Origin of the sequence: Halomonas sp. AOP7-B1-5 (genome assembly GCF_052353045.1) — a bacterium.
In the GTDB taxonomy this organism is placed as follows: Bacteria; Pseudomonadota; Gammaproteobacteria; order Pseudomonadales; family Halomonadaceae; genus Vreelandella; species Vreelandella colorata.
This window is the reverse complement of sequence record NZ_JBQTDC010000011.1, coordinates 57,672-100,192: the sequence shown is the minus strand read 5'-3', so window position 1 is coordinate 100,192 and position 42,521 is coordinate 57,672. Positions and strand designations below refer to the sequence as shown.

The window sequence follows — 42,521 nt, the reverse complement described above, 5'->3', positions numbered from 1 at the left end:
GTATTGAATGGCGATTTATGTAATGAACTTAAGTCGTTGATTGAAATTGATTTTAAGTAATTTTTATAGTGTTTTTTTATAATCTTATTTTGTTCATTATGAGTGCCGCGTATTAGGTCATAATCAGTTTATTAAATAGCTTTTTTATAGAAACAAATAAAGTACTTAATCTAATATAAATAGGATTTTTATAGACTATAACCGAGCATTCTCCTCCGCCTGATCCAAAAGTACCGGCCCGCTACCCAGCTCAGCCAGTTGATCATCCGGGTTATACAGCGGGCAGCTGGTCATGCTCAAACAGCCGCAGCCGATACAGCCGCTCAGGTTATTACGCAGCGTTTGCAGGTACGCAATACGACCATCCAGCATGCGCTGCCAGTTCTTGGATAGCTGCTGCCAATCTTCTACCGTGGGCGTGCGGTTATTGGGCAGTGACTCAAAAGCTTTCTTGATCTCGTCCAAGCTGACGCCAACCTTCTGCGCGGCTTTAATCACTGAAATGCGTCTTAGCACCTCCGGTTTATAGCGGCGTTGGTTGCCTGCATTGCGCGAGCTTTGAATCAGCCCTTGCTGCTCATAGAAGTGCAGGGCACTGATATTAATGCCGCAGCGCTTGGCCACCTTGCCGACACTCCAGTTCGCATCCGCCATTCTCGCTCCTATTTTTATGTTGGTTCAAAAAAATCTTTACCTCAACTTGGGTTGAGGTTTTAACCTTTTATCCGAACCCATGCAAGGAGAACAACATGTATTTGGAACACGTGAATCTGGTCGTTGCTGATATGGATGCCATGCTGAATTTTTATCGCGCCGCTTTCCCTCACTGGCATATACGCGACGAGGGGCATGGCGAGTGGTACGGCAAACCGCGCAAGTGGGTGCACTTTGGTGATGACCGGCATTACCTGGCGTTAAGCGATCATGGCGAAGGACAAAACCGGGCGCTGGAAGGCCATAGCGTGGGCCTGGCCCACTTTGCCTACGTGACCGACAACCTGGATGCCGTGGTAGCTCGATTAAATAACGTGGGCTTCGCCGTTGCCAAGCCGGGTGCCACCGAGCCGTTTCGTAAAAACGTCTACTTCGTTGACCCGGCTGGGTTTGAAGTGGAGTTTGTGGAGTATCTGAGTGATATACCGGCAGAGCGTAATTTAAATCGCGATGCGCCGTTAATCGATCACTTGTGAGCAAAGGGAAATCCATGAATATAAACGTGGCACGCTATGGGGTAATTCTTAATACCGAACACTATGTTGAGTGTGTCGCTTTCTACCGTGGGCTGTTTGGATTGCGTCAGTTGTTCGAGCGGGATGAAAACGGTTTCAAGCTTACTTGCCTGGAGTACGGGGATGGTTACTTGATGGTCGAGCAAGGCGGCAAGGCAAAGAGCAGCATCAAGACTCCCGAGGAAAGCAGCTTTAAATTACGATTCAATGTCGATGATTTGGAGGACGCGTTATCGAGCGTCAGGGCATGGGGTATTGAAGCGGCTATTACTGAAAACGCTTGGGGCAGAACGATCAATATCGCTGATCCTGATGGCAATCGGGTCGGTATCAGAGATGATGCTGGCTTTGTAAGGCAGATCGATAATTAGCAGTCACCACATAGGGGAATCCCATGCGGTAATCATTTTGCGTGAGTCAATTGTATGTGGGGTATGCGCTCTACCTAATGCTCAGCAGCAATAGCTTGATAAGCGCGCTGTTCCAGGCAGGCTATTACGAGCAACGCTTTAATTGATAAGGAAATAAAATGACAAAGGTAATACTCAAAGGCACGATTACGGTGTAGAAAGCCGAGCTTGGCGCGTTCCAGGAGACGCTTGTGTATCATAAGCAGCAAACCCTGGCGGCACCAAGCTGTATCACGTTCGATGTTCTTCAGGATCAAGCCGACCCATGCCGCTATAACGTGTCGAGGAGTTCGTTGATCGCGCTGCTTTTGACCAGCATCAGCGGCGCGTCGCGAATTCCGATTGAGGGAAACTGACCCGCAACGCCGTCCCTCATTATAAGATAATCGAGTAACCGAGAATGATTTTGCAATAGGCCAAGAGGAATACATGAGCTGGTTTATCTTGTTTGTCGCGGGCCTTTTAGAGATCGGCTGGGCCATCGGGCTGAAATATTCGGAGGGCTTTACAAAACTCTGGCCCACCGCCTGGACAATATTCTCGCTGGCGGCGAGCTTTCTATTGCTGGGCCTGGCGCTAAAAACTTTGCCCGTGGGCACTGCCTATGCGATCTGGGTAGGGATTGGCGCGGTGGGAACCGCCATTTTAGGCATCGTGCTGTTTGGCGAATCGGTGGGCGTACTCAAACTGATGAGTTTAACGTTGATCGTTGTGGGGCTTGCGGGACTTAAACTCGCCCATGCATAGCAAGGCGTTTGATCTGATGATCCGCTGAGCATTTGATGAAAATGGCTTGTCAGGTATGGCTATTCAATAGTGTTGTGCCGGTTTCAGTCTAGTGGGTTTTTCTGTAGAAGCTTTTACTTGTAACGTCGTCAGAGAGTAGCCGTTCGATATCTGACATCTATCTGTAAGAGAAAAATTCGAGTATGAAGGGATAGACAGTCTTCATCGTGGGAGCAGGCAGTGATCGATCACACCGGAATCAACGTATCCAATATTGCCCTGAGTAAACGCTTTTACGAAAACGTTCTTGAAACACTCGGGTATAGAATTTGCCTGGATTTAGGCACATCGGTCGGATTCGGGGCGCAGGCAAATAAAAGCGACGATCCTGGCGGTGATTTCTGGATTTCAGAACAGACGCCTCATACGCCGAGGAGCCATATCGCTTTTCGCGCCAACACCCGCGAAGAAGTCAGGGCATTTCATGAGATGGCAATAAGATATGGGGGTGTGTGTAATGGCACTCCTGGGTTCAGGTCTCAGTATCACTCCAGCTATTATGCTGCCTTTATTCTGGAACCCGATGGCTACAATATCGAAGCTGTTTGTCATAATTAAGCCAGCATTTAGTTAGCACTCGGCCGCGAGGGATGCATATATGGCGCAGTATTTTGCCGATACCGGGATAGGTGAGCGGTATGATCAATACCGTCCGAAAACCCACCAAGCCCTCTTCCAGATAATGAAGCGGCATCTGCCAGCCGAGCGCTTTGGCCGGGCGGTGGACGTGGCATGTGGCACCGGCGACTCTACCGTTCTACTTCAGGATATTGCCCAGGAGGTCATGGGTATTGATTCTTCAAACGAGATGCTGGCCATCGCGCAAGGGCGTGGCTTAACCGTGAGAAAAGCGGACTACACTGAGCTGCCCGAGCAAGGCAGTTTTGATCTCATCTCGACGTGTATGGCGTTTCACTGGTTCGATGCTGCGCAAGCCCTTGCTGCGTATAAAGCCGCATCCAATCCCGGCGCTATCTGGGTCATCTATAACTTCGCGTTTGCGGGGCACTCGACTTCTGACACGTTCAATGATTGGCTCAGTAATGAATACTTTGAGCGCTTCCCATCACCGCCTCGCACTCGTTATGAAGATATGAAGCTCTTCGGCGACCTTCAACTCTCCGCCCTGGCAAGCGAAAAGGGTTGGTTGCCGGTTACGTTCACATCTGAATCTCTGGTGGGATATCTTACCACTCAGTCGAATATCGAAGAGGCGGTGCGAAAGGGCAGGGCGTTGGATTTGATAGCGGCGGAGCTACGTGGAGACCTATCTCGTATCGACCTTACTGGCGCATTTAAATACGCCTACTCTTACGAAATTCTCCAGTACGCGGGTCGTTGATAAAACACATCGTACTGCCGCTGGGTATCAAGTATTTCTGAGGTGAAACGTGAGCTATCTGGAAGTAGGTGTCAGCGAAATTCCCATCGAGCTTTTGCTTGAAGCGGACCCTTCCGAGGAAACCATTGCATCCTACCTGGAGGGCGCCTGGTATTTTGCCGCGAAGCGTGATGAAAAGGTCATTGGCGCGTGCATCGCCAAGCCGATCAATACCGGTACCGCCGAGATATTCAATATTGCGATATATCCGCAATTTCAACAGCAAGGGGTTGGGTCTGGCCTACTGCGATTCGCCTTGAATGAGCTGAAGACCAAGAATATGCAGCGGGTGGAGTTAAGCACCGGCACCTTTGGGTATCAGCTTACCTATTATCAGCGCCATGGGTTTAGAGTTGACCGGGTAGTTAAAAACCATTTTCTAGATAATTATCCCGAACCCATTTTTGAGAACGGCATACAGCACCAGGATGCGTTGCGACTATACGTTGCGTTTTAATGCTAGAGCCCTTTAAAGCCTATCCAGTACACTCTTAAATCTTTATCTGACGGTTTAAATAATGAACAAAATAGCATGGCTGCTGATCTTCCTCGCGACCCCGGCGCTTGCGGATGTCGATCTGGTAAAAGTAGATAAATCAGACAACCGCATGTACCTCCTGGATGGAGACGAAGTGGTCAGAGAGTTCCATGTCGCGCTTGGCGGAAGTGCGCAGGGGCATAAGGTGCAGGAGGGCGATCAGCGAACGCCCGAAGGCCACTACGTTCTGGACTATAAGAAAGAAGACTCCTCGGCTTACCGCTCAATGCATGTGAGTTACCCTAACGAAGCCGATACGGCTCATGCAGAAAGCCTGGGAGTTTCGCCCGGCGGTTTTATTATGGTGCACGGGCAATTTAACTGGCTTGGATGGCTGGCTCCTATTACGCAACGCTTTAATTGGACCAATGGCTGTATTGCATTGACCAATGCCGAAATGGACGAGTTCATGGAGCTGGTAAAGGTGGGTACGCCCATTCATATCGAGTGGTAATACTCAGCTTATTCAGGTGGGGTGCCTTCCAATTCAATGGGCTTTATATAAAAAGGCTGCCTCAGTGGCAAAAGTAACCTTAAAAGGTTTTATAACCGTCCCCGAAAGCGACCTTGAAGCCGTGAAAGCCGGGCTTATTCATCACCGACAGCTCACCCTGAAAGAGCCAGGCTGCATAACGTTCGAGGTCACTCAGGATAAAGCCGATCCGTATCGTTTTAACGTCTATGAAGAGTTTGTCGACCGAACCGCTTTTGAACAGCACCAGCAGCGTGTGGCGAACTCCGGCTGGGGAAGGCTAACCGGTAACGTAAAGCGCCATTACGAGGTGTTTGAATAAGCTATAGCGCTCCGCTAGTCCCATCAAGCCGATAAGGCAGTGAGTGAACAAACGCACGCGCCCTGAACGCAGCAGTGATAAAATAACAAATTGGCTGCAGATCGCGCGCCTTCAAGAATTTTTTATCGCTCAATAAGCTAATAAGTCGGTTTATTTTCATTTTTTGTTTTTCAGAAATAGGGTCGTGGTTAATGATTAATACCAAGATTTACAAGGCGGTCTATGAGTTGGCTGAAAAGCTAATGCGGGCGGCTGACAAAGAAGATAGAGAGGCGTTTGATTCGTTCTATGCCGAGCTGAAAGCTATTTGCATCGAGAATGAAAATACCGATAAAGATCATCCGGAGCAGTGGGAAACGCTGGCGGATTTTACCGAGGAGTTGGATGACGCGCTGGTGGGCTATGAAAAAGCGCTGGAAAAAGCCGTTGCGATCAATTCCAAAGAGCATATGTCATCCATCGCTCTTTCCATGGCTAAATTGCAAATGGAGCTGGGCCAAACGGAGGCGGCAATTCAAAGCCTGCAAAATGCCAAGGCCAGCGCTAATAAAGTGCATGATGACGAGCTTAAAGCCGAGATTGATGAGCTTCTTGAAACGCTATCAGCAAGCTAGTCTGGCGACGTAAGATACACATTTATGCTGAACCTAAAGCACATGACATTTGGCTTTATTGGATTTCCCTAAGACTAGGAGCTGTATTTTGATCAATAATGATATTCTGCGCCGTATACGGTATGTCTTTGATTTAAAAGACAACGCCGTAATGAAAATTTTCTCTCTGGCAGAGTTTGATGTCACCCAGGAGCAGGTTTCTGCCTGGTTGAAAAAAGATGACGATGCAGATTTTGTTAAGCTGAAAAATAAAGAATTAGCCGCGTTTTTGAACGGCTTTATCAGCTTTAAGCGTGGCAAACGTGAAGGCCCGCCGCCCGCGCCAGAATCCGATTTGAACAATAATATGGTATTCCAGAAGCTGCGTATTGCGTTGAATTTAAAAGCTGAGGATATTTTAGCTATTTTTGAGCTGGCCGAGTTCCGCTTAAGTAATCATGAGTTAAGCGCGTTTTTCCGTAAACCCAGCCATAAGAATTATCGTGAGTGTAAAGATCAGGTGCTGCGCAATTTTTTAATGGGCCTTCAGCTCCAGCTGCGCCCAGAATCCAAGGGGTCAGAAGCCTGAATTTTAACGCTATTATTGATGGTGTTTCTCAGTAAGGCAGAAGCTTGTCTTTCTGCCTTACTGATCTGCCCGCCACCCACCCACCAATAGCCTGGAGAGCCCTTGGGAGACAGTAGCATCCAAGCCTTATAGTGGGTTGGCCTGGTTATAATGAATTATTGCTAAAGAAAATTCTCTTGGTTCCGATAATTAATCAAGCCCGTCAACTTTTTATCGCCACCAAGAGTTATCCATGCCAAAACCGCTGATCTGTTTCATCACTACGTTGTTACTACTGATGTCGCCCACTGCCCAGGCGAATACCGATGCGGCAGAAGCAGCAGCGCTGGCATGGCTTGAAGCAATCGACAGCGGCGAGTTTGAACTGGCCTGGGAAGTGTCATCACCGCTGCTTAAGCGCCCGCTTTCACCCAGCATGCTAGAGCGGACCATTAGCGCGGCACGGCGTGATTTCGGGTCGGTGGAGTCCCGCCGACGCACGCGCGTCATCAGTGCAACGTCTATGCCCGGTGCTCCTAAGAATGATTACAAGGAGTTCACCTATCAAACGCGATTTACCAATAAGCCCAACATTACCGAAACCATTACGCCGCATCTGGAAGAAGGCGTTTGGAAAGTAAGCGGTTATTATGTCAACTGAACTTATTAACGGTATTGAATAGACACTTTTAGCCACCGCGAAATGCTAGGCTTTTACGCAGACAAAAATAGCGTTCCCCGAGGTAGTGCTCCACGGCGTGATAGCTTCAAAGTTGTGCTCGAACACATGGACTTCAAAGTAAGGCTCAAGCAGGCTGATTAACTCGGCAAAGCTAACCGCGACCATGGGATGTTCGTCATTCCATATTTGGGTGTCGCGTGCATTGGTTTTTTTAATGCTGAGCTTGAGAGCCTGTTTTTCGCCGCTACCGCTGTAATACCACCCCGAGCGAAATGTGAATGCATCGTCGGCTTTTTTAGCGGTGTGTTTCACAAACAGATCGTTATCGATTTTATGTTTATCGACTGCGTTAAAGCAGAAAACCCCGCCATGTTTTAAGGCGCTATGCGCACTTGAAATACACGCCTTGAGCTTTTCAATCCCGTCGCTGTAGTGAATCGAGTACAGGAAGCAGGTAATCAGATCCTGCGGCTCGTTTACCTGAAAGCTACCCATATCCTGGCATGTAAACTGGGCTTCGGGGCAGCGCGTGGTGGCGATATCCAGCATGGGCTGGTTGATATCCAGGCCGCTACTCAGGTAGCCATGATCAATAAAATGACGAACATGGGGGCCGGTGCCGCAGGCAAGATCAAGATGAGCATTGCCGCCGTTACCGAAAATTTGATGAAGTCTGCGAACCGCGTCACTTTGCGCCGGGTAGTCGATGTCCTCGCACATTAAATCGTAATAGCCAGAAAGATCGGTATAGAGTGCATTAAAGGACATGGCGGCCTGGGTAGCTTGGAATTGAGGGTGGCGCATAGTAAACGAGTGGGGTGGGTTTGAGAAGTAACGCGCCCTATTGGCTAGGCGCGTTATATGTGAGCGAGGTTACTGCCCGCTTTTTATGTTTATGAAATAGATAATAAACATAATTAGTGACCCCACCACAAAGCACCAGACACCGATGGTTGCGTAGGTTGCAAAGGTGGGCAGAAACATAAAGCTGCCAAAGAAAAAGCACAGGCTGGAGAAAATGCCCAGTAGGTTAGGCAGCTGTTGACGCAGCGTCATTACCATCAGCTTATCTCCGGTGTGAACTGAAAGCTTACTGCTATGCGGTTCCAGCTGTTGATCTCCAGAATAACGCTGGTGAGTTCCATCAGGCCTTGTTCGCCAAACGCGGTGACGGCGTTTTGATAATCGTCATCGCTGACCATTGCCTGGCTGATGAGGGTAAGAGCTTCTGCCCAGGCAAGCGCAGCACGCTCTTCAGCAGAAAAGCAGGGCGCTTCTCGCCAGGCGGGCAATACATCCAGACGCGCCTGGCGCTCGCCATCATCGCGCGCCTCTTGGCTGTGCATATGCTGACAGTAACAGCAGTGATTAATTTGTGAGACGCGTAGGTGAACCAAATGAATTATCGTTTGATTAATGACAGAATCAGCCTCGACCTTGCCCAAGGCAATAAGATGCTTCGGCAGGCGAGGGCATAGACTATAGACGACTTCAGGTGATAGACGTTGCAGCATGGAAATGCTCCGGTTAATAAGTTGAAATACGAGCTTAAAACCGGAAGACTTCTACGCCTTGTAAATTTGCGACAATTTACGCTTTCGATAGGCCGCTGGGGTTTCATAGGTGAATTTATGAAAAGCATGAGAAAAATGCGCTTGGTCGAAGTAGCCGCACTGTAGGGCTATCTCCGCAAGGGGAAGGTGGCTAGTGGTTAACAGCTGGCGGGCATTATACATCCGGGCATAGCCCACTAGATGCCCGGGTGAAACGCCTACCTCCTGCTTTAATTTGCGCTCCAGCGTGCGCCGAGTAAATCCCATGTTGGCCATTAGCTGCTGCAAAGGCAGTTGCAGCCGGCTAATTTCGTAAGCCAGGTTTTGAGTGCGGCTATTGCTGGGCGATTGGCATTCCAGCCGGCTCATCAGCCAAGCCTCTAACAGGGCAAGCCCTTCTACTGTATTAACCTGGTACAGGCGTTCGACAACCGGCATCAGGCTATCCAGCCACGGCGGTTTATCATCATCAATGCCTAGTGAATGATGGATATCTGAAAACTGCTGTGGCTCCAGGCCCAATAGAGCGTAAGCGCCTGCCGCCTTGAATCGAATGCTTAAGCGAGTTTCTGATGGATTAAACGTTTCAAGCAGGGTGCTTTTATTAAAGCAAAACGTGATGGTTGGCTGGGAGCTGGCAAGTCTGATCGTAAGGCTGGAACCGGCATCAGGGTAGAGCTTTTCCGTTCTAGGTGGAACAACACTGCCTTGCCCGGCCATTGACCAAAGACATTGTACCCATGGGCGGAGGCGCGGGTCAGGCAGGCGCTGTTGTAAATTCAAACAGGCGGCGTTGCTGGGCAGTATAAATAGGGCCATGGCATCACCCCTTTGTCGTTGATGAAAAGGCTTCATCGTATGACCAGTATTAAACCGCAAACACATGGGCTCGGAAAGTGGCTATGCTTGAGCAGTGAGGCTTTCACTACGCAATCATGCGTTAACCAGGATTGAATATTACCGGAGGCATTATGGATGAGGCCGTTTATTGGTATGCGCTAGCGACGGTGCTGCTGTTTGCGAAGATGTTTGCCACGTCGTTATATCAAGGCTTTCACCGCATCACGAAAATGACCTTTAAAACGCCGGAGGATGCGGCAATGGCGGGCAAGTCGCCTGCCCAAGAGGAGTTGCCGCAGGTACAAAAGGCCAGCAAAGCCTGGTCGAATGATCTTGAGAACATTCCCATTTTTCTGGGGCTGGGCGCTGCTTACGTTCTGGTGGGCGCCTCTTCAGGGCTTGCCATGTGGCTCTTCATGCTATTTACCGCTTCGCGCTACTGCCATACGCTGTGTTATCTGAACTCGCTACAGCCTTGGCGAACGATTTCCTATGGCGTGGGGATCCTGTGCATGATCGTCATGTGCATTCAAATCCTGGTTACGCTGTTCTAGCCATTGGCGCTGCTGCTATAGGTGAATTAAATCGGTAGGGATCGCTGGGAGCGGCGCCATGCGCTTGGCGGCATACTTTCCTGGCGCGACCAGGTTCTGCGCAGCTGGCGCTCGTCACCAAACCCGGATTCAGCGGCAATACGGGCGAGTGTCCAGGTGGTTTCGGTCATTAACGCTTTGGCGCGCTGAAGTCTTAAACCCACGATGTAATCGCCTACCAGCATGCCGGTGAGATGTTTAAACCGTCGTCGAAAGTGACGTTCGCTCATGGCGGCTTGTGCGGCGAGCGTTTCCATCCGCCAGGATTGTGAGGGGGCCGCACAAAGAGAGTCTTGCACCCGGTGAATTCGTTCATCCACGTGGTTGCGCCCCTCAAGCCAGGCGCCCAGCTGGGGTTCCTGCCCGCTGCGGCGAAGGTAAAGCACCATCTCCCGGGCAACGCTCAGGGCCAACTGATGGCCGCATGTGCGGGTAAGCCAGTAGAGCATGGTATCCACGCCGGTCGAGATACCCGCACTGGTTAAATAGTGGCCGTCTTCGATAAAGATGCAGTCGCGCTGTACCTTGGCCAGAGGCGCGTTAGCGCGTAGCTGGTCAAGCAGCGTGTGGTGCGTGGTGCAGCGTCGCCCATTCAACAGGCCCGTTTCAGCAAGCAGCAGGGTGCCTGAACAAACCGTCATCAGCGTATCGGCATGCTGGGCATTCGCTTTGAGCCAGCCGACACAGGTTTGCTGTACCAATGGCTCAATGCTGTTGCGATACTGCCCTGGGATTAGCAGCAAATGCTGATGGGGTAGCTGCTCTGGCAGTGGGTCTATGCCACTAAGCGATAGCGGCCCGAGCCATTGCAAGGCGTCCTGCGGGCCGATATAGCGTACGTCAATCTCGATTGACAGGCGGCATGCGCATTGCAGTACCTGAAGCGGACCAATCAAATCGAGCGGCACTTGCCCTGGCATCATCAATACTGCAATTCGTAACGGTTCACTCACGCTGGGTTTGCCACTCATTGATTAAATCCAAGGTGCTGACGATACGCGCAAAGCGCTCTTCAAGTACCAGCTCCGTGCGTGCCTTGATATCTTCCGCCGACCAGGTGATGCCTTGGCGCGTCATGGGGAAGGTCAGCGTTGCATCGCTGACGAAATCGACGCTAAAGCCCAGGTCTGACCCAACCCGCGACGTTGTTTCACAGCACTGTTCGGTTCGAATGCCGCTAATCACGAGATGGGTAATCCCGCGTTCACGCAGCCAGCTTTCAAGTGACGTATCGCTAAAGGCGTTATGGACACGTTTGTTAAACGTGATCGCCACCGCATCGTTAAAATCTTCAAGCGGACAAACCAGGCCCTGTTCCGGGTCAAATGCGCCTTGGCTGCCGGGCGCTTCATGCAGTATTCGCACCACGGGGATCTGATGGGCCTTGGCTGCGTTTAACAGGGCGCGCTGGTTTGGCCGCCACGCTTCAGCTAGCGATTCTACCCAATAATCACGCGCGGGAAAGGAAGATTGCACGTCGATCATGAGTAGCGCGGTGTTTGAGAGTGACATGGTAGGCCTCAGTTGCATGAAAATGAGGCCATAGCTTAGAGGGTTCAGGTAGTGCTAACGATACGCTGAGCGGTCATGAAGCGGACAATATCGGACATTGATGCAAATTAGATTATTGCGCTAGACAGGGCTCATCAAACCATTACGATACGCGTACCGACATAGCTTTAGCCCAAGAGAGACTCCATGCCCCATATCGCTACTACCCCTGAGCCGCCTTACTACGCAGTGATTTTTACCTCTGTGCGTACGGATATCGAAGATGGCTACGATGACATGGCGGTACGCATGGTGGAGCTGGCCGCCCAGCAGCCAGGGTTTCTAGGTGTGGAATCGGCACGCAATGAGGTGGGAGTCACCGTTTCCTATTGGGCGGATCTGGACTCGATAAAAGCGTGGAAGGCACATGCCGAGCATAAAGAAGCGCAGCGGCTTGGCCATCAGCAGTGGTATCAGCATTTTAAAACCCGGATTGCCAAAGTGGAGCGGGATTACGGCATATAGCAATATGCCGCTTATTTAATCTCCCTATTCCCGCCTATCTACATCACCAAGCTGGCTAATGCTTGTAGGCCCAGTACAAACAACAGCACTATCACACCGCCTACCAGGCTGGTTAGTAACGCGTGGCGCTTCCAAAGCACCAGCACACTATGGCCAAAGCGATAAACCAGCCAGGCTAGCCCATAGTAACGAAGACCGCGGGCAATGAATGCGGCCAGCACGAACAGCAATATCGGATAGCCTGAAAGCCCAGCGGTGATCATGGCCACTTGAAAGGGAATCGGCACAATACCGATAACTAAAATTGCCGCAAAGCCGTACTGATTGAAAAACGTTTGGAAGGCTTGGTAGCTCTCCTGCATGCCCATGAATTCGATAAACCAGTTGCCTATTGATTGGAATAGCAACATGCCTACGCCATAACCCACCAGCGAGGCGGTCAGACAACCCGCTGTGGTAACCGTCGCCAGCAGCCAAATACGCTGCCTGTTAGCCGCCATCAGTGGGATGAGTATTAGCTCAAGGGGAATGGGCAGGATGATGGTTTCTAGAAAGGAAAGCGTGCCGAGTAGCCATAGCATATTCTTTGAGCCGTTAATGCGCTCGAACCACGCTTTAGTGCTTTTTGAGATAATAGCTATCATGGATAAGGTCTACATCGCCGGGTTGATGCGGCGATAAATAGACGCCAATACACTATAGGCGCCAAACGCGAATAGCCCTATAGCGACAAAAACCAATAACCACTGGCCATAGGCCTGGCTTCGCAGCGTACTGAATACCTCTTCTGTGCCGCCTGCTTCGCTAGGGCTTATCTGATAGGCAGCGATAAGAAAGAAGCTGCCGACAATAATAAATACCAGACCACGAATCGCTAGGCCAAAACGGCAAACCGGGTAAGCCCAGCGCTGGGTTTGATGCGGCATGTCGAAGTTTTTGTCGAATTTAGCTTTTAAGCCCTTGAGGCCATGGGCTATGCCCGCACCAATAATGACGAGCCCCACAGCACCTACCAGCCAGCGTCCAAAAGGCTGTTGCAGCAACCAACTGACGATGCCCTCAGATCCACCTGAATCACCAGAAGAGCCACCCAGGCGAAAGATCAGGCTAGCAGCGTAGAAGGCCAGCAGTGTATGAGTGACGGCACTGACCATTAAGCCTGTTCGAATGGCGAGCCCTTTTGCATTAGTGCCGTGATGATCAGCATCTTTAACCGCCTGGATGGTGCGCCACATCGCGTAGCCAATAAGGCCCAGGGCTATGATCGCCAGCATAATCTTGCCAAAAGGCGCGGTTAATACGCTTTCCAGAGCGCCCCGGCTGCCTTCGGTCTGGCCACCTTCGCCCAGTGCTGCAAGCGCGGCAAGGCCGCCGACCAGCAAATAGACAACGCCGCGAGCCGCGTAACCCATACGGGCAAACAGAGTAATAGCATCCCGATGATCACGTACAGGTGTTCGCTTGGCCATGGTGTCCTCCTGACTGAATGGCTTTATTCAATATCCGTATTAATGCGGCTGTCCATACTGGGCCGATCGCATGTTATTGTCTAGCGTGAGTAATGAGGTAGCTGATATCTAGGTGTTAACGGCCATTTTGCTATACATCATTTCACTATTGGCTTGGATATAACCTATGCCCCCACGCTCTTCTTCTTTAGCGGCCCCTGTTTTTTGGCGTCACCCTGGGATACCGCATATTGAGCTTCGCAAAATCAGCGATGCCCGTCAGGTATGTTATGCGCCGCATAGCCATACTCATTGGTCGTTTGGGGCAGTCACCGCCGGTAAAAGCACGTTTCGTTATCGCGATTCGTCTTATCAAATTAGCGCAGGCGACTTAGTGTTGATGAACCCGCATTGGGTGCATGCATGTAATCCTATTGAAAATGAGCCTTGGGCTTATCTGATGCTGTATGTGGATACACACTGGCTTACCGACTTGCGTTATCAGGCAGGGCTTCTGGCTTCATCCCACTGGAAGGATATTGAAACGGCGGTGATATCGCAGCCAAGGTTCTATCACGCTTACCGGGCGATGGCCGCTTGTCTGCTGGATAATCAGCGCAGCTTGCTTGAGAAGCAAACGGTAGTAGTCGATTATTTGCTGGAAGTATTGCAGTGGCTTTCCCGAAAGCCCCATCAGCCCCTCCAAAAAGCGCCAAATGAGCTTTTGGCAGTAGCCGCGTATCTGGATGCACATGCAACAGAAGAGTTATCTCTAATGGATCTTTGCAACTTCTCTGGGTATAGCGCTGGGCATCTTATTCGTACGTTTAAGCAACACTTTGGTTTAACGCCCCATGCGTATCTGGTTAACCGGCGAATCCAGCTAGGCCAGCGTGAGCTCAAGCTAGGCAAGCCCATCGTTGAAACCGCCTTGAAGGTAGGCTTTAACGACCAGCCCCATTTTCAAAGAACCTTTAAGCAGTTGGTTGCAGCTACTCCCAACCAGTATCGACACTCGCTAAGTGAATAATAAATATAGGCAGCTTATCGCCAATAACACTGCGAGCAGCCGATTAATGGCGACTAGTAGCCGGGGCGTTTGAATATAGCGCTTTAAAAAAGCACCCGCATAAACCCAGCTTGCAAGCGATAGCCAACAAATGGGTAGGTACAGCGCGGCGAACATAGAAATTTGTGTCAGATCATTACCGCTTGTATAAGCGCCAATACCTGAGGCGGAGGCAATCCATGCTTTAGGGTTTAGCCACTGCATAAGCGCGCCCGTCATAAATCCAGGCGGTTTGGGCGTTGCCTGCTCAGGCAGCATGCCGTCATCCATTGCTAACTTAATACTTAGATAAAGCAAAAATGCTATCCCTGCCCACCGGAGTAGCTCTTCAAGTAAAGGCACTGTGGTAAGCAAAGAGTAAAGACCAGCGCCAACGCCTATAAACAACGCTATAAAGCCCAGCGTGGCGCCGGTCACAAAGATTAACCCTTTAGCGATAGGGTAGTGCGTACCGCTACTTAGGCATACCAGATTCACCGGGCCAGGAGAAATAGACGCGGCAAGGGCAAAGGCTGACATGGGTAGTAATAGTGAAGCGCTCATGATGATCCTCCAAAACAGTAAGAGGAGTGTGCGATAACGTGAGGGCGGCGTATTGTATAAAATTGATATGCGCAAGATTCGGGTCGGCAGGCGGGCATAAAGCGCTTACGCTAGAACGTACTTTTATCTAAGTATTTAGATAAAAGTACATGGGTATCAATCTGAGGAACCGGCAATGGATGATTACGCGCGTATCGAAAAGGCGATGGCCTACATGGTGGAGCGAGCCAAACTGCAGCCCAGCCTGGATGAGGTTGCCGCCCATGTCCATTTAAGCGCCTATCATTTTCAGCGTCTGTTCTGCCGCTATGCCGGTATTTCGCCCAAGCGCTTTTTGCAGGCCCTAACCTTGGAGCGAGGTAAGCAGCTATTAAAAGAACCCCGCGCGTTACTTGATGTGGCTCACGAGCTTGGCCTAAGCGGGGGTTCGCGGCTGTACGATCACTTTGTGCAGCTGGAAGCGGTGACGCCTGGGGAGCATAAACGCCAGGGGGAGGGCGTGCATATCGAGTACGGCGTGCATGCAACGCCTCTGGGTAGCGTGCTGGTAGCAGTCACCCCACGCGGCATTTGCCGCATGGGTTTTGTGGATGCCACCAGTGCCGATGAACTGCTGGCGCGGCTTGCCAAGGAGTGGCCGCGAAGCACGCTCGATCATCGTCCTGAGGCGACGGCGTATGTGGTTGAAGCATTGTTTGCAACGTCTAAAGCTAAGCCCGGTACGCTATCGCTTCACGTGACCGGCACCAATTTCCAGGTGGCCGTATGGCGAGCGTTACTTACTATTCCGGAAGGCCAGCTGGCAAGCTATACGCATATTGCTCAGGCGCTGGGCATGCCTAAATCGTCGCGAGCTGTGGGCAATGCGGTGGGGGCCAACCCGATTGCGCTGTGGATTCCCTGCCACCGGGTGATTCAACAAAGCGGGGCGTTGGGAGGCTATCGTTGGGGCATCGCTAAAAAGCAAATGGTGCAAGCCTGGGAGCTTGCACAGCTAACGGCTCAAACATCTGAAGCAGAACCTGTCGCTATCTACTAACTTTCCACCTAATCGTTAACATGGAGGTTGTAAATGAACATCACCGTTATTCAAGCTGATATCACCACGCTAGATGTTGATGCCATCGTCAACGCTGCCAATACCTCGCTTTTGGGCGGTGGTGGCGTGGATGGCGCCATTCACCGTGCCGCAGGGCCTGAACTACTGAAAGTTTGCCGAACGCTGGGTGGATGCCCAACCGGCGATGCAAAGCTGACCAAGGGCTTTAAGCTACCGGCGCGCTACGTAATTCATACTGTTGGCCCGGTATGGCATGGTGGAACGCGCGGTGAAGCTGAGCTGTTGGCATCGTGCTATCAACGCTCCTTGGCACTAGCTGAATCGGTCAGTGCGCGCTCGGTAGCATTTCCAAGTATCAGCACAGGTGTATACCGTTATCCTATTGAAGAAGCTGCACGGATTGCTGTCTCTACTGTGGGCGAGGCACTACAACAGGGTTCGACCGTTGAGGCGGTTACGTTCTGCTGCTTTTCTGCCAAAGATTTAGCCGTGTATGAAGCGTGTCTTAGCCAATTAAAACCCCAATAGGCTAGGCTCAATGGCCAAACACCGACCAGCCGGTACGCTGAACAAACATTTCAAGCGCTTTGGTACCCAGCAGGCTATTGCCGTAGTCATCCAGGCCCGGTGACCAAACGGCAATCGAGCCTTGGCCTGGGGCGATCGCCAGAATGCCGCCGCCAACGCCACTTTTACCCGGCAGCCCGACGCGGAAAGCGAATTCGCCGGATGCATCGTAATGCCCGCACATCATCATCAGCGAATTGATACGCCGTGCCCGTTGCGGAGAAACCACACGAATATTGCTGGGCTGGTTGACGCCATCGGAGGCCAGGAAAAGCCCTGCATGAGCAAGCTGTTCACAGCTCATGGCGATGGCGCATTGGTGGAAATAGGTGCCCAGGATTTTATCAACGTCATGGCGCAGGCGACCAAAGGCTTTCATGAAGTGAGCAAGAGAGGCATTGCGATCGCGATGGGCCATTTCAGAAGCGGCAACCACATGGTCAAAGCAAATGCTTTCATCGTCAGCAATATAGCGTACGAAGCTTAGCAGCTCGGCAAGCGTCTCTTTGGGCTCATGGCCCATCATAATGGCATCGACCACGGCAATGGCGCCGGCATTGATAAACGGATTGCGTGGTTTGCCGCCTTCATGCTCAAGCTGCACGATAGAGTTAAACGGATCACCAGATGGCTCACGACCTACATTGGACCAGAGCGCATCACCCATTTTCCCCAGCGCAATCGTCAGCGTAAACACCTTCGAGATACTCTGAATTGAGAAGGGGGTAGTGGCGCAACCGGCTGAGTAACGCTCGCCTTTTACGGTAGCAAGCGAAATGGCAAATTGTTTGGGGTCTACGTGAGCAAGCTCGGGAATATAGTCTGCAACCTTACCCCGTTCTGTTTCGGCAGCCATCGCCTCAGCGATCTCGTTGAGTAAATCTTGCATTTATAGCCGTTGATATCAGGTAAGAGAAGCCTGCCACCGTAACCGAAAAAGGAGGGAATGTCTGCCTGCTAAAGGGCATGAGAGCTCGGGAGTGTGATGCATGTTGCCAGGCAAGTGATGGACTTCTTTTAAATTTCATAGCTACTTTTTGGTATTACAGAATTGTTAAGAATATTTTTATTCAGATACTTGGGTAACTATATATTCATTTATTTGTGAAATAAGCCATATAAATCGTATGATACGTTGTAAGTGTAACGAAAAGTAAAGCATTATTTTGTATGTGCTAATATAAAAAATGCTCTTAAAATATTGTTATTTATAGTTATATGTCATAAATAACTAATGCCTTTGCGTTTGTAGTAAAAGGTATGTTGCTAGTGAAAAGTATTATCAATTCCAACGATAGGGTTGAACTCTAATAATTTGCTTTAAACGTTAAATTTTGTTAAATGTAAACTTAGGTTGCTGACTGTAAGAAGTTATTGTTTAATGCTCGCGCATCCTCCCCGATGTCCTAACATATTAGCGAGTGTTAATTAAAATGACTCTGAAAGACTTCTTTCGGGTACCTACTCATGGGTAACCGAAATCCTCTTGTGCTGGCCATTGGAATGGCGCTAGGAACCATTTCTTTAACAGGTTGTAGCTCCGGCGGTGGTAGTAGCGATAGTGGCGTAGACCCTACACAAGGTGTTCATAACGCAACTCCCAGCCTTGCTCCCAGCAACTTATCTTCCGGTACTATTTCCTTTAATGAGGAAAGCTCTACATCACCAGCAGAAATACGCTTGGCGGTAGTTGATAGCGCTTTTGATATCAATAGCATACCTAATAACCACCTGGTGATTGATACGCTTAATATTCATACCAATACTCGTGACGTAAGTGGTGGTAATGAATGGCATGGCAACGCGGTGGCTTCGACGATTACAAGCGGCGCGTTAGGTAGTGCTCGACTTGATCTGATTAAGATTGAGCAAGATGGTGTAAACCGTAGCAGTGCGATTAACTACGCCATTGGTGAGGCCGCTTTGCGTGGTGCCCGCGTCATTAACGCCAGTTTTTCTCAGCGCTTACAGGCCAGTGACCCGCGCCTTTCCTTTAATGGTGTCACCACTCAGCAATCTTTTGCTCAAGTCGTTAATGCCAATGAAGGCAAGGGGGCAGTCTATGTCATCAGTGCGGGTAACGAAGGCTTAGCCATTAATACGGCAGGCCGACCTCTTTACGATAGCCAGCCAGCACTTTATGACATGACGTTGATTGCCGTTGGCACCACCAAAGATGGCAATATTCATCCATCTAGCTCATTCCCCGGTGATGATCAGCGGCTGCAGGATAGAGCTATCGCCACCGATTATGAGTATCGGCAGATAGGTGCCCAGGGTACGTCGTTTTCTGCTGCGCGCATTTCTGAATATGCAGCAGGTATCTTAGCGCGCTGGCCGCACATGAATGCTCAGCAGGCTAGTCAGCGGCTACTTGAAACGGCAAGCAAGGAAAGTATGCTGTTCGGGAAAAGTGATTGTGGCAGCAACGCTACTACTAACTGTGGCACTTATTATCTTGGCCAAGGTATCGCCAATATCGATGCGGCGTTAGCGCCGGAAGGTAAGTTGGTGGTTGCCCAAAGTGAGCAGGTGGCCTCAGGCGGTGAGCTAGCTGAGCGTTCTGATATTCTCTTATCTAGCGCTTTTGGTAACTCGTTCATTGAAGCGGGTGCGTTGGATAACGTTACCGCGTTTGATAGTTTGGGCCGGGATTATCAGATTGATTTGGGCGCGCGTGCCCAGCCACGAACCCGCCGGGCAACCCAGCTTCGTGGGCAGATGGAGCAGCTCTCCACGTATTCGGCTGCGTCGCTGCAAACGGAGTCGGTGAGCATGGGGCCTTATCGCTTTACCTCCAGTGTTAATGGAGCCGGTGATTTGCTCAGCAGCCGGTTCGATGGCGCTATAGGCAACGCCTACTTAAGCGCTTTCAACTTTTCGGGTGCCCAGGCAAGCCCAATGAGTGCTTACGCCGAATCGGGAATTATGCCGATGATCTCTTTTCAAGGTGGGTCTGCATTGACTCAGTCGCTTGAAAGCGTCAATGGCGTAAAAGCCCATTACGGGTTAGGCGATAGCGTGAGCCTTATTGCCACGCACTGGACGGGCAATGAGTTGGACGCGGGGATCGATAGCGATTATCGAGCTAACCGCTCTGACGTTGGCTTTGAGTGGCAGCTATCGCCTGCGTTAAGCATGACGACTCAGGTAGGCCGCTTAGAAGAGTCCAATGGCCTGTTGGGCGCCAGTGGGTCGGGTGCATTGGGTTTGGGCGATCATAACGAAATGACCTTTGCCGGTGTAGCCGTCCAAGCGGCACTGGGTAACGGGTTTAGTACGTTTGCTGAATTTGAACAAGGTCGAGGAAATGCCCAGGGCAGCGGACTATTGACCCACATCCGCGACGTTCATACGCAAAAGGCAGCGCTAGGATTGCAATGGCAGAACGAAAACGAGCGGGCAGCGTTTTCACTGCATCAACCGCTGCGTATCGAAAGCGGTATTGCCACCCTGGATGTGCCCGTAGGACGCACGCTTGATGGCAGCGTTATTCGTGAAGACCGAGAAGCCTCACTTTCGCCATCGGGTCGTCAGGTGGACATTGAGTTTGGCTACTCGTTTTCTCCCCAGCCCAACAAACAATGGCAATTCAACTTACTCCATACCCTAGAGCCAGATCACATTGCCGGTGCTCCTTCCGATACGGCGGCCATGATTAGTTATTCTGCTTTATTGTAAAAATTAACGTTATAGATCCGATTATTAGCCGGCAGAAATGCCGGTTTTTTTAGTTCATTTCACTTTGAAAAAACACCTAAAATTTTTAATTCTTCCAACGATTTTTTTTACATAGCTCAATCTCTTAACAAATATTGGCAAGTTGTTAGTTTTTAAGAGCGAAACTTGCACTGTGTTAAGCGGCATCTAGACTTAGCTCTTAATGAAGTTGTTAAAGGGAGAGGGCTAGTGGTAAAGGAAACCGTCACTGATTCACTACCTACCGCATCATTTAGCGAGACGCTATCGTTCTTGTTTAAGGTAATGGCCCCTAATATTGCTAAGGGAGTGATCGTTCGCCGTCCAGGCGTTGTCCATTTTGCTGAACGTTGGGCGCTGGATAAACGCTCCGTAAAACAGGTGCAGGCGTTCAGCAATAAATATGGCAAAGGCCCGCTACTTTTTAAAACACCTTTCAAACCCATGGCACTGGTATTAGACCCAGACGATGCCAATCGGGTGATGGAGGAAACGCCCGAACCGTTCGCAACGGCAGAAACTGCAAAACAGAGCGCGCTTTCCCACTTTGAACCGGATATGGCGTTGATCTCGCACGGAAAGGCCCGCAAAGAGCGGCGACGTCTAAATGATGACGTATTACAAAGCGGCTGCCCGATGCACAGCTTTTCTGCGCATTTTACCCAGGTGGCTGAGGAGGAGGTGGACGCGCTCCTAAAGACCGTTTACCACCATAATCATCAGTTGGATTGGCCATTATTTTTTGATGCCTGGAATCGTATCGTACGCCGCGTGGTGCTCGGTGACGCTGTTCGAGATGATTACTCGCTCACTCAGGAACTTATTCAACTGCGTAAGGCAGCTAATTGGGGATTTATGCACCCCAAACGTAAACGTTTAAGGCAAAAATTTCATGACCGTTTAGCGCACTATGTCGAGCAAGCTGAACCCAATAGCCTGGCGGCGAAACTATCGGATTACGCGCCTCAAGGCCAGGCAAAGCCGTTAGATCAGATCCCCCAGTGGCTGTTTGCTTTTGAGCCCGCCGGTATGGCGACGTTTCGCGCGCTGGCGCTGCTTTGTGCACACCCCGCCCAGAATGAGCTTGCTCAAAAAGAGGTTGATAAAAATCCGCAGCCCCAGCCGGATAACCCTTTTTTAAAAGCCTGTGTGCTGGAAGCTTTACGGCTCTGGCCAACCACGCCGCTTATCTTGCGCGAAACAACCGAGCGGACATGCTGGTCGCAGGGCGAAATGCCAACGAACACTACGCTGCTGATTCATGCACCGTATTTTCATCGGGATGATCGCCTCCTAGACGTAGCTAACCGTTTTGCGCCCAATATATGGTTAGACCCCGAGCAGTTAAAGCATTGGCCACTGCTGCCCTTTAGCGGCGGCCCCGGTATTTGCCCTGGAAGACATATCGTGCTGTTGGTGACCAGCGCGGTACTGGCTAGCCTGATGAAAAGCCATCAGTACAGCCTGGATCCGCCTGATAGGTTGAAGGGGGATGAACCCATGCCCGCGCTATTGAGTAATTTCCATCTCTGCTTTCGCGTTAAGCACACGGATTCTCCCTCAAACCAGACAGACTCCGCATTATAAAGACGGGGGGTAACATGGACTCAGTTATAGGGGCTAATTAATAAGAACTCAGTTATAAAATTGTGGCTATCAAAGCGTTGTTACTAAAACAGTATTTTAATCGTTAATCTCGCTATAGGTAGCCGCAAGGAGGGCAGGTCGAGCAAGGTTTATGACCTGGCCCGATCTGCTTTGCCACTCATGTGCATTGCAACCTTGCATGACGCTCGCTAAAGTTCCGCCTCCTTTGAGTTTATGAATGCACGGAGCAGGGCGCATGGCCACCTTAATGATTCAGGGCACCACCTCAGATGCGGGCAAAAGCACGGTGGTCGCAGGGCTATGCCGCGCTTTAAAACGTCGTGGCATCTCCGTTGCTCCTTTCAAGCCTCAAAATATGGCGCTAAATAGTGCTGTGACCGAAGATGGCGGGGAAATCGGCCGTTCTACTGCCTTGCAGGCGCAAGCGGCGGGCGTTGTCCCGCATAGTGATATGAACCCTGTGCTGCTTAAGCCTGAAACTGACCGTGGCGCTCAGGTAATTTTGCGCGGCAAGGTTTACGGTCACATGGGGGCGCTGGATTATCACGCGTTCAAGCAGACCGCCCAAGAGAGCGTGATGGCGGCTTGGCAGGCGCTTGAAGATCGCTTTGATGTCATTATTGCCGAAGGGGCGGGCAGCCCTGCTGAAATTAATCTGCGTAAGGGTGATATCGCCAATATGGGGTTCGCTGAAGCGGCGGATTGCCCTGTAGTGCTGGTCGGCGATATTGATCGGGGCGGCGTATTTGCTCAGTTGGTGGGCACGCTTGAGTTACTCAGCCAAAGCGAGCAGGCGCGCACGCGGGGTTTTATTGTTAATCGTTTTCGTGGCGATATAGGGCTACTTAACCCAGGCCTTGAATGGTTAACCCAGCGGACCGGTAAACCTGTGTTTGGCACCCTGCCGTACCTGCAGGGATTATTGTTGGATGCCGAAGATAGCGTTGGCTTAACTCAAAAAACTGCGCAGGCAGCGCCTTTAAAAATTATCGTACCGGCCCTGCCGCGCATTAGTAACCATACAGATTTTGATCCGCTACGCCTTCATCCTCAGGTGGCGCTTGAATTTATTGCCTCGGGCCGGCCGATTCCACCTGCCGATGTGATTATTTTACCGGGCAGCAAAAGCACCGCCAGCGATTTGGCGTGGCTGAAGCGCCAAGGCTGGGAGCCGGCGATTCAGCGTCATCTGCGTTACGGCGGCAAGTTGCTGGGGATTTGCGGCGGTTTTCAAATGTTGGGCCAATGGGTCGACGATACAGCCGGTCTTGAAGGTGAGCCGGGGCGCATAACGGGTCTAGGTTTTTTGCCGCTTACCACACAGATGGTGCCAGGCAAGCAGCTGCGTAACGTAAGCGGCACCTTGCTAGCCGATGGTGCTGCCGTGACCGGTTATGAAATTCATAACGGGGTAAGCGAAGGGGCGGCGCTCGCAAATCCGCTGTTTGAGCTAAATGGTCGAATGGAAGGAGCGGTCAGTCAGGATGAGCAGATAATGGGTACGTATCTGCATGGCCTGTTTGACCATTCAGAAGCTTGCCAAGCGCTTTTAACGCGCTTAGGGCTGGTGCACGCCGAACCGGTTGATTACCTGGCTCATCGCGAACGGGAGCTGGACCGCTTGGCGGATTCGCTGGAGGCGCATTTGGATATGGGCGCCATTTTAGCGCTTATTCAATCCTGAGATGTTTAGTCACGGCTGGCACGCTTGGCCATTAGGGTAATTTCAAGACGACTACTGCCGCAGATAGAGGGCGATTCAGTGCACGTGCGGGCCGGGTAGCAATCTGGCTCGAAGAATTCAGCATAAATAGTGTTCATCGCGCTGAGGTCTTTTAAATCAGCCAAATGGATGTCAACACGCACCACATCCGCTAAGCTGCCTTCTTCTTGGTTCAGCATGCGTTCAAGCTCGCGCATCACTAGGCGCGTTTCTTCCTTGATATCGCCTTTGGCAGCGTGGCCGTTAGAAAGGTCGGCAACGGTCAGACCTGAGATAAACACGTAGTGATCGTCGATCACCATGTGGCTTCCTGGGAAGTCCGGTTTGGGTAATGTCGGGTCGTTGATAAACTGTGGCATTTATCCTCCATTGGGCAGCAAAAGTGCTCTATTGTGTGACTATTCGTATCCCGATCAGTTCACATGCATTAACGTAGTTAATACGGTTAGCAACAGCTTAAAGAGAGCGTAATGAAGGTAGTTCAGATTAAAGATGCAGGGCAGCGAGATGCCTGTTTAGCGCGGTTATGCGCTGAAGTATATGGTCAACAGGCAGGGTTAACGCCGCTGGTGATATTCACCGGTACGCGAAACGTCCTGTTTACCCAAGAGATTGCACGCTTGGTAGCGGGCGTAGATGGTGCCGGTAAGCCGCTAGCGTTAGCGTTGCTGGTGCTGGATGAGGCGGGTGAAGGCATGACGATTACTCACGCCTGTGAACTGGAGTCGGCTGGCGCCAAACAGCGCTTAATCAGCGAGCTATCACTTAAAGCTCCGCTGCGGGTCGAGGTTGAAAGCGCCGAGCAGGAAGCCCTATATCAAGCGAGCGGCATCAAGCGCTGGTTTGATGGGCAGGACAACAAGCGCATTGGCTTGAGTGGCCGCCACCCGGCTAGTGGCCCAGGTGAGCTAGCCGCCACGGTCGCGCTGGATGAGGCGTTGATTCTGCGGCGCTTCAAGCACGATGCGAAAGCGTTTGAGAGCGCCAAGCAGGACTTTCTAAACGGCTTGAACCAGTTTCCGGCAACGCTCTAATCATGTGTTTCCGGTGAGCTGGCCGAGGCTACTTTTTGGCCAGCTCACGCATTGCACTTTCTAGCCCTTCCAGCGTCATGGGATACATCCGCTCTTGGATAATTTCACGGATTAATTGCGTGGAGTACGTGTACTCCCAGGCACGGGGCGGCATAGGGTTAAGCCATGCCAAGTGGGGGAACGTCTCGCAGACGCGTTTAAGCCACAGGCCGCCGGGCTCTTCATTAAAGTGCTCAACGCTGCCGCCCCGGTGAGTGATCTCATAGGGTGACATGGCCGCATCGCCCACGATGACTACCTGATAATCTGCGCCGTAAGTATGCAGCACATCCATGGTTGGGATGCGCTCGCTGCCGCGCCTTGAATTATCCCGCCATACGCCTTCGTATAGGCAGTTGTGAAAGTAGTAGTGCTCCAGATGCTTGAATTCAGAGCGGGCCGCTGAAAAAAGCTCTTCGCAAACGCGAATATGGTCATCCATTGAGCCGCCTACATCCAGAAATAGCAGCACTTTAACGGCGTTATGGCGTTCAGGACGCATCTGGACGTTCAATAAGCCGCCATCGCGGGCCGTTTCGCGGATGGTGCTGTCGACATCGAACTCTTCTAAAGCGCCCTGGCGAGCAAACTTACGCAGCCGGCGCAAAGCCATCTTGATATTGCGCGTGCCAAGCTCCAGAGAATCGTCATAGTCGCGAAAGCGTCGCTCATCCCATACCTTGGTTGCGCGGCGATGGCGTGAGCCTTCCTGGCCAATGCGAATGCCTTCAGGATTATAGCCATAAGCGCCAAACGGGCTGGTGCCGCCGGTGCCAATCCATTTGTTACCGCCTGCGTGGCGCTCTTTCTGCTCTTCCAGGCGCTTTTTAAAGGTTTCGATTAGTTCTTCCAGGCCGCCTAGCGATTCAATCTTGGCTTTCTCTTCTTCAGAAAGCTGTTTTTCGAATTCCCGGCGCAGCCAGTCATCTGGAATCAGTGCCTCGATGGCTGCGTCCATATCTTCAAGGCCTTTAAACCAGACGGCAAAGGCACGATCAAAACGATCAAAGTGGCGTTCGTCTTTCACCATTACCGTGCGGGCAACTTGGTAGAACGCTTCCATATCAGCAAATACCACGCCACGTTCAACCACTGCGTGAAGGTCCAATAATTCACGTAGCGAAACAGGCACGCCCGCACGTTTTAAGGTTTCGAACAGACCAATAAACATGGCTTAGCGACCTGTGCCTTTCTGACGGCGTAACATAAACGCCAAGCGTTCAAGAAGCTGCGTATCCTGCTCATTTTTAACCAGCGCGCCGGCCATGGGCGGCAGAGCTTTGGCCGGATCACGGTTGTAAAGCGCTTCCTGGGCAATTTCATCGGCCATCAGCAGTTTTAGCCAATCCACCAGTTCTGAGGTCGAGGGTTTTTTCTTAAGGCCAGGGGCATCTCTAAGCTCAAAGAATACATTGAGCGCTTCACTGACCAGCCGGGGCGCGATATCAGGAAAATGTACATCCACAATCGCCTGCATGGTGTCGCGATCGGGGAACTCGATGTAGTGGAAAAAGCAGCGGCGAAGAAAAGCATCGGGCAACTCTTTTTCGTTATTGGATGTGATGATAATGATAGGGCGTTGTTCAGCACGAATCGTTTCACCGGTTTCATAAACGTGAAACTCCATGCGATCAAGTTCCTGAAGCAGGTCGTTAGGAAACTCGATATCGGCCTTATCGATCTCATCGATCAGCAGCACCACGCGCTCATTAGCGGTAAAGGCTTCCCATAGCTTGCCGGGCTTGATGTAGTTGGCAACGTTTTCAACGCCCTCAACTCCCAGTTGGGAATCGCGCAGGCGGCTAACCGCATCGTACTCATAAAGGCCTTGGGCCGCTTTGGTGCTGGATTTGATATGCCAGGTAATCAACCGAGTGCCTAGCGATTCTGCCAGCTCTTCCGCCAGTAGGGTTTTACCGGTGCCCGGCTCGCCTTTGATAAGCAGCGGACGCTCAAGAACTACCGCAGCGTTAACCGCTTGTTTAAGTGCGTCAGTGGCAATGTACGAAGAGGTGGATTCAAACGCCATGGGGGAGCCTCCGCTTGTCGAAAATCGCATTGTCAGAATTTCAAACAAGTGTACGTGAGGGTAAACGTCAAGGCTAATGGACTGTTGCTTCCGCTCTTATTTAGGTGCGCCAATTAGGTGGCACAATCCCTTGGCGTTGCATTTGTCTGTAGACCGTGGGACGCGAAATACCCAATATCCGGGCGACTGCGCTTACATTCCAGTGGTGATCACGCAGCAGCGAGACTAACTGCTGGCTGGGCTCTGAGCTTTTAGCCTCAGCATGGTGAATAGGCTGGCGGGTAATACGTTGGCTAAGACACTGCTCGGGTAAGTCCTCAACGGTGATCTCGTTATTTTCTGCTGTGGCTAGCGCAAAGGCGAGCGCGTTTTTGAGCTGCCGAATATTACCAGGCCAGGCATAAGCTAAGAGCGCACTAATAGCATCCGCCCTTAGGCGTGGCGTTTCATTTGCCGCTCGCGCGCAGACTAAATCGTTAAATACACGACGAATCACATAAAGTTTATCGGCGCGTTCGCGTAGGGTCGGTAAACTCAGCTGTGCACCATTTAAGCGATAATAAAGATCTTCTCTAAACTCACCGCGCTCAATCAGCGCTTCGATGTTGCGATGACTTGCTGTAATAACCCGCATATCCACGTGGATTGGGGTGCTGGCTCCTAGCGGCATTACTTCGCGCTCGGATAAAACACGCAGGAGTCGTGTTTGCAGAGACAGCGGCATATCGCCAATCTCATCCAGAAAAAGAGTGCCGCCGTTGGCCTGGGGTATCAGGCCACGCATACCTTTAACACGGCCGCCGGTAAAGGCGCCCGGTTCATAGCCAAACAGTTCACTCTCGATTAGCGATTCAGGAATAGCGGCGCAGTTTACTGCTATAAAAGGCCCTTCTGAGCGGTGTCCGCTATTGTGAAGTGCGCGGGCGACTATTTCTTTACCTGTACCTGTTTCTCCACTAATCAACACGTTAACACTAATTTCGTTGCGTAGCCGCTCGGCCAGTTTTTGTACTTTACGCATGGCGGGATCATCGCCGCCTAAATGAGCTAAAGGTTCAGGTAGCGAATTGGTGGGCGCTTGCAAGCGCTCTGCAGTGCGCGGACGGCGCGGTTCTAATAGGCTAATAAAGTAAATGACACTGTCGGCCCGAGCGCGAAACGCGCGCAGCTGGTCATCGACAGCGCTATTAATATTGAGCACATCGGCAATATCACATTCAAATAATTCGCTAAGATGGGTAGTGGATATAGCCGACCAGGGTGGCCAGCGTTGATGATGGTTGGCAAGTAGCTCACGGCCTACTGCATTAGCGGCAATTATCTGGCCGTTCTCCTCAATGGCGATTAAACCGCGCCCGTTAACATGCACAAATTCCCGAGAGGTATCCAAGCGCACCATGAGACAGTCGCGGTAGCGCTGTAAAAAGTAGGCGTCCTCAATCATGCGTGCGTATAGAGTTACCAATGAAAGGCTAAAGTTTTGGCTTTCATGCTGGGTAGGAGAGTGTAAGGCTGAGATATCCAGCACGGCCATCACATTGCCTTGAGGGTCAGTAATGGGAGCTGCCGTACAGGTAAGCGCAATGTGGGAGGCATCAAAATGCTCCTCTCGGTGACAAATAATCGCTTGGCGGTCGTGAAGACAGGTGCCTACTGCGCATGTCCCTGCAAAGCGCTCATCCCAGTCGGCACCTAAATAAAGCCCAGCTTTGCGTAACTGCTGGTCTTGGTCGGTATTGCCTCGAAATTCCACCGTGATACCGCGATGGTCAGTAAGCAGTAGCACGTAGCCTAACGTGGCAATTTGACTATACAGTTGGTCGACCCCGGCTCTGGCTACGTGCAAAAGCTCGTCGACCGATTCTCGGTGTTCAATAAGCGTTTGCTGCGGCACAACTCGTGCTGGGCGCGGTTGAGTAGGGTCTAGCTGGTATTCATTTAGGCAGCGCAGCCAAGAGTTGCGAATGGTCTGTTTGGCCGGTAAATGGGACTTATCCAACCCGTCGCCGAGCTGAAAAATATGTTCAATGTGTTGGCGCTGGACGGGCTGAAGCCGTGCGGGCAGTGGTGCATTCATCGGCATAGTGTTGCTCACCTGGCGCAGTTGTTCTTGTTCTTTCAGCCTAAGCATTGTGACGCCGGTGTCAACGCAGCTTTATTACTCCGTTAGTCGGGCGTTACACCTGTAATGCTGGGTTGTAAGCGGTGTTACAGAAAATACGCCTCTAAGTAACGTAAATATCTCTATTTTTTTGTTGTTTTTCAGTTTCTTATTTAATTTTTGGTTGGGTTGGCACGATGGGTGCTTAGGTATGCTGTGAAGCATTATAAAAAGCAGTTGTGAAGACTATTGTGAAACGGTTCTTAAAACGGTCTTTGAAAACAGTTCTGGCAAGACGTAAGCGTTAACACAATAACAATCGTGAATCGGAGTCCTTGTTATGACACAGCAAACCGCCACAGCTATCGCGCAAGCTTGGTTAAGTGAATTTGATAACGCCTTACAGGCTAAGGATATTCAGCGAGTGCTCGCGCTATTTGGTGATGAGTGCTACTGGCGAGACTTTGTCTCCTTCACCTGGAATTTAAAAACCTGTGAAGGCAAAGACGCTATTCAAGCCATGCTAAAGGCCACCCTGGATAACACGCGACCATCCAATTGGAAGCTAGACGGTGAAGCGGCCATGAATGGCGATATTTGCGAGGCGTGGTTTACCTTTGAAACAGCGGTGGCGACTGGTAAGGGATATTTACGCTTAAAAGAGGGTAAGTGCTGGACGCTACTAACGACAATGCAGGAGTTAAACGACTTTCCTGAACCGCGCAGACATAACCGCCCCAAAGGAGCTGAACACGGGGCCAACAAGCAGCGTGAAACTTGGCAGGAAGCTCGCGAGCGGGAAGAATTAGAGTTAGGTTATTCTCAGCAGCCCTACTGCGTGATTATCGGTGGTGGACAGGGTGGCATAGGCTTAGGCGCGCGGCTTAAGCAAATGGGGGTGCCAACAATTATCATTGAGCGAAATGAACGTGCCGGTGACTCCTGGCGTAAGCGTTATAAATCGCTCTGCCTACATGATCCAGTATGGTACGACCATCTGCCTTATATCCCTTTTCCAGAAAATTGGCCGGTATTTGCCCCGAAGGATAAAGTGGGTGACTGGCTGGAAATGTACACCAAGGTCATGGAACTCAATTACTGGAGCTCTACCGAGTGTCAGAGCGCTTATTATGACGAGGCGGCCCGAGAGTGGGTGGTTAAGGTTAGGCGAGACGGTGATGAGGTTACTCTGAAGCCTAAGCAATTGGTCATGGCCACAGGTATGTCAGGTATGCCCAACGTACCGAATTTTCCAGGCGCGCATGATTTTGAAGGTGAGCAGCAGCATTCAAGTCAACACTCTGGACCGGATGCCTACACAGGTAAAAAATGCGTTATTGTCGGTTCTAATAATTCCGCTCACGATATAGCCGCTGCTCTCTGGGAGCATGATGCTGACGTGACTATGCTACAGCGCTCATCTACTCATATTGTGAAATCAGACTCGCTCATGCAAGAGGTGCTGGGGCCACTTTACTCAGAGGAAGCCGTTGCCAGCGGTATTACTCATGACAAAGCCGACCTTCTTTTTGCCTCTATCCCTTATAAAGTACTACCGGATTTTCAGCGTCCGGCATTTAACGCGGTACGCAAGCGCGATGCCGCCTTTTATAAAAAGCTAGAAGATGCTGGCTTTATGCTTGATTTTGGCGACGACGACTCTGGTTTATTTTTAAAATATTTGCGCAGAGGTTCAGGGTATTACATTGATGTAGGAGCCTGTGACTTGATCGCCAACGGTGATATTAAGCTGCGCAGCGGCGTGGGAATTGAGCGGGTTAACAAGCGCTCCATCACGCTGAGTGATGGCAGTGAATTACCCGCCGATTTAATCGTTTACGCTACGGGCTATGGTTCTATGAATGGCTGGGCAGCGCGACTTATATCTCAGGAGGTGGCCGATAAAGTGGGCAAATGCTGGGGACTGGGTTCTGATACCACTAAAGATCCTGGCCCGTGGGAAGGGGAGCTTCGCAATATGTGGAAGCCAACCCAACAAGATTCGCTCTGGTTTCACGGCGGGAATCTGCACCAATCGCGCCATTACTCCCACTATTTGGCGCTGCAGCTAAAAGCTCGAATGGAAGGGATGGAGACGCCAGTCTTTGGTCTGCAGCCTGTTCACCATAGTGCTTAAAAGCGCGCATTAAAGTACACATGAAGAAGGTTGTACGTTTATAAGGCAACACTACTTAAAAATGGGCTGCGCTGGTGCAGCCATAGCTTATAAAGAATTTGTTAGCCATCTGTAATTGTTATAATTTTTTATATGCTAATGATTTTTATGATTTTTTGTAAAAGTGGCACACGGTTCGCTATGTATTAGGCAAGCAGCAAATGAACAGAGTAATCAGCAATAGTCGGTTGCTTTCCCTTCTTTGCAACACCGGCGCGGTGAACATGCCGCGCGGTACACAGAGTGAGCTGGCGTGCTCCACCTAGGCCTCCTTCGGGAGGTCTTTTTTTATGTCTAATGAAAATTAAACTTGTACAAAAGTATAAAAAAATTCCACACATAATTTGGAAACACTGTTCGAATAGTATATATTGTATAGGCAAGCCGGTTGTCCGGCGCTGTTCCCAGCTAAAACGCAAAGAGGATGAACCAAATGCGCAACTTAAAATTGATTTCAGCCGCTGTGATTACTGCTGGTTTTGCCCTGGCAAGCCAGGCGGCGTTGGCATATAACGCAGGCGATGCATTTGTCCGCGGTGGTTACGCTAAAACGGATACCGGTTCAGGCAACGGTAATATCCTTGGCGATGAACTGAATGTTCAAAACGAGAGCGGCTTCACCTTCGGCGCTGGTTACCTGTTTACCGATAAAGTGGGTGTTGAGCTCAATAGCTCTGAGAAATTTGAGCACCAGCTGAACACTGCTAATGCAGGCGATATCGGCAGCATCGACCGCTTGCCCGTTAACCTGCTAGTGAACTACTACCCGCTGGGTGGAATGGATTCACGCGTACAGCCTTACGTTGGTGCGGGTCTGAACTACACGCGTTTTTCTGGCGAGCCGGAAAACGTTGATGTTAAAGCAAGCTATGGCGCTATCGGCCAGGCAGGCGTTGACCTAGCGGTAACTGAAAATATTCTGTTGAACGGTTATGTAAGCTATGCCGATGTCGACACTGATGTACGCGTTGGTGGTGACACGGTAGGTAAAGTAGACATGAACCCGGTAACGATCGGCGGTGGTGTTACTTACCGCTTCTAACGTCCTCTGATTGATCGACGTTAGTCATCTCAAAACGCTCGGCAAACGCCGGGCGTTTTTGTGTATGTTCGATTTACCCGCTTTTAAGCTATCTCTAACGGTAAAGGAGTAGCCACATGACCACATTCTTCGTTGATACCCATTGCCACTTCGATTTCCCCCCCTTCGCGGATAATGAAGCGCAGAGTCTTGCGTGGGCGAGCGAGGCCGGGGTCGAAAAAATCATTGCGGTGGGCGTAACAGCCGAGCGCTTCGGCGGGGTGATGGCGCTGGCCGAGCGCTTCGACCCGGTTTACGCCGCGCTCGGCATTCATCCGATGGCAATCGGCGAGTTCGAAGAGGCGCATCTCGACCGGCTCGAGGCATGGCTTCGCCAAAGACCTAGCAAGCTAGTGGCGATCGGGGAGATCGGGCTGGATCTTTACATCGAGGACCCGCAGTTCGAAAGGCAGGAGGCGCTGCTTCAATCGCAGCTGCGTCTGGCGCGAAAGTTCGAGCTGCCTGTGATCCTTCACTCCAGGCGCGCCCACGACAAGCTCGCGATGCACCTAAGGCGAGTCGAGCTACCAAGGACCGGGGTAGTGCACGGTTATGCCGGCAGCGAGCAGCAGGCACGGGCTTTCATCGAGGCAGGGTATTATATCGGCGTGGGCGGCACGCTAACATACGAGCGGGCCACCAAGACCCGCCGAACGCTTTCGCGCCTCCCGCTTTCATCGCTTTTGCTCGAGACCGACTCGCCGGATATGCCGGTGCAAGGGTTTCAGGGCGAGCCCAATCGCCCTGAGCGTATTCGCCACATCTGGAATAGCCTTTGTGAGATTCGCGAAGAGTCGCCGGAGGAGATTGCCGAGGCCATTCGCGACAATACCCGCCGGCTTTTCAGGATCTGATTGGTTAAAATCGTCAGCGTCAGAGGGACGACCCCTTCGAGTCTGGGAGGCTCAAGGCGTCAGGTTCTCGAAGCTGGATTCGGTGACCAGCACGTTATCTTCAATACGGATCCCACCACAAGGCAGCAGTTGATCAACCAGCGTCCAGTTAATGGGCAACGCTTTATCACGCAACGGTTTCAAGAGCATGGGTATAAAATAGAGCCCCGGTTCGATAGTCACGACCATGCCAGGCTTAAGCGTGCGTGTTAAACGCAGCGCAGGATGCTCAGTGGGCGCAGGAGCAGGGGTGCCATCTGGATGTCGTAAGCCCGCAACGTCATGGACCTGGAGACCCAGCGAATGACCTAGCCCATGTGGACAGAAAGCACGCGTAACGCCTTCTTCAACGGCCTGCTGGGCGCTGCCTTTAAAAAGATCGTGAGCGACCAGGATATTTCCCAGGGAGTGGTGCATCTGTTTATGCAGCCCAACGTAATCAACGTTGGGCACGATGCTCTCAACCATCTCATCTTTCAGGCGATGCAGGGCGTTCACCAGTTCGCCAAAAACGGCGGGCGCATCGGGCCCGGCATAGGTACGCGTTATATCCGCGCAGTAACCTCGAAAGCGCCGCCCGGCATCCACCAGCAGGCTAAAACGCTGTTTGGGAGGCGTTAAGTCATAGTGTTGGTAGTGCAGGACACCGGCATGGTTATTCAAGCCAATAATATTTTGATAGGGAACGTTTGATTCGCGCTGTCGGCTAGCGGCAAGGTATGCCAGTTGAATATCAAGCTCACCCGAGGCACCAATAAATGCGGTTTGCGCCGCCTGATGGCCTGCAATGGCCAGCCGGTTGGCTTCTCGCAGGCAGGCTACTTCATAAGGCGTTTTGAACATACGCAGCTCATCAAGTGCCTGAACAAGCGCATTAGGAGCCACGTCCGCCTTCAGCGCCTGGCTGATATCGGTACTAACGCTTTCAATATCGCCAATTACGACGGCTTTGCCCGTAAGCGTCGGAGCGGTTTTAGTGCTGCATAAATGCACATCTAGGGCGGATACCCAGGGCTCTTCCGGGAGCTTTGTAGGTAGATGCCAAAAATCATCCGGCGCATAAAGATAGAGCTGAGGGCGCGTATTCGGCGCAATGACCAACCAGCTGTGCTGAATATCCGCAAGCCCCACCCAGTGCACAAAGTGGCCATAGGTCTGAAAAGAGGCGGCATGATCGTCAGCAAAATGGTAGTCAGCGTGACCGCTATAAATCGCCAAGCTGTCAAAGCCGGATTTAGTTAGCACCTGTTCATATGCGCGTTGCAAATGGGCGATATGTTCAAGCTGCAGGTTGAAAAGCGTCGTTGACATGCAAGCGTATCCTGTTAACTACGTGAAGGGGCGAGTTCGCTCCAGAATTTATCCAATTCGGCGTGGCGCTGAAGTTGATGTCGATACAAGCGCAGCTCCATGGGTACATCCCAGCGGCTATCGCCTGCTCTTACCAGGGTGCCCTGGGTAAGCTCTTTCGCGACGCTGCGCTCGGGAAGCCAGCTCATGCCGTACCCAAGCAGTACAAGTTCTTTAATACCGGCTGCGTATAGGTTTTCGCTTTGCGCATTCAGGTAGGTGCTGTGTGGCAGCCTAGCCAAGTGAGCCTTTATCGCAGAGCCGAGCAGGCCTCGCTTTGGATAGGCGAGCCAGGGCGAGGGATGAGCGCGTGTTCCCGGCAATGCCGCACTGGGCTCGCCTTGCGGACTTAGGCCGGTAACCGGTATCAGTCGTTCATGACCGATGACCTTGTAAGTGCTGGCGCTAGTATCGATTTCCAGATCGCAGCGCCCCACAGGCCAGTAACAAATGGCTAGGTCGCACTCCGCGCGTGCCAAGGCTTGAAAATAATCGTTGGCTACCCAGCCGGTGGCTCGCAAGTAGGGCTGTACCCGATCCTGCCAGCCGGTCGAGGCGAGCCATTCCGGCAGGAAATGGCCCAGCAGGCTCTGCGGGGCAGCCACCATAATGCGTCGCTGCTGGCCGGCATTAATTTCCCGCAGGCGATCACGCGTCAAGCGTACCCGTTCCGTTACCTGCTCGCAGAGCGTAAGAAACTCCTCGCCCGCGGGTGTTAACGAAAGTGGTAACGTCTGACGATTGATCAGCGTAACGCCCATTTCTTCTTCCAGCAGTTTAATGCGACGAGAGAAGGTGGGCTGGGTGACATGTTGATCGTCGGCTGCGCGCGAAAAATGCCGTGTTCTGGCCAGGGCAATAAAGTCTTCTAGCCAGCGAATTTCCATGCGATACCCCGCAGTGAGATGACTTGCTTGGCCAATGAATACCTAATCATAGGCGGCCTTCCTCAACAGCGTGACACGCAACCCGCGTACCGTCATCCTGCATTTGCAGCTGGGGAATTTCCTGGATGCAGCGCGCGTTAGCGTACGGGCAGCGGCCATGAAACACACAGCCGCTAGGTAGATTGACCGGGGTCGGCACTTCGCCCTTAAGGCGAATATGCTGTGGTCGGTCATCTTCAAGGCGTGGAATCGAAGAGAGCAGTGCCTGGGTATAGGGATGACGAGGTTTGGCAAACAGCGTTGCAGTAGTGGCTATTTCGCACACGGTACCTAGGTACATGACCGCGACGCGTGTACCAAAATGCTCAACAACGGCCAAGTCGTGGGTAATGAACAGGTAGGTTAAATTGCGCGCATGTTGGGCTTCCATAAGAAGATTCAGCACCTGCGCCTGGATTGACACATCCAGTGCTGAAATGGGCTCATCGGCGACGATAAACTCAGGATCTACCGCCAGCGCACGCGCAATAGCAATACGCTGGCGCTGGCCGCCGGAAAACTCATGACCAAACCGCTTGCCCCAGTCGGGGTCAATGCCCACCGAGCCCATAACGTCTTCAACTTTGTCGGCAATCTGTTGCCGATTCCAGTTTGGATGGTGCAGGCGCAGGGGTTCTTCCAGCGTTTGCTGAATGGTCATGCGCGGGTTAAGCGAGGCGTAGGGGTTTTGAAAAATCATCTGCATGCGCTTGCGATAGGGCAGCAGCTGACGCGAGCTTAAATGATCGATTCGCTGGCCGTCATAATGAATTTCGCCTTCTGAAGGCGAAAGCAGCCCCATCACCGTACGGGCAACGGTGGATTTACCGCAGCCGGACTCACCCACCACGCAGAGTGCTTCGCCACGGTTGATCTCGAGGTTGACCCCGTTAATGGCGTGAACGTGCTCCTGGTGACGAATAAGCTTGCCGCCTTTAAAGCGCAGCTGGTCAAGAAAATCACCTGATAGCGAAAAGCGCTTTTTAAGATCGCGAATTTGCAACAGTGGCTGGGCTGTATCGACGTTTTCAGTGGGGATGTAGTTGGCTGCCATGGCGCTTGTCTGCGTGCTCATTGGCTTTCCTCCTTTAAACGACGATCTTCCATTAGTTCAGCCACCATATGACAGGCGACCTGGCAGTTACCCGCCTGCACAAAACCAGGTACCTGTTCAATACAGGCAGGGCGGGTTTGGCCATCGGCGCGCTTGATAAAGTCGCAGCGCGGATGAAAGGCGCAGCCGCTGGGCAAATTGGAGAGCGACGGCATGCTGCCGCGAATCTGATTCAGCTTCTCGCCTGGCGTGGCCATTTGGGGTAGGGCGTTGATCAGCCCTTGGGTGTAAGGGTGCTGCGGGTCGTTAATGATCTCGCGCGTGGGGCCTTGCTCTATCACACGCCCGGCGTACATGACCAGCATGCGCTGGGTCACCTGGCTTACCACACCCAGGTCATGGGTAATCAAAATAAGCCCGACATTGTGCTGCTCGCAAAGATCCAAGAGCAGCGCCATGATTTCCGCCTGGATGGTCACATCCAGCGCAGTGGTTGGTTCATCGGCAATGATGATATCTGGGTCAAGCAGCAGGGCAATGGCGATAATAATACGCTGGCGCATCCCGCCGGAAAGCTCGTGCGGGTACTGGTCCAGGCGCTTTTCCGGTGAGGGGATTTGCACTTGGCGCAGCTTATCCAACGCGATGGTACGGGCTTCTTTTGAAGAAATGCGGCGGTGGGCTTTCAGGCACTCGACCATCTGCTCGCCAATCGACAACACCGGATTAAGGGTCATCATCGGATCTTGGAAGATCATCGAAATACGGTTGCCACGTATTTTACGCAGCCCGCGCTCCGACATGGTGTTAAGTGTTTGCCCTTCAAAGGTGATACTGCCACCCGCGATAAAACCTGGCTTGGCAATCAGGTTAAGCAGCGAAAAGGCGGCCACTGATTTACCGGCACCAGACTCGCCTACAATGCCCAAGCGTTCGCCGCGTTCAAGCGTAAAGCTTACATCGCGTATTGCCTTGACCTCGCCCTGACGCAGGGCAAAGCGTACATCTAACTGGGAAACTTCAAGTAATGCCATGATGTCCTCAGCCCTTATAGAGTCGTGGGTTCATGACATCGCGCAGCCAGTCGCCCAATAGATTGATAGACAGCACTAGCACGACCAGTACCGCACCGGGAATTAATGTGATCCACCAGGAACCCGACTGAATGTAGTCAAACCCCGCTTTGATTAACGAGCCAAGCGATGGATGAGTTTCGGGCATGCCCAGCCCCAAAAACGACAGCGCTGCTTCAGAAATAATTGCGTTGGCAATCTGTACGGTGGATATAACAAAAATCGGGGAAAGCGTGTTGGGCAACACATGGCGGAACATAATCCGCTTGCTGCGCAGCCCCATGACACGGGCGGCGTCCACATACTCTTTGTTTTTCTCTGCCAGCACTGAGGCACGTACCGTTCGAGCGTACTGTGGCCATTCGGCCAGGCCGATAATCAACACCAGCATGAGAACCGCGTACTGGCTATAAAAGGAGCTGCCCATGGTGGCTTTCACCACGGCGCCCACCACGATAGCGACCATTAGAGTGGAAAAAGACAGCTGGATATCTGCCAGGCGCATAAAGAATGCATCAACGCGACCCCCCAGATAGCCTGCCATTAGGCCAAAGGTCACGCCTAGAAGCGCTTGCAGAATAACGGCGCCAAAGCCGATTAAAAGCGACACGCGCGTACCGTATAAAACGATCGACCAAAGATCGCGTCCTTGAGCATCGGTACCCAGGATATAGCGCTCGTCGGTACCATCAATCCAGAAAGGCGGCAGCTCAGAGGCAAGAATATCGATCTGGCGCAAATCATAGGGATCGGTCGGTGCAATCAGCGGCGCGGCAAAAGCGGCCACTACCAGACAGATAAACACGGCAAGGCATAGCTGCGCGGTACGGTCGCGCTTAAAGCTGTACCACAGAAAGGAGTCGCTAAAGCGCTGGAAGCGGCTAGGTGCCTTGGTTGGCTTGGTTGTCATCGTCATGCGGGCTTACCAGTCAGTTTTACGGTGGGGTTCACGTAGCCGTAGATCAAATCCACGATGGTGTTTGTCACCACGAAAATGACGCCGACAATCATCAGATAGGACACGATGAGCGGGATATCAGCACGGTTGATCGCATCCAGGAACATAAGGCCCATGCCTGGCCACTGGAAAACGGTTTCAGTCAGGATGGTGTACGCCACCATGGTGCCAATTTGCACGCCGCCCACGGTTATGACCGGCAGCATGGTGTTTTTAAGCGCATGAACAAAATACACGCGGCGCATGGAGATACCCTTAGCGCGGGCATATTTCACGTATTCAGACTGCAGTACTTCCATCATCTCAGCGCGAATTAAGCGAATAAACAGTGGCAGCATAATGGAGGCAAGCGAAATGGCGGGAAGCACTAAATGCTGCAAACCGCTCCAGGAAGCAAGGTTCGTATCCCAATGGCCGACCACATGCACTAAGTCGTAGCCACGCCCAAACGACGGCATGTTGCCTTGGGTAGAGAGCAAACCATTAAGCCATGCGCCCCAGCCGGTACTTTCGGGGAATATCGACACGGTGATGCCGATGGCAAATATTTGAATAAGCACGATAGCGGTTAAAAATACCGGTATCGAGATACCAATGATCGACACGCCCATGAAAAATCGCGAAATAATCGAGCGTGGTTTAATTGCACTGTATACCCCGATAGGCACCGAAAAAATCACGATAATTAATGTTGCCGCAAACACCAGTTCAAGCGTTGCTGGCAAATGGCGGGCAATAACGCTGAGCGCCGGTTCGCGGTAGAAGTAGGAGTAGCCAAAGTCTCCCTGCACCGCATTCTTGGTAAAGCGCACATACTGCACCATGAACGAATCATTAAGGCCTAAGCGCTCGCGTAAGGCTTCGCGTTCACTTTCGGGGACCGACTGTCCAACCATTTGTTGTATCGGGTCACCCAGGTTGTCCTGAATGGCGAAGGCCAGCACGCTGATGACGAACATCACCAATACCGCGTGCATCAGCCGCTTGATTAAAAAGGCAATCATGGCGTACGCCACCTATGTAATAGTGTTTAACAAAGGAAGTAGAAACAAGTTTTAGTTAACGTTTTGCAACGGGTTTGACACAGCACGCGCTTCGCTCTCCAGGTAGCTGGAGAGCGAAGCATCCGTGCAGGTAACTTACAAAGCGTTAATCAAACTTAGCGATTGATGACGAGATCGCCCAGGTAGGGGAAGTCGATGGCGTTAACAACAGGCTCAACGTCTACGCCCTCAGCGGCAGCGTAAGCCAGGTTCTGCCAATGCAGCATAATGAAGCCAGCATCTTCATACAGCATGGCTTCGGCTTCACGCAGCATTTCGTTACGTTTTTCAAGATCGGTGGTGCTGTCGGCTTCGGTAACTAGTGCATCAATTTCTTCATTGCAGTAGTTGCCGTAGTTGTATTGACCCGCACCCGTTTCGTCATCGATACAGAAAGACAGATACTGGAAGAAGTTAGCCGTATCTTCGGTATCTGAGTGCCAACCCAGCATTGCGATATCCGACTGGCGGGTATCATACTCAGGCCAGTATTGGGCCAGCGGCATGGTGCGCAGATTCACCTGGATATTGATGCGCGACAGCATGTTGGCGACAGCCTGGGCAATCTGTGCGTCATTAACGTAGCGGTTGTTCGGCGCGATCATGTCAACGCTAAAGCCATCTTCGTAGCCCGCTTCCGCCATCAGCTCCTGGGCGCGCTCAAGATCGTAACGCGGTACCAGATCCGGGTTATGGCCTGAGTAGCCTTCCGGTGAGAACTGGCCGGCCGGTGTGGCAAAGCCGCGCATTAAACGGTCAGCGATGCCTTCCTGATTGATGGCAAGGTCGACGGCTTGACGAACGCGAACGTCCTGAAATGCTTCAACTTGTTCTTCGTTAAGCTGGAAACCGATAATACGTGTACCCGGTACTTCGAAAAGATTGACATCACTTGCTTCGCGCACGCGCTCCAGATCATTGGGCGGTACTGCGTCGATAAAGTCGACGCCGCCAGACAGCAGGGCGGCTACGCGTGAAGCGTTTTCAGCGATGGGGGTTAACACGATGCTGGACACATTGCCTTCACTTTCCGTGTCCCAGTAATCTTCAAAGCGCTCAAAATCAACGCGCACGCCCTGGCGGCGGTCGGTCAACACAAACGGACCGGTACCGGAGACGTTACGTGATGCAAAGGAATTGCCGGCTTTAACGATTTCCGCTTTATCACCGCCACCCTCAGCTTCACCGGTGTAGAACTGGCTATCCATCGGGAAAATATACGTTGCCAGGTTAAGCATCAGCGGATAAGGCTCGGCAGTGGTAATTTCCACCGTGTAGTCATCAATGGCTTCAGCGCTTTCGATAGGTTCAAAAATCGCCTTATAGTCTGGGCTCTCTTTTAGACGCTCAATGGTCCACACTACGTCTTTCGCAGTGAACTCATTACCTGAGTGAAAGGTAACGCCTTCACGTAGCGTCATGCGTATGTGTGTATCGTCTTTTTGCTCCCACTCGGTGGCCAGGCGTGGCTCAAAATCGAAATCTTTGGTCCAGCGCACGAGAGGGTCGAAAGCAAGGTGAGAAAAACGCAACATGCCGCCCGATAGCTGTTCGTGAATATCAAGGGTTTCGGGATCAGCCGAGTAGCCTATGCGTAAGGTTTCAGCACTGGCTGTCAGGGGTAGCATTGCACCACCTGCTACCGTGGCACCGATAATAGAAGCCAGTAACGTTTTCTTGAGCGTCATAATTGTTCCCATTTTTTGATGGTTTTATTGTTCGCTTTAACGCTTAAATGCATTACAAAAGCGAGTAAAACATACACGGTCAGCTTGTAAGCTAAGCTATTAACATAGAGAGTGACTCTTACGTCGCACAATCGAAATAATGACAGGCTCTATTCATCTACTGAATGATTACGCTTATAGCGGCGCATGACGCAACAAATGTTAGACAAAAGTCTTATCTAAAAAATAAACGAGCGTTTGGTTATTTTCCATACGTACACCAAAAAGGCGTTAAAAGGTTGTAAGAAGGTTGTGATGAAAACATGTAGCTGGAGCATATTACTGCTAGCCGGATTACTTCCGTTAACCACGCAGGCCACGAGCATTGAAGGAACGCTTGAGGGCGAGCCGCGTGAGTGGTTTATTTTAAGTGAGGGCCGGGATTCAAATGCTTCTTTTATAGAAGTAGGCGATCAACAGCAGGTGACAATTTCCGGGTTTATCGAGCCTGATAACTGGAATGCCCATGAAGCGCTCTCGATCAGTTTAAGTATCGAAGATAATCAGCTTATCGACTCCCAGGTCGTGCACTTGATCGGCAACACCGCCATGCCGCCTCTTTATACTTCAGAAGGAGGCAGTGTCACCGTCACGTTGGAGCATTTTGAACAGCAAGGCAGTCAGGTTCACGTTACCGGACATATTCAGGGCATCATGGCATTACAGAGTGATTTAGATGCAGCGCCAAGCCAGGATGAGGGGATCGACATCGATGTGCAGTTCGATGTTGAAGCCTATCGTGTCGAGTTCTAAGCCGGATCGCGTTCTAAGCGCCGAACTGTTGATGTAACCACTTATTAATATCATCCGACTCATACAGCCACTCTTCACGGCCATCTTCATGGTTAATTTTCAGGCAAGGCACCTTAGTTTTACCGCCTCCTTCAACCAGCGCCTGCTTGTGAGTCGGATCTAGCTGGGTATCCCGCAGCTCAATGGTGAGGCCCAGACGGGCTATTTCTTTGCGTACCTTGATGCAAAATGGGCAGGTGCGAAACTGATAAAGGGCTAAACGCTTGCAGGCTTGATCGACGCGTGTCTGCTCTTCGGGAGTGCGTTCAATGGCGCTCGGCGTGGTGAGTTTTTCCGAGATAATCATTATCGGTGCCAGCACCAAACGAACACCTCGAAAAAAATAACGAATTAAAACGCGCATTGTAAGCTCCCTTGCAGGCCCTAAGCATATGGCCTGCGTTTGTCGATAGGTATGGCAGTTAATCTTAGGTATGGCAGTCAATAAGAATGGGCGCATCCTGCAACAATCGAGCGCATTTGTCACTTGGCTGACCACCTTTGACCTGCGCTTAGCATGAAGACGGCCAGTTTTGGAGTTTAAA

The 42,521-nt window shown here is 51.5% G+C and carries 48 protein-coding genes; 25 read left to right on the top strand and 23 right to left on the bottom strand.

Annotated elements, in window-relative coordinates:
- Positions 1-195: 195 nt before the first annotated feature.
- Positions 196-654, bottom strand: a complete 459-nt coding sequence (soxR, locus tag ACT3XD_RS08110; protein WP_192539706.1) for a redox-sensitive transcriptional activator SoxR — start codon at positions 652-654, stop codon at positions 196-198.
- Positions 655-749: 95 nt separating this feature from the next.
- On the opposite strand from soxR, the gene ACT3XD_RS08105 reads away from it, so the two are divergent.
- The 12 genes from ACT3XD_RS08105 to ACT3XD_RS08050 all read left to right on the top strand — a co-directional run bounded on the left by ACT3XD_RS08105 (position 750) and on the right by ACT3XD_RS08050 (position 6,960).
- The gene (locus ACT3XD_RS08105; RefSeq protein WP_192539705.1) at positions 750-1,190 is read left to right on the top strand and encodes a VOC family protein; all 441 of its coding nucleotides are present in this window, start codon (positions 750-752) and stop codon (positions 1,188-1,190) included.
- A 14-nt stretch (positions 1,191-1,204) separates the two neighbouring features.
- On the top strand, positions 1,205-1,600 hold the full coding sequence (locus ACT3XD_RS08100; RefSeq protein ID WP_192539704.1) for a VOC family protein: 396 nt from the start codon (positions 1,205-1,207) through the stop codon (positions 1,598-1,600).
- Between the two features lie 230 nt (positions 1,601-1,830).
- On the top strand, positions 1,831-1,995 hold the full coding sequence (locus ACT3XD_RS08095; RefSeq protein WP_192539703.1) for a hypothetical protein: 165 nt from the start codon (positions 1,831-1,833) through the stop codon (positions 1,993-1,995).
- A gap of 73 nt (positions 1,996-2,068) precedes the next feature.
- Entirely contained in the window at positions 2,069-2,386 is a 318-nt protein-coding gene (gene sugE, locus ACT3XD_RS08090) for a quaternary ammonium compound efflux SMR transporter SugE (protein WP_192539702.1), read from the top strand.
- A 219-nt stretch (positions 2,387-2,605) separates the two neighbouring features.
- Positions 2,606-2,983 carry a VOC family protein gene (locus ACT3XD_RS08085; protein WP_192539701.1) on the top strand — a complete coding sequence of 126 codons (378 nt, stop codon included), beginning with the start codon at positions 2,606-2,608 and terminating at the stop codon, positions 2,981-2,983.
- Positions 2,984-3,023: 40 nt separating this feature from the next.
- Positions 3,024-3,767: a class I SAM-dependent DNA methyltransferase gene (locus ACT3XD_RS08080; protein WP_192539700.1), complete on the top strand. Its 744-nt coding sequence runs from the start codon at positions 3,024-3,026 to the stop codon at positions 3,765-3,767.
- Positions 3,768-3,816: 49 nt separating this feature from the next.
- Complete coding sequence (locus tag ACT3XD_RS08075; RefSeq protein ID WP_192539699.1) at positions 3,817-4,263, top strand: GNAT family N-acetyltransferase; 447 nt, start codon at positions 3,817-3,819, stop codon at positions 4,261-4,263.
- Positions 4,264-4,324: 61 nt separating this feature from the next.
- The gene (locus ACT3XD_RS08070) at positions 4,325-4,798 is read left to right on the top strand and encodes a L,D-transpeptidase family protein (protein ID WP_192539698.1); all 474 of its coding nucleotides are present in this window, start codon (positions 4,325-4,327) and stop codon (positions 4,796-4,798) included.
- Between the two features lie 64 nt (positions 4,799-4,862).
- Entirely contained in the window at positions 4,863-5,138 is a 276-nt protein-coding gene (locus tag ACT3XD_RS08065; protein WP_192539697.1) for a putative quinol monooxygenase, read from the top strand.
- Positions 5,139-5,329: 191 nt separating this feature from the next.
- Entirely contained in the window at positions 5,330-5,752 is a 423-nt protein-coding gene (locus ACT3XD_RS08060; protein ID WP_192539696.1) for a tetratricopeptide repeat protein, read from the top strand.
- Between the two features lie 88 nt (positions 5,753-5,840).
- Complete coding sequence (locus ACT3XD_RS08055) at positions 5,841-6,320, top strand: YehS family protein (protein ID WP_192539708.1); 480 nt, start codon at positions 5,841-5,843, stop codon at positions 6,318-6,320.
- A 232-nt stretch (positions 6,321-6,552) separates the two neighbouring features.
- Positions 6,553-6,960 (top strand): DUF4019 domain-containing protein, encoded by a 408-nt coding sequence (locus ACT3XD_RS08050; RefSeq protein ID WP_192539695.1) that lies wholly within the window; start codon positions 6,553-6,555, stop codon positions 6,958-6,960.
- Between the two features lie 45 nt (positions 6,961-7,005).
- Here ACT3XD_RS08050 and ACT3XD_RS08045 read toward each other — a convergent pair whose 3' ends face one another.
- From ACT3XD_RS08045 to ACT3XD_RS08030, 4 genes are all read right to left on the bottom strand, one after another.
- On the bottom strand, positions 7,006-7,749 hold the full coding sequence (locus tag ACT3XD_RS08045; protein WP_192539694.1) for a class I SAM-dependent DNA methyltransferase: 744 nt from the start codon (positions 7,747-7,749) through the stop codon (positions 7,006-7,008).
- 105 nt (positions 7,750-7,854) lie between these two features.
- Complete coding sequence (locus ACT3XD_RS08040) at positions 7,855-8,043, bottom strand: YrhK family protein (RefSeq protein WP_192539693.1); 189 nt, start codon at positions 8,041-8,043, stop codon at positions 7,855-7,857.
- Positions 8,043-8,495, bottom strand: coding sequence for a carboxymuconolactone decarboxylase family protein (locus ACT3XD_RS08035; RefSeq protein ID WP_192539692.1), 453 nt, complete (start codon positions 8,493-8,495; stop codon positions 8,043-8,045). Before ACT3XD_RS08035 ends, ACT3XD_RS08040 begins: the two co-directional genes overlap by 1 nt.
- A gap of 51 nt (positions 8,496-8,546) precedes the next feature.
- On the bottom strand, positions 8,547-9,353 hold the full coding sequence (locus ACT3XD_RS08030; protein ID WP_192539691.1) for a helix-turn-helix transcriptional regulator: 807 nt from the start codon (positions 9,351-9,353) through the stop codon (positions 8,547-8,549).
- 152 nt (positions 9,354-9,505) lie between these two features.
- Between ACT3XD_RS08030 and ACT3XD_RS08025 the strand changes: the two genes are divergently transcribed.
- A complete protein-coding gene (locus ACT3XD_RS08025) occupies positions 9,506-9,928 on the top strand; it encodes an MAPEG family protein (protein WP_192539690.1) in 423 nt (140 codons plus the stop codon).
- Positions 9,929-9,954: 26 nt separating this feature from the next.
- On the opposite strand, the gene ACT3XD_RS08020 is transcribed toward ACT3XD_RS08025, so the two are convergent.
- Positions 9,955-10,938 (bottom strand): GlxA family transcriptional regulator, encoded by a 984-nt coding sequence (locus ACT3XD_RS08020; RefSeq protein WP_192539689.1) that lies wholly within the window; start codon positions 10,936-10,938, stop codon positions 9,955-9,957.
- Positions 10,913-11,479: an isochorismatase family protein gene (locus ACT3XD_RS08015; protein ID WP_192539688.1), complete on the bottom strand. Its 567-nt coding sequence runs from the start codon at positions 11,477-11,479 to the stop codon at positions 10,913-10,915. Before ACT3XD_RS08015 ends, ACT3XD_RS08020 begins: the two co-directional genes overlap by 26 nt.
- 186 nt (positions 11,480-11,665) lie before the next feature.
- Here ACT3XD_RS08015 and ACT3XD_RS08010 point away from each other — a divergent pair, with 186 nt between their 5' ends.
- A complete protein-coding gene (locus ACT3XD_RS08010; protein ID WP_192539687.1) occupies positions 11,666-11,983 on the top strand; it encodes an antibiotic biosynthesis monooxygenase family protein in 318 nt (105 codons plus the stop codon).
- Between the two features lie 38 nt (positions 11,984-12,021).
- On the opposite strand, the gene ACT3XD_RS08005 is transcribed toward ACT3XD_RS08010, so the two are convergent.
- Both ACT3XD_RS08005 and ACT3XD_RS08000 read right to left on the bottom strand, forming a co-directional pair.
- Positions 12,022-12,627, bottom strand: coding sequence for a YqaA family protein (locus ACT3XD_RS08005; protein ID WP_225736338.1), 606 nt, complete (start codon positions 12,625-12,627; stop codon positions 12,022-12,024).
- A gap of 9 nt (positions 12,628-12,636) precedes the next feature.
- Entirely contained in the window at positions 12,637-13,452 is an 816-nt protein-coding gene (locus tag ACT3XD_RS08000) for a DUF1206 domain-containing protein (RefSeq protein WP_192539686.1), read from the bottom strand.
- Positions 13,453-13,618: 166 nt separating this feature from the next.
- Between ACT3XD_RS08000 and ACT3XD_RS07995 the strand changes: the two genes are divergently transcribed.
- Positions 13,619-14,461 carry an AraC family transcriptional regulator gene (locus ACT3XD_RS07995; protein WP_192539685.1) on the top strand — a complete coding sequence of 281 codons (843 nt, stop codon included), beginning with the start codon at positions 13,619-13,621 and terminating at the stop codon, positions 14,459-14,461.
- Here the strand turns inward: ACT3XD_RS07995 and ACT3XD_RS07990 are convergent.
- Positions 14,450-15,043, bottom strand: coding sequence for a LysE family translocator (locus ACT3XD_RS07990; protein WP_192539684.1), 594 nt, complete (start codon positions 15,041-15,043; stop codon positions 14,450-14,452). The genes ACT3XD_RS07995 and ACT3XD_RS07990 overlap by 12 nt on opposite strands.
- A 175-nt stretch (positions 15,044-15,218) precedes the next feature.
- Here ACT3XD_RS07990 and ACT3XD_RS07985 point away from each other — a divergent pair, with 175 nt between their 5' ends.
- Positions 15,219-16,082, top strand: coding sequence for a bifunctional transcriptional activator/DNA repair enzyme AdaA (locus ACT3XD_RS07985; RefSeq protein WP_192537819.1), 864 nt, complete (start codon positions 15,219-15,221; stop codon positions 16,080-16,082).
- 33 nt (positions 16,083-16,115) lie between these two features.
- Positions 16,116-16,631 carry an O-acetyl-ADP-ribose deacetylase gene (locus ACT3XD_RS07980; RefSeq protein WP_192537820.1) on the top strand — a complete coding sequence of 172 codons (516 nt, stop codon included), beginning with the start codon at positions 16,116-16,118 and terminating at the stop codon, positions 16,629-16,631.
- 7 nt (positions 16,632-16,638) lie between these two features.
- Here the strand turns inward: ACT3XD_RS07980 and ACT3XD_RS07975 are convergent, their stop codons facing one another.
- Positions 16,639-17,559, bottom strand: coding sequence for a glutaminase (locus ACT3XD_RS07975; protein ID WP_192537821.1), 921 nt, complete (start codon positions 17,557-17,559; stop codon positions 16,639-16,641).
- 578 nt (positions 17,560-18,137) lie between these two features.
- On the opposite strand from ACT3XD_RS07975, the gene ACT3XD_RS07970 reads away from it, so the two are divergent.
- The 3 genes from ACT3XD_RS07970 (at position 18,138) to ACT3XD_RS07960 (ending at position 23,661) form a co-directional block, all read left to right on the top strand.
- A complete protein-coding gene (locus ACT3XD_RS07970) occupies positions 18,138-20,351 on the top strand; it encodes a S8 family serine peptidase (RefSeq protein WP_225736127.1) in 2,214 nt (737 codons plus the stop codon).
- 228 nt (positions 20,352-20,579) lie between these two features.
- Entirely contained in the window at positions 20,580-21,956 is a 1,377-nt protein-coding gene (locus tag ACT3XD_RS07965; RefSeq protein WP_192537822.1) for a cytochrome P450, read from the top strand.
- Between the two features lie 256 nt (positions 21,957-22,212).
- A complete protein-coding gene (locus ACT3XD_RS07960; RefSeq protein WP_192537823.1) occupies positions 22,213-23,661 on the top strand; it encodes a cobyric acid synthase in 1,449 nt (482 codons plus the stop codon).
- Between the two features lie 5 nt (positions 23,662-23,666).
- Here the strand turns inward: ACT3XD_RS07960 and ACT3XD_RS07955 are convergent, their stop codons facing one another.
- Entirely contained in the window at positions 23,667-24,059 is a 393-nt protein-coding gene (locus tag ACT3XD_RS07955) for a RidA family protein (protein WP_192537824.1), read from the bottom strand.
- Positions 24,060-24,170: 111 nt separating this feature from the next.
- Between ACT3XD_RS07955 and ACT3XD_RS07950 the strand changes: the two genes are divergently transcribed.
- A complete protein-coding gene (locus ACT3XD_RS07950) occupies positions 24,171-24,734 on the top strand; it encodes a hypothetical protein (protein WP_192537825.1) in 564 nt (187 codons plus the stop codon).
- A gap of 28 nt (positions 24,735-24,762) precedes the next feature.
- Here ACT3XD_RS07950 and ACT3XD_RS07945 read toward each other — a convergent pair whose 3' ends face one another.
- The 3 genes from ACT3XD_RS07945 to ACT3XD_RS07935 all read right to left on the bottom strand — a co-directional run bounded on the left by ACT3XD_RS07945 (position 24,763) and on the right by ACT3XD_RS07935 (position 28,885).
- Positions 24,763-25,944, bottom strand: coding sequence for a vWA domain-containing protein (locus ACT3XD_RS07945; protein WP_192537826.1), 1,182 nt, complete (start codon positions 25,942-25,944; stop codon positions 24,763-24,765).
- Positions 25,945-25,947: 3 nt separating this feature from the next.
- A complete protein-coding gene (locus ACT3XD_RS07940; RefSeq protein WP_192537827.1) occupies positions 25,948-26,802 on the bottom strand; it encodes an AAA family ATPase in 855 nt (284 codons plus the stop codon).
- A gap of 100 nt (positions 26,803-26,902) precedes the next feature.
- Positions 26,903-28,885, bottom strand: coding sequence for a sigma-54-dependent Fis family transcriptional regulator (locus tag ACT3XD_RS07935; protein ID WP_192537881.1), 1,983 nt, complete (start codon positions 28,883-28,885; stop codon positions 26,903-26,905).
- A 358-nt stretch (positions 28,886-29,243) separates the two neighbouring features.
- On the opposite strand from ACT3XD_RS07935, the gene ACT3XD_RS07930 reads away from it, so the two are divergent.
- The 3 genes from ACT3XD_RS07930 (at position 29,244) to ACT3XD_RS07920 (ending at position 33,014) form a co-directional block, all read left to right on the top strand.
- Positions 29,244-31,040, top strand: a complete 1,797-nt coding sequence (locus tag ACT3XD_RS07930; protein WP_192537828.1) for an NAD(P)/FAD-dependent oxidoreductase — start codon at positions 29,244-29,246, stop codon at positions 31,038-31,040.
- A gap of 472 nt (positions 31,041-31,512) precedes the next feature.
- Complete coding sequence (locus ACT3XD_RS07925) at positions 31,513-32,121, top strand: OmpW/AlkL family protein (RefSeq protein ID WP_192537829.1); 609 nt, start codon at positions 31,513-31,515, stop codon at positions 32,119-32,121.
- Positions 32,122-32,237: 116 nt separating this feature from the next.
- Positions 32,238-33,014 (top strand): TatD family hydrolase, encoded by a 777-nt coding sequence (locus tag ACT3XD_RS07920; RefSeq protein ID WP_018917330.1) that lies wholly within the window; start codon positions 32,238-32,240, stop codon positions 33,012-33,014.
- A 51-nt stretch (positions 33,015-33,065) separates the two neighbouring features.
- Here the strand turns inward: ACT3XD_RS07920 and pepQ are convergent, their stop codons facing one another.
- The 7 genes from pepQ to ACT3XD_RS07885 form a co-directional block, all read right to left on the bottom strand.
- The gene (gene pepQ / locus ACT3XD_RS07915) at positions 33,066-34,364 is read right to left on the bottom strand and encodes a Xaa-Pro dipeptidase (protein WP_192537830.1); all 1,299 of its coding nucleotides are present in this window, start codon (positions 34,362-34,364) and stop codon (positions 33,066-33,068) included.
- A 14-nt stretch (positions 34,365-34,378) separates the two neighbouring features.
- Positions 34,379-35,290 (bottom strand): LysR family transcriptional regulator, encoded by a 912-nt coding sequence (locus ACT3XD_RS07910; protein WP_192537831.1) that lies wholly within the window; start codon positions 35,288-35,290, stop codon positions 34,379-34,381.
- A gap of 46 nt (positions 35,291-35,336) precedes the next feature.
- Positions 35,337-36,383, bottom strand: a complete 1,047-nt coding sequence (locus tag ACT3XD_RS07905; RefSeq protein WP_192537882.1) for an ABC transporter ATP-binding protein — start codon at positions 36,381-36,383, stop codon at positions 35,337-35,339.
- A gap of 17 nt (positions 36,384-36,400) precedes the next feature.
- On the bottom strand, positions 36,401-37,417 hold the full coding sequence (locus tag ACT3XD_RS07900; protein ID WP_192537832.1) for an ABC transporter ATP-binding protein: 1,017 nt from the start codon (positions 37,415-37,417) through the stop codon (positions 36,401-36,403).
- Between the two features lie 7 nt (positions 37,418-37,424).
- Complete coding sequence (locus tag ACT3XD_RS07895) at positions 37,425-38,372, bottom strand: ABC transporter permease (protein ID WP_192537833.1); 948 nt, start codon at positions 38,370-38,372, stop codon at positions 37,425-37,427.
- A complete protein-coding gene (locus ACT3XD_RS07890; protein ID WP_192537834.1) occupies positions 38,369-39,418 on the bottom strand; it encodes an ABC transporter permease in 1,050 nt (349 codons plus the stop codon). Before ACT3XD_RS07890 ends, ACT3XD_RS07895 begins: the two co-directional genes overlap by 4 nt.
- A gap of 155 nt (positions 39,419-39,573) precedes the next feature.
- A complete protein-coding gene (locus ACT3XD_RS07885) occupies positions 39,574-41,145 on the bottom strand; it encodes an ABC transporter substrate-binding protein (protein ID WP_192537835.1) in 1,572 nt (523 codons plus the stop codon).
- 294 nt (positions 41,146-41,439) lie between these two features.
- Between ACT3XD_RS07885 and ACT3XD_RS07880 the strand changes: the two genes are divergently transcribed.
- Entirely contained in the window at positions 41,440-41,937 is a 498-nt protein-coding gene (locus tag ACT3XD_RS07880; RefSeq protein WP_192537836.1) for a hypothetical protein, read from the top strand.
- A 13-nt stretch (positions 41,938-41,950) separates the two neighbouring features.
- Here ACT3XD_RS07880 and ACT3XD_RS07875 read toward each other — a convergent pair whose 3' ends face one another.
- Positions 41,951-42,340 carry a glutaredoxin family protein gene (locus ACT3XD_RS07875; RefSeq protein ID WP_192537837.1) on the bottom strand — a complete coding sequence of 130 codons (390 nt, stop codon included), beginning with the start codon at positions 42,338-42,340 and terminating at the stop codon, positions 41,951-41,953.
- Between the last annotated feature and the right edge of the window lie 181 nt (positions 42,341-42,521).

Coding starts and splice junctions, on each gene's coding strand:
- ACT3XD_RS07895 (WP_192537833.1), bottom strand. CDS start 38,372: ATGACGATGACAACCAAGCCAACCAAGGCACCTAGCCGCTTCCAGCGC.
- ACT3XD_RS08015 (WP_192539688.1), bottom strand. CDS start 11,479: ATGTCACTCTCAAACACCGCGCTACTCATGATCGACGTGCAATCTTCC.
- ACT3XD_RS08005 (WP_225736338.1), bottom strand. CDS start 12,627: ATGATAGCTATTATCTCAAAAAGCACTAAAGCGTGGTTCGAGCGCATT.
- sugE (WP_192539702.1), top strand. CDS start 2,069: ATGAGCTGGTTTATCTTGTTTGTCGCGGGCCTTTTAGAGATCGGCTGG.
- ACT3XD_RS08045 (WP_192539694.1), bottom strand. CDS start 7,749: ATGTCCTTTAATGCACTCTATACCGATCTTTCTGGCTATTACGATTTA.
- ACT3XD_RS08020 (WP_192539689.1), bottom strand. CDS start 10,938: ATGAGTGGCAAACCCAGCGTGAGTGAACCGTTACGAATTGCAGTATTG.
- ACT3XD_RS07995 (WP_192539685.1), top strand. CDS start 13,619: ATGCCCCCACGCTCTTCTTCTTTAGCGGCCCCTGTTTTTTGGCGTCAC.
- soxR (WP_192539706.1), bottom strand. CDS start 654: ATGGCGGATGCGAACTGGAGTGTCGGCAAGGTGGCCAAGCGCTGCGGC.
- ACT3XD_RS07930 (WP_192537828.1), top strand. CDS start 29,244: ATGACACAGCAAACCGCCACAGCTATCGCGCAAGCTTGGTTAAGTGAA.
- ACT3XD_RS07955 (WP_192537824.1), bottom strand. CDS start 24,059: ATGCCACAGTTTATCAACGACCCGACATTACCCAAACCGGACTTCCCA.
- ACT3XD_RS08060 (WP_192539696.1), top strand. CDS start 5,330: ATGATTAATACCAAGATTTACAAGGCGGTCTATGAGTTGGCTGAAAAG.
- ACT3XD_RS07910 (WP_192537831.1), bottom strand. CDS start 35,290: ATGGAAATTCGCTGGCTAGAAGACTTTATTGCCCTGGCCAGAACACGG.
- ACT3XD_RS07940 (WP_192537827.1), bottom strand. CDS start 26,802: ATGGCGTTTGAATCCACCTCTTCGTACATTGCCACTGACGCACTTAAA.
- ACT3XD_RS07970 (WP_225736127.1), top strand. CDS start 18,138: ATGGGTAACCGAAATCCTCTTGTGCTGGCCATTGGAATGGCGCTAGGA.
- ACT3XD_RS07900 (WP_192537832.1), bottom strand. CDS start 37,417: ATGGCATTACTTGAAGTTTCCCAGTTAGATGTACGCTTTGCCCTGCGT.
- ACT3XD_RS08050 (WP_192539695.1), top strand. CDS start 6,553: ATGCCAAAACCGCTGATCTGTTTCATCACTACGTTGTTACTACTGATG.
- ACT3XD_RS08100 (WP_192539704.1), top strand. CDS start 1,205: ATGAATATAAACGTGGCACGCTATGGGGTAATTCTTAATACCGAACAC.
- ACT3XD_RS08030 (WP_192539691.1), bottom strand. CDS start 9,353: ATGGCCCTATTTATACTGCCCAGCAACGCCGCCTGTTTGAATTTACAA.
- ACT3XD_RS08035 (WP_192539692.1), bottom strand. CDS start 8,495: ATGCTGCAACGTCTATCACCTGAAGTCGTCTATAGTCTATGCCCTCGC.
- ACT3XD_RS08040 (WP_192539693.1), bottom strand. CDS start 8,043: ATGGTAATGACGCTGCGTCAACAGCTGCCTAACCTACTGGGCATTTTC.
- pepQ (WP_192537830.1), bottom strand. CDS start 34,364: ATGTCAACGACGCTTTTCAACCTGCAGCTTGAACATATCGCCCATTTG.
- ACT3XD_RS07890 (WP_192537834.1), bottom strand. CDS start 39,418: ATGATTGCCTTTTTAATCAAGCGGCTGATGCACGCGGTATTGGTGATG.
- ACT3XD_RS08070 (WP_192539698.1), top strand. CDS start 4,325: ATGAACAAAATAGCATGGCTGCTGATCTTCCTCGCGACCCCGGCGCTT.
- ACT3XD_RS07980 (WP_192537820.1), top strand. CDS start 16,116: ATGAACATCACCGTTATTCAAGCTGATATCACCACGCTAGATGTTGAT.
- ACT3XD_RS08010 (WP_192539687.1), top strand. CDS start 11,666: ATGCCCCATATCGCTACTACCCCTGAGCCGCCTTACTACGCAGTGATT.
- ACT3XD_RS07945 (WP_192537826.1), bottom strand. CDS start 25,944: ATGTTTATTGGTCTGTTCGAAACCTTAAAACGTGCGGGCGTGCCTGTT.
- ACT3XD_RS07990 (WP_192539684.1), bottom strand. CDS start 15,043: ATGAGCGCTTCACTATTACTACCCATGTCAGCCTTTGCCCTTGCCGCG.
- ACT3XD_RS07985 (WP_192537819.1), top strand. CDS start 15,219: ATGGATGATTACGCGCGTATCGAAAAGGCGATGGCCTACATGGTGGAG.
- ACT3XD_RS08105 (WP_192539705.1), top strand. CDS start 750: ATGTATTTGGAACACGTGAATCTGGTCGTTGCTGATATGGATGCCATG.
- ACT3XD_RS07975 (WP_192537821.1), bottom strand. CDS start 17,559: ATGCAAGATTTACTCAACGAGATCGCTGAGGCGATGGCTGCCGAAACA.
- ACT3XD_RS07880 (WP_192537836.1), top strand. CDS start 41,440: ATGAAAACATGTAGCTGGAGCATATTACTGCTAGCCGGATTACTTCCG.
- ACT3XD_RS07885 (WP_192537835.1), bottom strand. CDS start 41,145: ATGACGCTCAAGAAAACGTTACTGGCTTCTATTATCGGTGCCACGGTA.
- ACT3XD_RS07920 (WP_018917330.1), top strand. CDS start 32,238: ATGACCACATTCTTCGTTGATACCCATTGCCACTTCGATTTCCCCCCC.
- ACT3XD_RS08000 (WP_192539686.1), bottom strand. CDS start 13,452: ATGGCCAAGCGAACACCTGTACGTGATCATCGGGATGCTATTACTCTG.
- ACT3XD_RS07925 (WP_192537829.1), top strand. CDS start 31,513: ATGCGCAACTTAAAATTGATTTCAGCCGCTGTGATTACTGCTGGTTTT.
- ACT3XD_RS07950 (WP_192537825.1), top strand. CDS start 24,171: ATGAAGGTAGTTCAGATTAAAGATGCAGGGCAGCGAGATGCCTGTTTA.
- ACT3XD_RS08025 (WP_192539690.1), top strand. CDS start 9,506: ATGGATGAGGCCGTTTATTGGTATGCGCTAGCGACGGTGCTGCTGTTT.
- ACT3XD_RS07905 (WP_192537882.1), bottom strand. CDS start 36,383: ATGGCAGCCAACTACATCCCCACTGAAAACGTCGATACAGCCCAGCCA.
- ACT3XD_RS07875 (WP_192537837.1), bottom strand. CDS start 42,340: ATGCGCGTTTTAATTCGTTATTTTTTTCGAGGTGTTCGTTTGGTGCTG.
- ACT3XD_RS08080 (WP_192539700.1), top strand. CDS start 3,024: ATGGCGCAGTATTTTGCCGATACCGGGATAGGTGAGCGGTATGATCAA.
- ACT3XD_RS07935 (WP_192537881.1), bottom strand. CDS start 28,885: ATGCCGATGAATGCACCACTGCCCGCACGGCTTCAGCCCGTCCAGCGC.
- ACT3XD_RS07960 (WP_192537823.1), top strand. CDS start 22,213: ATGGCCACCTTAATGATTCAGGGCACCACCTCAGATGCGGGCAAAAGC.